Genomic DNA, 53636 nt, shown 5'->3' on the forward strand with positions numbered 1-53636 from the left:
CCACGAGCGCGCCTTCGTGCTCGCGCCCTGGCACGACGTGGACCCCGGGGCGCAGCTCCCCGGCCGCGGCACGGTGGCCGATCTGCTGGCCGCCGTCACCCGTGAGGGTGTGGCGCCGCGCGCGGACCTGGAACTCCGGCTGCCCGAGTAGTCGTTAAGGTCGAGACGGGTCACGTCGAGACGGTCAGGACGTCGAGACGGCCAAGCCCAAGACGATCACCGTCCGGGACGGTCCGGGGGAACTGAAGGGACACCGTGAGAGAGCTGCGCATCAGGGTGCTGGCGGGCGTGTTCGTCGTGGCAGGCATCCTGTCCTGGGCGGGCGCCCGCCTCTGGAACTCGGTCGGGACCCTTCCCAGCGTCCCCGTGGCCGCGCCCATCGTCCTCGCGCTGATCGCGGTCGTCCTGCTCTCGACGGCGCTCTCGCTGCGCGCCCGTCTGAGGGCCCAGCGCGAGCGCCGGCCCGGCGCCAAGGGCGTCGACCCCCTGATGGCCGCCCGGGCGGTCGTCTTCGGTCAGGCCAGCGCCCTGGTGGCCGCCCTCGTCGCCGGGATGTACGGCGGCACGGGCGTCTTCCTGCTGGAGCAGCTGGACATCCCGGCCCGCCGCGACCAGGCGATCTACGCCGGCTTCTCGGTGCTGGCCGGTGTCGGCGTGATAGTGGCCGCCGTGTTCCTGGAGCGGGTCTGCAAGCTCCCGGAGGACGACGACCAGAACCACCCCGGCGCGGAGCCGGCGGCCTGACCGCCGGCCCCGCCCGGCGGCGCGTGCAGCACCATCAGACGCCGTGAGACACGTCAGGCACCGTCAGTGCCGTCAGTGCCGTCAGTGCCGTCAGTGCGCCATGATGAGGCTCATCGCCTCGTTCCGCGTCGCCGCGTCCCGCAGCTGACCGCGCACGGCCGAGGTTATGGTCTTCGCGCCCGGCTTGCGGATGCCGCGCATGGACATGCACATGTGCTCGCACTCGACCACGACGATGACACCGCGCGGCTCCAGGATGTCCATCAGGGAGTCCGCGATCTGCGTGGTCATCCGCTCCTGCACCTGCGGCCGGCGGGCGTAGACGTCGACCAGGCGGGCCAGCTTGGACAGGCCGGTGATCTTGCCGGTCTCGGACGGGATGTAACCGACGTGGGCGACACCCCGGAACGGCACCAGGTGGTGTTCACAGGTCGAGTACACCTCGATGTCCTTCACGAGGACCATCTCGTCGTGCCCGAGGTCGAAGGTCGTCGTCAGGACGTCCTCCGGCTTCTGCCACAGGCCGGTGAAGATCTCCCTGTAGGCCCGTGCGACCCGGGCCGGGGTCTCCCGCAGCCCCTCGCGATCCGGGTCCTCACCGACGGCGATCAACAGCTCCCGCACGGCGTTCTCGGCGCGCTTCTCGTCGAACTCGCCGATGCGGCCCTCGCCGTCCAGCGTCACCGGGTCGGTCATCTGGTCCCTCGTTCCTGTGCCTTGCACGCGCGTCTTCCTCGCGTTCCGTCTGCGGACATGCGAAATGCCGCGCCCTCCAGGCTAGAACCCGGGGGGCGCGGCATTCATTCCGGCCCTGCTGGCCGGAACCGCTCTACGCGCGGTCGGCCGGTCAGTTCTCCGGACGGTCCTCCGGAGTCGGCTCCGTCACCGGGGCGGACTCCGCCGCCGTCGACTTGGCCGTGCTGATCGACGCCGTCGCGCCGTTCGCACCGTTGGTCAGTGCCAGCTCCTTCGGGGAGAGCACCGGCGGGCGGGTGGACGGGGTGCGGCGGGAAGAGCCGGTCCAGGCGGGCCGCGGCGGACGCTTGACGATGGGGGCGAAGATCTCGGCGATCTCCTCCTTGCCCAGCGTCTCCTTCTCCAGCAGCTGCAGGACGAGGTTGTCGAGCACGTCGCGGTTCTCGACCAGGATCTCCCAGGCCTCGTTGTGCGCGGTCTCGATCAGCTTCTTGACCTCCTCGTCCACCAGCGCGGCGACCTCCTCGGAGTAGTCGCGCTGGTGAGCCATCTCACGGCCGAGGAAGGGCTCGCTGTTGTCGCCGCCGAACTTGATCGCGCCGAGACGCTCGGTCATGCCGTACTGCGTGACCATCGCGCGGGCCAGGTTGGTGGCCTTCTCGATGTCGTTCGCGGCACCCGTGGTCGGGTCGTGGAAGACCAGTTCCTCGGCCGCCCGGCCGCCCAGCATGTAGGCGAGCTGGTCGAGCATCTCGTTGCGGGTGGTCGAGTACTTGTCCTCGTCCGGCAGGACCATCGTGTAGCCGAGGGCGCGCCCGCGGGACAGGATCGTGATCTTGTGTACCGGGTCGGAGTTCGGCGAGGCCGCCGCGACCAGGGCGTGACCGCCCTCGTGGTACGCGGTGATCTTCTTCTCCTTGTCCGACATGATCCGGGTCCGCTTCTGCGGGCCCGCGACCACGCGGTCGATCGCCTCGTCCAGCGCCTTGTTGTCGATCAGCTTCTGGTCGCCGCGGGCGGTGAGCAGGGCGGCCTCGTTCAGCACGTTGGCGAGGTCGGCACCGGTCATGCCCGGGGTGCGGCGGGCCACGGCGGACAGGTCGACGTCGGGCGCGACCGGCTTGCCCTTCTGGTGGACCTTGAGGATCTCCAGTCGGCCCTGCAGGTCCGGCGGGTCGACCGCGATCTGCCGGTCGAAGCGGCCGGGACGCAGCAGCGCCGGGTCCAGGATGTCCGGGCGGTTCGTGGCGGCGATCAGGATGACGCCGCCCTTGACGTCGAAGCCGTCCATCTCGACCAGCAGCTGGTTCAGGGTCTGCTCGCGCTCGTCGTGACCACCGCCGAGGCCGGCGCCGCGGTGGCGGCCGACCGCGTCGATCTCGTCGACGAAGACGATCGCCGGGGCGTTCGCCTTGGCCTGCTCGAACAGGTCACGGACCCGGGAGGCACCGACACCGACGAACATCTCGACGAAGTCCGAGCCGGAGATCGAGTAGAACGGGACGCCCGCCTCGCCGGCGACGGCGCGCGCGAGCAGGGTCTTGCCGGTACCCGGGCGGCCGTAGAGCAGCACGCCCTTGGGGATCTTGGCGCCGACGGCCTGGAACTTGGCCGGCTCCTGCAGGAACTCCTTGATCTCCTGGAGTTCCTCGACGGCCTCGTCACAGCCGGCGACGTCGGAGAAGGTCGTCTTCGGGGTGTCCTTGGTGATGAGCTTCGCCTTGGACTTCCCGAAGTTCATGACCCGGGATCCGCCGCCCTGCATCTGGTTCATCAGGAACAGGAAGACGACCACGATCAGGACGAAGGGCAGCAGGGAGAGCAGGACGCCGACGAACGGGTTCTGCTTGGACGGCGAGACCGTGTAGCCGTCCGTGATCTGCTTTTCCTGGTACTTGGTCTGCAGCGTTCCGGCCAGCTGCACGCCCTGGTCGCCGATGTAGCTCGCCTGGATCTTGGAGCTGCCCTGGACCTTGTAGCCGTCCTTGAGCGTGACCTTGATGCTCTGCTCGTCACCGGTGGTGAGCTTGGCCGACTCGACCTTGTTGTCGTTGATCGCCGCCACGACCTGGCCGGTGTCCACCGTCTTGTAGCCGCCGGACGAGCCGACGACCTGCATCAACACGACCACGGCAAGGACGGCCAGCACGATCCACATGACCGGCCCACGGAAGTATCGCTTCACGTCCATCCATACGGAGCGGTGCCGCCCCGTCCCTCCTGCCATAGTGAGTTTGATAAGACAGTTCTTCTGACGGTACCCCAGCATTGTTGCCCGAAGCCGCGCGGAGCCGTTTCGGCGGCTGGGGATCCCGTCTCTGCATGCTCCAACGGTCCGGGAGCCGCTGGGGTTCCCGATCATCCCGGCGCGCTTGCGCCGAGTGGCTCAGCCGCCGTAGACGTGGGGCGCGAGCGTACCGACGAACGGCAGGTTGCGGTACTTCTCGGCGTAGTCGAGGCCGTAGCCCACGACGAACTCGTTCGGGATGTCGAAGCCGACCCACTCGACGTCGATGGCGACCTTGGCGGCGTCCGGCTTGCGCAGCAGCGTGCACACCTTCAGGGACGCGGGCTCGCGCGAACCGAGGTTGTTGATCAGCCAGGACAGGGTCAGCCCGGAGTCGATGATGTCCTCGACGATCAGGACGTGCCGGCCCTTGATGTCGGTGTCGAGGTCCTTGAGGATGCGCACGACCCCGGAGGACTGGGTGCCCGCGCCGTAGGAGGACACGGCCATCCAGTCCATGGTGACGGGGGTGGACAGCGCCCGGGCGAGGTCCGCCATGACCATCACCGCACCCTTGAGCACACCGACGATCAGCAGGTCCTTGCCCGCGTACTCCGCGTCGATCTTCGCGGCCAGCTCGGCCAGCTTCGCGTCGATCTCTTCCTTGGTGATGAGCACCTGCTGGAGGTCGGCACCCATGTCTTTCGCGTCCACCCGCATCACTTTCGGTCGTCCCGCACTTACGGCCGCGAGCGCGGCCACCGGCTCCGGCCGCACACACGGCCTCCGGCCGCCCGGCCCGCCGGAGCGTCGCTCCGGGAAGGTCGGGATTCAGCCTTGCCGAATCACCAGTCTGCCACCCTGCCGCTGGGCGACGACCCTGCCCGGGAGATTGATGGCTCCCTGGCCGCGCCAGCCGGTGATCAGACGGTCGATCTCCTCGATGTGACGGGCGAACAGCGCGCCGGCCGGAGCACCGGCCTCGATGGCGGCGCGGCGCAGGATCCGGCGGCGTACGGCGGGCGGGAGGGCGTAGAGCTTGGCGCACTCCAGCAGGCCGGCGGCGTCACGAACCGAGGCCTCGGCCTGGCGGGCCCAGGTGTCCAGGGCGTCGGCGTCGTCGCGGGAGAGCTGGGCGGTACGGGCGAGCGCCTCCACGACGCCCTTGCCGAGGGCCTTCTCCAGGGCGGGCAGGCCCTCGTGCCGGAGGCGGGAGCGGGTGTAGGCGGGGTCGGCGTTGTGCGGGTCGTCCCAGACGGGCAGGGACTGGGCCATGCAGGCCTTGCGGGCGGTCTGCCGGTCGAGCTGCAGGAAGGGCCGCCGGTAACGGCCGTCGGCCCCCGAGACCGCGGCCATGCCGGACAGGGAGCGGATGCCGGAGCCGCGGGCGAGGCCCAGCAGGACGGTTTCGGCCTGGTCGTCGCGGGTGTGGCCGAGCAGGATCGCGGCGGCGCCGTGGCGTTCGGCCGCGGCGTCCAGGGCGGCGTAGCGGGCGTCGCGGGCGGCGGCCTCGGGGCCTCCCTCGCGGCCGACGGTGACGGCGACGGACTCGACCGGGTCGAGCCCGAGCCCCCGCAGTCGCAGGACGACCTCGTCGGCGCGGAGGTCGGAGCCGGGCTGGAGGCCGTGGTCGACGGTGATCCCGCCGGCCCGGACGCCGAGTTTGGGGGCCTCGAAGGCGAGGGCGGAGGCGAGGGCCACGGAGTCGGCGCCGCCGGAGCACGCGACGAGGACGAGCGGGGAGGGGGGCCGCTCGGGCGTCCGGTCCGGGTGCGCGCCGACGAGCTGCGGGCCCGGGCGCACGCGGGAGGTCTGGTCGTTGAGGATGTCGTGGAGGACGCGGCGGACCGCCAGGCGTATCGCCGCGACCGCAGGATGGGGACCCATGTCCGGTTCCCTTCATGAAGTTTTTCGGGGGGTGAGCCCGAGACGGTCACTCAGAGTGCGTCGATGGTGACAGAAGCGGGCCGTTCCCCGAGCATTGCACGCCTACGCATGGCTCACGGTCCCTCGGACGGGTGATTGGAGGGGCGTTCGCCTGCCGTCGGCCGGATTCGTTTCACGACCTCCCCGGGCCGTTCACGACTCGGTCTTGCGGTGCACCCGCGCGACCCAGTCCGCCGGTTTGGCGATCTCCGCCTTGGTGGGCAGGGTGTTGGGCGAGGTCCACACACGGTTGAAGCCGTCCACGCCGACCTCGTCGACCACGCCCCGCACGAAGCGTTCGCCGTCGCGGTACTGCTTCAGCTTGGCGTCCAGGCCCAGCAGCCTGCGCAGGGCGAGGTCGAGCCGGGAGGCGCCCTTCGCGCGGCGCTGCTGGAACTTCTCCCGGATCTCCGCGACGGTCGGTACGACGCTCGGCCCGACGCCGTCCATGACGTAGTCGGCGTGGCCCTCCAGCAAGGACATCACGGCCGTCAGGCGGGCGAGGATCTCGCGCTGGGCGGGGGTCTGCACCAGCTCCACGAGGGAGCGGCCGCCGTCCTCCTCCTCGCCCTCGGGGCGCCCGCCGGCGAGGGACTGGGCGGCGTCCCGGATGCGCTCCAGGAAGGCCATCGGGTCCACGTCGGTCTCCGCCAAGAACGACTGGATTTCGCCCTCCAGGTGGTCCCGGAGCCAGGGCACGGCGGTGAACTGCGTGCGGTGGGTCTCCTCGTGCAGGCACACCCAGAGGCGGAAGTCGTGCGGCTCGACGTCGAGTTCGCGCTCCACGTGGACGATGTTGGGCGCGACCAGCAGCAGCCGGCCGCCGCCGTTCTCGCCGGCCGGGAGGTCGCGGGTGGCGGGGGCGAAGGTCTCGTACTGGCCGAGGACGCGGGAGGACAGGAACGACAGGAGCATGCCGAGTTCCACGCCGGTCACCTTGCCGCCGACGGCGCCCAGGACGGCGCTGCCCGGGTTGCCGCCGCGCCGCTCCTGCATCTTCTCCAGGAGCGGCCGGAGGATCTCCCGGAAGCCGGCGACGTTGGCCCGGACCCAGCCGGGGCGGTCGACGACGAGGACGGGGGTGTCGTGGGTCTCCTCGGTGCCCATACGAGTGAAGCCCCGGACGTGTTCCTCCGAGGCCTTCGCGTGCCGGCGCAGCTCCGCGACGACGGCCCTGGCCTCGTCGCGGCTGACGTCGGGACCGGGGCGTACGAGCCGTGTCGCGGTTGCCACCGCGAGGTTCCAGTCGACCATCCCGGGAGATGCGGTGCCGCCGAAGCCAGTCATGCTGTCAACCGTACGTGAGCGGCACCGGTTGGGGCAGCCGTCCGGGGCCGGCAGGGCGTGAGGGCGCCCCCGGCCGCCCGGTCCCGCGGGCCACGCCCGGCCCCGTCCGGCCTTGCGGAACGCCTGCCCACGGCGGTACGGCGGTACGGCCACGCGGTCGTGCGGTCCGCCGGCGCCGGTTACCCCGTCAGTGCCGTCGCCGCCTTGTCCAGGGCCGCCTGGGCCTCCGAGGCGTTCGGGGTGTTCGAGGCGAGGAAGGCGAAGGCCAGGAGGTGTCCTGTCCGGTCCACGACCGTGCCGGCGAGGGTGTTCACACCGGTCAGGGTGCCGGTCTTGGCGCGGACGAGGCCGGAGGCGCCGTCGGTGTAGCGGGTGGTGAGGGTGCCGGTGAAGCCGGCCACGGGCAGGCCGGTGAGGACGGGGCGCAGGCCGGGGCGGTGCGGGTCGCCCGCCTTGACCAGGAGCGCGGTGAGGAGGTCGGCCGTGAGCCGGTCGTCCCGGTCGAGGCCGCTGCCGTCGTGGAAGGCGGCGCCGGCCATCGGCAGGCCGAGCCCCCGCAGCTGGGTGGCGATGGCCTCGGCGCCGCCGTCGAAGCTGGCCGGCTGCCCGCTCGCCAGGGCCGTGTGGCGGGCCAGGGCCTCCGCGATGTCGTTGTCACTGTTGGTCAGCATCCGCTCGACCAGGGCGGACAGCGGGGGCGAGGAGACGCTCGCGAGGGTCTGCGCGCGCGTGCTGGCCTTGGACGGGCCGGGGTGGGTGGTGGTGATGCCGGCGTTCTTCAGGAAGCCCGCGAACCTGGCCGCCGCGTCCGCCGCCGGGTCGGCGGCGCGGGGCACCGGCCCTCTGGCGGAGTCGTCGGTGCGGCCCTCGTCGACGGTGAGGGCGCTGACCGGGGCGAGGTTGTCGTTGACGCCGATGGGGTGCAGGGCGGGGCCGGTGAAGAGGGTGGTGTCGTAGGACAGGGTGATCCGGTGGATGCCGCGCTTGTCCAGCGCCTTCGCGGTGTCCGCGGCCAGCGTGCGCAGGCCGGCCCAGCCGTCGGCGCGGGGGTGCGCGGTGAGGGTGGGGTCGCCCCCGCCGACCAGGACGAGTTCCCGGGTGTCGGGTTCGAGGGCGGCGCGGGTGGTGAGGCGGTGGTCGGGGCCGAGCGCGGACAGGGCGGCGACCGCGGTGGCGATCTTGGTGGTGGAGGCGGGGGCGAGTGCCCGGCCGGCGTCGGCGTCGTACAGCCGTTCGCCGGTCTGGACGTCGACGACGGCCACCGCGTGGGCGTCGCCGAGCGCCGGGGTGTCGAGGAGGGGGCCGAGGGCGTCCGAGACGGCCTGTGCGCGCGGGGGCGCCTTCCTGGTGCCCACGGCGCCCGTGGTGCCGCCCAGGCCGGTCAGGACGGGTCCGGCGCTCGGCGCGGGCCGGGGCGCCCCCGCGGCCGTACCGGAGCGGCCGTGATCTGCGCCACCTGCTCGCTCCAGGGCGGCGGCGCGGTCCCGCTCGGCCGTACGCTGACCGTTGGCGTCCCAGGGACCGGCCACGGTCACCACGCCGACGGCCAGCGCCAGGCCGACGGTGGCGGCGCCCGCGGTGTACTGCCAGGTCCTGACGGTCCGCGGACGGGGGAGGTGCACAGGCCTGACACGCACGGCCCTCGCCAGCCGCGCGAGGCGCGGTCCGGCGGCCGTCACGGCGTTCGCGATCCGCTCCATCCGCGGTCTCGCGGCTCGCCAAGGCCTCAGCTCTGGCACGACCACCAGCCCCTTTCGCGATCACACACCTGCGTGAGGGACACTTAACCACCAGAACTATGTGTTGATCATGGAGGAGCCACCGGTGGAGTTCGACGTCACGATCGAGATCCCGAAGGGTTCGCGGAACAAGTACGAGGTGGACCACGAGACCGGTCGGATCCGCCTGGACCGTCGTCTCTTCACCTCGACCGCCTACCCGACCGACTACGGCTTCGTCGAGAACACCCTCGGCGAGGACGGCGACCCGCTGGACGCGCTGGTCATCCTGGACGAGCCGACCTTCCCGGGCTGCCTCATCCGCTGCCGCGCGATCGGCATGTTCCGGATGACCGACGAGGCCGGCGGCGACGACAAGCTGCTGTGTGTCCCGGCGACCGACCCGCGCGTGGAGCACCTGCGCGACATCCACCACGTGTCGGAGTTCGACCGCCTGGAGATCCAGCACTTCTTCGAGGTCTACAAGGACCTGGAGCCCGGCAAGTCCGTCGAGGGCGCCGACTGGGTCGGTCGCACCGAGGCCGAGGCCGAGATCGAGCGGTCCTACAAGCGTTTCAAGGACCAGGGCGGCCACTGACCGGCCGGTTTGCCTTCCGCGGGCCGCGGCACCCTGTGTGGGGTGGCGCGGCCCGTTTGCGTACTCATGCGCATACTGAGGCCTACGGAAGGTGTCGTTCAGGGAGCGGTGCGAGGTGACGGAGGCGGAGGACCGCAAGCCACGGTCCGACGAGGCGCGGTACGACCCGGAGATCACGTCCGAGTTCGCCATCCCCCGGGGTCTCGACGTTCCCCGGGGCGACGAGTCGGAGACCACGTCCGAGTTCGCCGTACCCGAGGGGCTGCAGACGCCGCAGCCGCCGAGTGCCGAGCCGGAGGGGTCGGCGTTCAGCCTGCCGCGCACCTACAGCGCCAAGGAGGCGCCGACCGCGTTCACGCCGGCCACCGGGGTGCCGCTGGTCAGCCTGGTCAAGGACGCGCCGTGGCAGGACCGGATGCGCACGATGCTGCGCATGCCGGTGACCGAGCGGCCGGCGCCCGAGCCGGTGCAGCGCGAGGAGGAGGGCGGCCCGGCCGTCCCGCGCGTGCTGGACCTGACCCTGCGTATCGGGGAGCTGCTGCTGGCGGGCGGCGAGGGGGCGGAGGACGTGGAGGCCGCGATGTTCGCGGTGTGCCGGTCCTACGGCCTGGACCGCTGCGAGCCGAACGTCACCTTCACGCTGCTGTCGATCTCGCACCAGCCGTCCCTGGTGGAGGACCCGGTGACGGCGTCCCGGACGGTACGGCGGCGGGGCACCGACTACACCCGGCTGGCGGCCGTCTTCCGGCTGGTGGACGACCTGACCGACCCGGAGACCCATGTCTCCCTGGAGGAGGCCTACCGGCGCCTCGCGGAGATCCGCCGCAACCGGCACCCGTACCCCGGCTGGGCGCTGAGCCTGGCGAGCGGACTGCTCGCGGGTGCGGCCTCCGTGCTGGTCGGCGGTGGCCTGCTCGTCTTCGTGGCGGCCGCGGTGGGCGCGATGCTCGGCGACCGGCTGGCGTGGCTGTGCGCGGGGCGCGGGCTGCCGGAGTTCTACCAGTTCACGGTGGCCGCGATGCCGCCCGCGGCGATCGGGGTGGCGTTCGCGCTGGCCCACGTCGACGTGAAGGCGTCCGCCGTCGTCACCGGTGGGCTGTTCGCCCTGCTGCCGGGGCGGGCGCTGGTGGCCGGGGTGCAGGACGGGCTGACGGGCTTCTACATCACCGCCTCCGCCCGCCTGCTGGAGGTCATGTACTTCTTCGTCGGCATCGTCACCGGCGTCCTGATCGTCCTGTACTTCGGCGTCAAGGTCGGCGGCAAGCTGAACCCGGACGCGGCGCTCATCATCAACGAGCGGCCGGTGGTGCAGATCGCCGCGTCGATGCTGCTCTCGATGACGTTCGCGGTGCTGCTCCAGCAGGAACGGTCCACCGTGCTCTGGGTGACCCTGAACGGGGGCGTGGCGTGGACGGTGTACGGCGCGATGCACTACGTCGCCGACATCTCGCCGGTGGCGTCCACGGCCGTGGCGGCGGGACTGGTGGGTCTCTTCGGGCAGCTGCTGTCGCGGTACCGGTTCGCGTCGGCGCTGCCCTTCACGACGGCGGCGATCGGACCGCTGCTGCCCGGGTCGGCGACGTACTTCGGGCTGCTGAGCATGGCGCAGAACGAGGTGGACAAGGGTCTGGTGTCGCTGGCGAACGCGGCGTCGCTGGCCATGGCCATCGCGATCGGGGTCAACCTGGGCTCGGAGGTCTTCCGGCTGTTCCTGCGGGTCGGCTCCGCCGGGAAGCGCCGGGCGGCGAAGCGGACGCGCGGGTTCTAGGCGCGGGGGCTACGGGGCGCGGTAGTCGCCCTGGTCGTAGTCGTACGGGTACGGGTCCTGGCCGTACTGCCGGTGGGGCTCCCGCGGGGCCTCCTGCCCGGGCTGCCGCTGGTCGTAGTACCGGCTGTCGTAGCCGCCCTCGTCCCAGTACTGCTGCTGGTGCCCGGGGTGGTGCGGGTACTGCTGCCGCTCCTGCGGGTACTGCTGTCGCCCCTGCGGGTACTGCTGCCCCTGCGGGTACTGCTGCTGGTCGTACTGCGCCGGGTACGGCTGCTCCGGCTCGATGCGCCGCAGGCGGGTCGTGGCGTCGTCCATGACCGGGGGCTGCTGAGGGGCGGGCTGCTGGTGGGCGGGCTGCCGCGGGGGCTCGGGCCGGGTCTGCGGCCTGTTCTGCGCGGCCTTCTTCTCCTTGCCCCGGGCCCGCAGGAACTCGATCGCGATCGGGATCACCGAGACGAGGACGATCAGGATGAGGATCGCCTCGATGTTCTTCTTGACGAAGCCGATGTTGCCGAGCCAGGAGCCGAGCAGGGTGACGCCCGCGCCCCACAGGACGCCACCGATGACGTTGAAGGTCAGGAACGAGCGGTACTTCATGCCGCTGACGCCCGCGATGATCGGCGTGAACGTGCGCACGATCGGCACGAAGCGGGCCAGGACCAGCGACTTGGGGCCGTACTTCTCGAAGAACTCGTGCGCCTTGGTGACGTTCTCCTGCTTGAACAGGCGGGAGTCCGGGCGGTTGAACAGGGACGGGCCGACCTTCTTGCCGAACATGTAGCCCGCCTGGTCGCCGAGGATCGCGGCGAGGCAGATGAGGGCGATCGCGGCCCACAGCGGGAAGTCCAGGTCGCCGGAGGTGATCAGCAGACCACAGGTGAACAGCAGCGAGTCGCCCGGCAGGAAGAAGCCGATGAGCAGGCCGGACTCGGCGAAGACGATGAGCAGCAGACCCCAGATGCTGTAGGTGTCGAGCAGGTAGTTGGGATCCAGCCAGCTCGGGCCGAGGGCGAGTGTCATCACGGGTCCGGGCTCCTGAGGGGTGAAGGCGGCTACGGCGGCTGAACGTCGGGGGGCGCCGTACAAAACTATCAACGTGACGGGGCCGCCCCGGGTTCCAGCGCGGTGCCGGCCGCTGTCCGGGCCCGGGGACGTGCCCCGGGCCCGGACGTCAGGACGTCACGACGTCGCCCGCCGGTCCGCGTTGGCGAGGATCGCGTCGCGCAGGTGTTCGGCGAGGCCGGGGTGCAGCGAGTCGTAGAACGCCTTGAAGCGCTCGTCGGAGACGTACATCTCCCCGAAGCACCGGTGCATCTCGTACGGCACCTCGAAGTACCACCGGCTGATGTGCCGCCGGTGTTCCTCGGCCAGGTCCATGGCCGCCTCGCCGGCCGGCTCCTCGCCGGCGGCGAGCAGGGCGGCGTACCGCGCGCCCCAGTCGTCGACCTCGGCCTGGATGCGCTTCCAGTCCTCCTTGCCGTAGGTCGCCGCGCGGCGCTGCGACTCGGCGTACGCCTCGGTGCCGCCCCAGCGCTGCTCGACCTCCTCCGCGTACTGCTCGGGGTCCTTGTCCCCGAAGACCTCGAACCGCTCCTCCGGCGTCAGGTCGATGCCCATCGTGCGTGCCTCCAAGGCGTGCTCCACGGCCGCGGCCATCTTCTGCAGCTTCTCGATCCGGGCGGTCAGCAGGTGGTGCTGGCGGCGCAGGTGGGTGCGCGGGTCGGCGTCCGGGTCGTCGAGCAGAACCGCGACCTCGTCGAGCGGGAAGCCCAGCTCCCGGTAGAACAGGATCTGCTGGAGCCGGTCGAGGTCGGCGTCGCCGTACCGCCGGTGGCCGGCGTACGTCCGCTCGCTCGGCACGAGCAACCCGATCTCGTCGTAGTGGTGCAGGGTGCGCACCGTGACTCCGGCGAACCCCGCGACCTGTCCCACGGAGTAGCTCACTTTCCGCTCCTTGTCGTCGGTACGCCTCCACGCTGAGGCCTCACGTCACGTGAGGTGCAAGTGGAGTCCGGTTCGGGATGTTGCGCGCGTTTCGTCCGCTTATGGTGAGCCCGTGGCCCAGGAGACGACGCAGGCATCCCCGAGCGCTCCGACCGCCCCGGCGCGGGCTCTGCTGCCGTTCATCCTGCCCGCCGTCGTCGTGGGCGTGGCCGCGAGCCTGGTCTTCGTCGGGGTGAGCACGGCCGCGGAGCGGCTCCAGCGGGTGCTGTGGGGACCGCTGCCGGACGCGCTCGGGGTGGGCCCGTACTCCGTGCTGTGGATGTTCATCATGCTCACCGCCACCGGTGTCGTCGTGGGGCTGGTGGTCTGGAAGGTGCCCGGGCACGCCGGACCCGACCCCGCCACTCTGGGGATGGACGCCCAGGTCCTGCCGCCGACGGTGCTGCCGGGCCTGGTGCTGGCCGCCGGGCTGATGCTGGCCGGCGGCCCGAGCCTCGGCCCGGAGAACCCGGTCATCGCCGTGAACGTGGGCCTCGCGGCCTGGCTCGGCGGGCGCTTCCTGCCCCGGACGCCGGGCACCCTGTGGCCGGTGCTGGCGGAGGCGGCGACGATCGGCGCGCTGTTCGGCACGCCGGTGGCGGCGGCGCTGGTCATCTCCGAGGCGCTGGTGGGACGTCCCGTACGGGGGCGGCTGTGGGACAACCTGTTCGCCCCGCTGACCGCCGGCGCGTGCGGGGCCGTCACGACCACCCTGGTGGCCCGTCCGACCTTCGACCTGGGCCTGCCGCCCATGGGCCACCCGCGCGCGGGGGACGTCCTGGCCGCGCTGGTGATCGCCTCGGCCGCCGCGGTGCTCGGCCTGTGCGCGGTGTACGCCTTCCCCCACGTCCACGCGGCCTTCCGGCGGCTGCGGCACCCGATGCTGATGCTTCCGGCCGGAGGGCTGGTCCTGGCGGGCCTGGCGGCCCTGGGCGGTCGTCTGACGCTGTTCAAGGGACTGTCCGAGGTCGGGGAGCTGGCCCGTGACCCGCAGGGCTGGTCGGCGGGGCAGTTCGTGACGATGGCGGTGGTGAAGCTGGCCGCGCTGCTCGTCGCCGCGTCCTGCGGCTTCCGGGGCGGCCGGATCTTCCCCGCCGTCTTCATCGGCACCGCCCTCGGTCTCGCCGCCCACGCGCTCGTTCCGGCCGTGCACCCCTCGGTGGGCGTCGCCACGGCCGTCCTCGGCATGCTCCTGGCGGTCACCCGGCAGGGCTGGGTGAGCCTGTTCACCGCCGCCGTGCTGGTCGCCTCCCCGGCGGTCATCGCCCTGTTGTGCATCGCCTCGCTGCCCGCCTGGCTGCTGGTGACGGGCCGCCCGCAGATGCAACTGCGCGCGGACGGCACCCCGGTCCGCTGATCCCTCCGAAAGGCACATCCCATGGCCCTGCACCAAGGTCCCGAGCGGGACGAGGCGCGGACGGCGTCGGTCAACCCGTTCTTCGGGGCGGCCGACCCCGTCGGCGGCATGACCGAGGCCCCGCCCACCCACCGGCTCCCGGACGCCCCGCTGCCCCCGGCCACGGCGTACCAGCTGGTCCACGACGAACTGATGCTGGACGGCAACTCCCGGCTGAACCTGGCCACCTTCGTCACCACCTGGATGGAGCCGCAGGCCGGGGTGCTGATGGGCGAGTGCCGGGACAAGAACATGATCGACAAGGACGAGTACCCGCGCACGGCCGAGCTGGAGCGGCGCTGCGTGGCGATGCTCGCCGACCTGTGGAACGCGCCGGACCCGTCGGCCGTGGTGGGCTGTTCCACCACCGGGTCGAGCGAGGCGTGCATGCTCGCCGGAATGGCTCTGAAGCGACGCTGGGCGAAGCGGAACGCCGACCGGTACCCGGGGGCGCGGCCCAATCTGGTGATGGGGATCAACGTCCAGGTCTGCTGGGAGAAGTTCTGCGCCTTCTGGGAGGTGGAGGCCCGGCTGGTCCCCATGGAGGGCGAGCGGTTCCACATCGACCCGCAGGCCGCCGTGGACCTGTGCGACGAGAACACCATCGGGGTCGTCGGCATCCTCGGCTCGACGTACGACGGTTCCTACGAGCCGGTCGCCGAGCTGTGCGCGGCCCTGGACGCCCTCCAGGAGCGCACCGGCCTCGACATCCCGGTGCACGTGGACGGCGCGTCCGGCGGGATGGTGGCGCCCTTCCTGGACGAGGACCTGGTATGGGACTTCCGGCTGCCGCGGGTGGCGTCGATCAACACCTCCGGCCACAAGTACGGGCTGGTCTACCCGGGCGTCGGCTGGGCTCTGTGGCGGGACCGGGAGGCGCTGCCGGAGGAGCTGGTCTTCCGGGTGAACTACCTGGGCGGCGAGATGCCGACGTTCGCGCTGAACTTCTCCCGGCCCGGCGCCCAGGTGGTGGCGCAGTACTACACGTTCCTGCGGCTCGGCCGCGAGGGCTACCGGGCGGTGCAGCGGTCGACCCGGGACGTGGCGACCTCGCTCGCCTCCCGGATCGAGGCGCTCGGCGACTTCCGGCTGCTCACCCGCGGCGACCAGCTCCCGGTGTTCGCCCTGACCACGGCCGACGACGTCACGTCGTACGACGTCTTCGACGTCTCCCGGCGGCTGCGCGAGGGCGGCTGGCTGGTGCCCGCCTACACCTTCCCGGCGCACCGCGAGGACCTGTCCGCGCTGCGGATCGTGTGCCGCAACGGCTTCTCCCACGACCTGGCCGACCTGTTCGTGGACGACCTGACCCGCCTGCTGCCGGAGCTGCGCCGGCAGCCGCGGCCGCTGACCCGGGACAAGGGCGCGGCGACCGGGTTCCACCACTAGGGGTTGCGCCGGCCCGGGTTTCGCCCGGTCCGGATCCGCCCTGATCCGGACGGGACCCCTAGGGCGCCGCGTCCTCGGCGAGCAGGCCGGCGAACGGATCGCCCTCGCCGGCGAAGGTGTAGGCGCCGTTCTCGATGCGTTCGACGAGCCCGCGGGTCCACTCGGCCTCGGAGTCGGCCGTGTGGACCCACATGTTCATGATCTCGCCGATGTGGCCCAGCCGTTCCGGGCCTTCCTCGGGGATGTAGTGCTCGGTGACCGAGGACCGCCACGCGGCGATCCGCCGGGTGCGCTCCTTCAGCAGGGTCACCGCCTCGGCCCTCGGCAGGTCCACCATGAAGCCGATGGCGGCCGTCTTCACGTCGCTCCGCTGGTCGTAGGTGACCAGCGCGTCCCGCAGCAGGGCGAAGTACTCGGCGGTGCCCTCACCGGTGAGTTCGTACTCGGTGCGCGGCGGCCCGCCCGCCGTGGACGGCGCGATCTCGTGCGCGTGCAGCAGTCCCTGCCTCGCCATCTGCTTCAGGGCGTGGTAGATCGAGCCCGGCTTGGCGTGGGACCACTCGTGCGCGCCCCAGTACTCCAGGTCGCCCCGGACCTGGTAACCGTGGGCCCGCCCGTGCAGGCGTACCGCGCCCAGCACGAGGAGACGGATCGCTGACATGCCGTCCAGGTTAGGGCCGTACGGCTAGCGGCCCTGCTCCAGTGCCACCAGCTCGAACGCGGTCCTGCCGTCCAGGGACTCGCGGACGATGTCGGCGTGGCCGGCGTGCCGGGCGAACTCGCGGATCAGGTGCAGGCACAGCCAGCGCAGCGAGACGCGGCCCTCCGGCGGGAACCACGGGTCGGGCGGCAGCGGGAAGGTGTCGTCCAGACTGGGCGCGGAGCGGATGAACTTCTCCGTCTCGGCGGCCACCTGCTCCCAGTACGCCAGCTGCGAGGCGACCGTCTCGTCCCCGGCCAGCTGGAAGGTCTCGTGCCAGTTCGACTCGTCGCGGACCACCGCCGGCGGCTCCTGCTTCGCCCGGGCCAGCCAGCTCTGCTCGACCTCGGCGACGTGCTTGAGCAGGCCGCCCAGGGACAGCTCGCCGGCGCTGGGGCGGGTACGGGCCTGCTCCTCGGTCAGTCCGAGCAGGGCCCGGCGGATCCCGCCGCGCTGTTCCTCGACGAACGCCAGCAGCGCCCCGCGCTCGTCGCCCGTCGCCTCCGCCGGAACGTGCGTGACCATGTCGTGCCGCCTTTCGTGGGACCGGGTCGCCGGGGGCCGTTTCCCCGACACGGAAGACGCTACGGGCCATTGAGGACAGAAGCTGTCCTCAATGGCCCCGGGAAACGGGAGAAGGTACGGCTAGAACGGGAATCCGCTGCGGCCGTGCTGCACCGAGATCCACTTGACGGTGGTGAACGCCTCCAGCGTCGTCTCGCCGTTGAGGCGGCCGAGGCCGGAGTGCTTCTCGCCGCCGAAGGGCACGATCGGCTCGTCGTGGACGGTGCCGTCGTTCACGTGGAACATGCCGGTGTCGATCCGCTTGGCGAAGGCCACGCCCCGCTCGACGTTCCCCGTGTGCACGGCGCCGCTGAGGCCGTACGGGGTGTCGTTGACGATCCGGACCGCCTCCTCCTCACCGTCGAACGGGACGAGGAAGACGACCGGGCCGAAGACCTCCTGCCGGAGCAGCGCGGAGTCCGCGGGGACGCCGGTGAGCACGGTCGGCGCGACCAGGTTGTTGGTCGTGGTGCCGCGCACCAGGGCCGTGGCGCCCTCGGCGAGGGCCTGCTCGACGGTGCCGGAGATCGCGTTCGCCTGCGCGGAGTTGATCACCGGGCCGATCACGGTCTCCGGGTCACGCGGGTCGCCCACCTTGAGGGTCTTCACCTTGGCGACGAACCTCTCGGTGAACTCGTCGGCGACGGCAGTGTCCACGAGGACCCGGTTGGCGGCCATGCAGACCTGGCCCTGGTGCACGAACCGGCTGAAGACGGCCGCGTCCACCGCGTAGTCGAGGTCGGCGTCGTCCAGCACCACCAGCGCGCTGTTGCCGCCCAGTTCGAGGACCGCGCGCTTGAAGTGCCCGGCGCAGACGGTGGCGACGTGCCGGCCGACCTTGTCCGAGCCGGTGAAGGAGATGACCTTCGGGACCGGGTGCTCGATGAAGGCGTCACCGATCTCGGCGATGTCGGTGACGACGACGTTGAGCAGGCCGCCGGGCAGCCCGGCCTCCTCGAAGATCTTCGCGAGCAGGGTGCCGCCGGCGATCGGGGTGTTCTGGTGCGGCTTGAGCACCACGGCGTTGCCGAGCGCCAGGGCCGGTGCGACCGACTTCAGGGAGAGCAGGAAGGGGAAGTTGAAGGGGCTGATCACGCCCACCACGCCGACCGGCACCCGGTAGACGCGGTTCTCCTTGCCCTCGGTCGGGGACGGCAGGATCCTGCCCTCGGCGCGCAGGGCGAGGTGGATCGACTCGCGCAGGAACTCCTTGGCGAGGTGCAGCTCGAAACCGGCCTTCACACGGGTGCCGCCCAGCTCCGCGATGATCAGGTCGGCTATCTCCTGCTCGCGGTCCTCGATCAGCCGGAGCGCCCGCTCGAAGACCGCGCGCCGGGCGTAGGGGTTGGTCTCGGCCCACTTCCTCTGGGCGCGGGCGGCGGCCCGGTAGGCCTGGTCCACCTCGTCGACCGTGGCCACCGTGATGGAGGCCAGCTTCTCGTCGTCGTAGGGGTTGAAGTCGATGACGTCCCACGAGCCGGTGCCCGGGCGCCACTCGCCGTCGATGTACTGCTGGGCCAGGTCGGTGAAGTAGGACGACATGTGATCCCTCAATCGCTAGCGGACACCAGATCCGTGCATGCCTGAGCGAACGTCATCCTACTTGCTGGTAAGGGGAGTTGGGGCGGGTTGGCGGGGGAGCCGGAACGGGTCAGGACAGTTGCAGCAGCCCGCGCAGCAGGTCCCGGCTCTCGTCGGGCCCGGGGCTGTCCTGCTGCAGCTCCTTCAGGGACTGTTCGTACTGGGCGACGTCCTCGCGTTTGTCCAGGTAGAGGGCGCTGGTCAGCTGCTCCAGGTAGACCACGTCGGACAGGTCGGACTCGGGGAAGCTGAGGATGGTGAAGGCGCCGCTCTCGCCGGAGTGCCCGCCGAAGCTGAACGGCATGACCTGGAGACGCACGTTGGGCCGCTCGGAGATGTCGATCAGGTGCTGGAGCTGGCCCCGCATCACCTTGCGGTCGCCGTAGGGGCGGCGCAGGGCGGCCTCGTCCAGGACGATGTGGAACTCGGGGGCGTTGTCGGCGAGCAGGTACTTCTGCCGCTCCAGGCGCAGGGCGACCCGGCGTTCGACGTCGGCGGTGCTCGCGCCCTTCATGCCGCGCCGGACCACCGCGCGGGCGTACTCCTCGGTCTGGAGCAGGCCGTGCACGAACTGCACCTCGTAGGCGCGGATCAGCGCGGCGGCGCCCTCCAGGCCGACGTAGGTGGGGAACCAGCTGGGCAGGACGTCGGTGTAACTGTGCCACCAGCCCGCCACGTTGGCCTCCCGGGCGAGGGAGAGCAGCGACTCGCGCTCCGCCTCGTCGGTGATGCCGTAGAGGGTGAGCAGGTCCTCCACGTCTCTGGTCTTGAAGCTCACCCGGCCCAGCTCCATCCGGCTGATCTTCGACTCGGAGGCGCGGATCGAGTATCCCGCCTTCTCGCGCGTGATCCCCCGCGCTTCACGCAGTCGCCTGAGTTGCGAGCCGAGCAGCATCCGCCGCACCACCGATCCGGGCTCTCCCGCGCTCACGTTCGCCAGCCTCCCCAACCGTCTCCAGGGGCCGAAGTCTGCCACTAAAACACTCCGAGCAGTACTCGCACGGTTACGGAAACGGAAAGACCCCGGCCGTTTCTGCCGGATCCCGACCGGCCAGAGGTCCGGACCTCTGGCGGAATCCGGGGAAGATGGCAGAAAAAATGGCCAAGAAGCGGTACGGGCAGTGCCATTTCGGTCGCGTGCACGTGCATCTGCCCTTGCATCTGCTCTGCGCATCCGAAACCATGGTGCCGCGCCACCGCTGCATCGCAACGACCGCGAATTCCCGGGAGTGCCTCGCATGGGGACGAATGGATCGACCATGCTCAAGCCGTTACGGCAGGGCCTTCCGCCGCTGGATCCCGCGGCCGTGTCCGATGCCGCCTCCTGCGCCCTGCCGGCCCGCTTCGAGGCGGTGCGCGAGGCCCGGCGCTTCACCCGGAACACCCTCGACCAGTGGGACGTCGGCGACCGCTTCGACGACATCTGCCTCGTCGTCTCCGAACTCGTCACCAACGCCCTGCGGCACGCGGTGCCCTCCGCTCCCTGCCGCACCGAGGCGCACCAGTCGTGCGTACGGCTGCACCTGATGCGCTGGAGCGAGCGGCTGGTGTGCGCGGTGCGCGATCCGAGCCACGAGACCCCGGTCCCGCGCGACTCGGACGACTTCTCCGCCGAGTCGGGCCGCGGGCTGTTCCTGGTGGACTCCTTCGCGGACAGCTGGGGCTGGCACCCGCTCGCGGGCGCGCTCGACGGCAAGGTGGTCTGGGCGCTGTTCCGGCTGAAGGCGGCCGGCTGATCCGGTACGGCATCGGTGGACGCGCTGTGTCTACGCGCGTCCACTCTTCACGTGCACATATCTGTGCGGGCATCGGGGCCGCGACATCGTTGCCATCGACGTCGCGGGGACGAGATGCCCGCGTCAACTCGCTATCAGATGGTCGAACTCGCCGTCCTTGATGCCGAGCAGCATCGCCTCGATCTCCGCGCGCGTGTAGACGAGCGCCGGCCCGTCGGGGAAGCGCGAGTTGCGTACGGCGACGTCGCCGCCCGGCAGCCGCGCGAACTCCACGCAGGAGCCCTGTGAGTTGCTGTGCCTGCTTTTCTGCCAGGCCACTCCGTTCAGCTGCGTGGCAGCCATGCCGTTGTACACGTCGTACCCCCCGTACACGCCGTCGACGTCGCGGTCCACAGGTCGCTCCCCGGTGGTGCACTGGCTGGTGAGGCCATAGATGCTGTGGTCAACTGACCCGGATCATAGCTCTGTTCACGTGCGGCTGCATGAGCAGATGCACGTGCACGAGGAGTGGTGCCGCGGTTACAGTCTTGACGTCCGCTTTACCGAACCGTTCCCGCGCCTGCCCCGGAGCAGGCAGGACATGTCCGCTCCGGCCCCCGCGCATGGTCTCGCGCACCGCCGTCCGGGCCGGCTCGTCCGGATCGAATCCCTCGTGCACTAGGAAGAGACGCGTACCGCGCCCCTCGTGTTCCAGGAACCGGACATCCGTCGGCCGGCGAACACCTCGGTCGCGGCGGGCACGCACCGGGCTCGATGGGTACACGCGCGTCCGCAGGACGCGAGCGCCACCCGCGTACGCCACCTCGGCCAGCTCGACGGCAACCCGCGCGCTGGTCCGCGCACCCACGTGCTGTCGCGGGTGTCCCGGGTGCGGCTGCGCGGAGAGGCCCACCGGGGGCGACCGCCCGGAGTCCGGAAGGCCTTCTGGTAACTGCTGGTAGCTTGCGCTGCGGGCCGGTCGACGAGGCCGCCGGCCGCCGGCGCGGAGGGAGCTTTTCCGGTGACAGGTGCGAGTGCTGCGAGGGCGAGGGTGCGGGGCGCGGCCCTGGCCGCGGGACTGGCGGGGGTGCTGGCGCTGACGGCGTGCAGCGGTGGTTCCTCGGACGACGGGTCCGGGGGCACCGGGTCCGGGGGCGAGGGCGGTACGTCGGCCTCGTCCGGCGGGTCCGGCCCGTCGTCGGGTACGGCCTCGCCCGGGGTCACCGGCGCTTCCGCCGACCTCCAGGGCAGCTGGATCACCACCGGCGGCGGCAAGATCGTGGCCCTGGTGGTCAACGGGAAGCAGGCCGGGGTCTTCGCCACCGGCGGGGCCGTGTGCAGCGGGACCGCGGGCGCCGAGAACGGCATGCGGATGATCCACCTGACCTGCCCCGACGGCAGCAAGGAGCGGACCACCGGCATGGTCGACTCGGTGGACGGTACGACGCTGAAGGTGACCTGGTCGGGCAAGACCGGCCAGGAGACGTACACCAAGGCAGAGGGAGGCAAGCTCCCTTCGGGACTGCCGACGGCGCCCGTCAAGCAGTGAGGCCCCCTCGGCGGTGAAGGCGCCCCTGAAGCAGTGAAGGCCGTCTGACGCGGTGTTGGCGCCCCTGAAGCGGTGAAGGCGCTCCCTGACGCGGTGCCGGCGCCCCTGAAGCGGTGAATCGGGCCGGGCCGCGTGCCCGCGCCCCGGGTGCAGGGGCCATGATGCGAGGAGACCGTCACTACCTCGATGGGAACCTGCTCATGCGCGCCATTCCGCTCACCGTCACCGCCCTCACCGCCGCCCTGCTGCTGACCGCCTGCGACGGCGGCGGCGGTGACAAGAACGGCAAGAGCGGTTCCGCCTGCGAGATCGGCGGTGTCTCCGTGCAGATCGGCTCGGCGAGCGTGGCCCCGGCGGCCGGGGACACCGGCGAGGTCCCCGTCAGCATCACCAACCAGAGCACCTCCTGCACCCTGGACCACTTCCCGCAGGTCGTACTGGGCGACGGTGCGGGCAAGGCCGCGGTGCCCGCGCTCAAGGGCGCGAAGGCCCAGAAGCTGAAGCTGGCCAAGGGCGACTCCGCGTCCTTCTCCATCAGCTACGTGCGCGGCGCGGACGGCGCCAAGACCTCCCTGGCCGCGAAGACCGTGAAGATCACCTTGCCCGGCACGGACGCCGCCCGCACCTTCCCGTGGAAGTACGGCCCGGTCGCCGGCAAGTCCGACGGCAGCGGTCCGGACGCCTCCGTGAGCGCGTTCCAGCAGGTCGGCGACTGAGCCGCGGGCTGGTTCGGCGGACCTCTCGCGGCTTCGGCTCGGGGGGGCGAGGACTCACCGCGGCTCCGGAGGCCGGGGGCCGGGGGCGGAGCCGGCTCCTGGGGCCCGGAGCACGGGGCCGGTGGGCTCGCCCCGGGTATGAACCCGCACGGATGAACCCACACACCGGGCACGCACGTTCACTCCAGCCGTCGGCGGGCCCTGACCTGGGCTCGGTCCGCCGCACGGGCGCCCTCGGTCCAGCCTGCCGCGTCGCTCACCCCGCGGAGCCGGGTCGTGGTGGTCTCCGGGAACATGCGCTCCAGACGGCCGGTGACGGCTGTCTCGCGCGTGGCCAGCACCGGCAGCAGGTCCTGGGTCACCTGGGTCTCGGCGGCGGCCGCGAGCCGATCTCCCACCCGGTGTGCGTAGGCCGCGAGGAACGACTGCCGGAAGGTCTTGGTCCGCTTGCGGCCGCCGGCCCGCTGGGCCGCCTCCGCCTTGGTCATCGCGTGCGTGGCCTGCACCAGCAGCGAGGTGTAGAGCAGTTCCACCGCCTCCAGGTCCGCCTCGAAGCCGACGACCGTGGAGAAGCCGAACGGTTCGTTCCACACCGCGCGGCAGTGGTTCGCCGTGGCCACCGCGTCCAGCAGGACCGCCTTGGCCTGTTCGTACGGTGGCTCCACGCCTATGCGGCAGGCGCCGGGAGCGTCCGGCGCGGGTGCCCCTGCGGCGAGCAGCGCCTCGTCGACGCTGTGCCGGGCCATCAGCTCCTGCGCCTTGGCGGTGAGCGCTTCCGCCTCCTCCGGGTAGCCGGTCGCCTCGGCCTTGGCGAGCAGCGCGCGGATGCGGGTGAGCGTGCGGGAGGCGGACGGGCCGGGGGCTCGGCGTGGCTCCTCCTCCAGAGGCTCCAGGGCGGGCAGCCGCAGCAGCAGGCGGTACAGCTCCAGGACGGCCGTGGCGTGCGAGAAGCGGTCGGCGGTGCGGCCCGGGCCGTCCGGCAGCGCCGCCAGCTGGCCGGTCCAGCGATGCCCGCGCGGACGGTCCCGTCCGGCCTGTGCGCGGATCAGCTCGGCGGCCAGGCCGACGTGCGCCTCGTCCAGTTCCCGCCGCACCAGCCGTACGACGTCGGCGGGCTGCCAGCCGCGCTGCCACGCCGTCGCCACGAAGTCCTCGCCGCGCCGCGCGAGTTCGGCGTCGGCGGCCGGGTCGGCGGCGAGCAGGGAGGCGCCCGTGTCGAGGCCGGTGTCGGTGTCGTCGTAGAGGGCGGCCCGGAAGGCCTGTTCGACGGTGCTGGCGGTACTGGTCACGCCGTCGATCGTGCCACGGACGACCGACACCGGGAGTTCATCGTCCACAGCCTGTGGACAGCCACCTCCCCGGACGGAGGGAAGGGATGTCAACCATCGGTTGACACCCCCTCGGCGCGCAACCTACGGTTGACAGTATGGCGACCAAACCGAACACCACGGCATCCGTGCGCCTCGACGACCTCATCGAGGCGATCAAGAAGGTTCACGACGAACCCCTCGACCAGCTCCAGGACGCGGTCATCGCCGCCGATCACCTCGGTGACGTGGCCGACCACCTGATCGGGCACTTCGTCGACCAGGCCCGCCGCTCGGGCGCGTCCTGGACCGACATCGGGCGGAGCATGGGCGTGACCCGGCAGGCGGCACAGAAGCGGTTCGTGCCCAAGGAGTCCGCCGACCTCGACCTCAGCCAGGGCTTCAGCCGCTACACCCCGCGTGCGCGGAACGTGGTCATGGCCGCGCACAACGAGGCGGTGGCCGCCCGCAACGCCGAGGGCCGCCCCGAGCACCTGGTCCTCGGGCTGCTGGCCGAGCCGGAAGGCCTGGCCGTGAAGGCGATCACCACGCAGGGCGTCCCGCTGGACGCCGTACGCCAGGCCGCCACCGCCGCGCTCCCGCCCGCCGCGGACGACGTCCCCGACCTCGTCCCCTACGGCCCCGGGGCCAAGAAGGTCCTGGAACTCACCTTCCGGGAGGCCCTGCGACTCGGCCACAACTACATCGGCACCGAGCACCTCCTGCTCGCCCTGCTGGAGCACGAGAACGGCCAGGGGGTCCTCAGCGGCCTCGGCATCACCAAGACGGGCACCGAGGAGTACGTCGGCAAGGTGCTGTCGCTGCTGCTGGAGCAGAAGCGGGAGGACGAGCAGGACGAGCAGGACGAGCAGGACGGCGAGGCCGAGGAGGATCAGGAGGACTAGGAGGCCCCGTGGACCCGTGGACCCGTGGACCCGTGGCCCAGGCATGTCTGACGAGGCCTGAATCCGCAGGTCACGGCGATTGTCAGAGCCCCCTGCCACACTCGCACTCATGACCGACCGGTGGGCACTCGCACCGGCCGAGGACGGAGGCGTGGACGTCGCCCCCCTCGGCCCGGACGGGCTGCCCGCCGGGCCGGTGCGGCGGGAGAGCGATCCCGCCGAGGCGGTGCGGAGCCGCCCGGAGGTGACGCGCTGGGTGTGGCGGTCGACCCCCGAGGTCTATCCGCGACTGCTCGCCACGGGGGTGCGAGTGGAGCGGTGCTACGACATCGAGGACGCCGAAACACTCCTGCTGGGCCACGAGGGACGGCACGGCGAGCCACGCTCGGCCGCCGCCGCCCTGGCCCGCCTCCGCGGCGGCCCCGTACCGCCCGACCCGCCGCAGCGCGCGGCCGAACCCGGCGCGCAGTCCCCGCTGTTCGAACCCGCAGGCACCCGGCTGCCCCTGCCGGACCTGCTCGCGGTCTACGCCGAGCAGATGAAGCGGCACGAGAAGGCCGCCCGCCCCGACCGGATGCGGCTGCTCACGGCCGCCGAGTCGGCGGGGATGCTGGTGGCCGCCGAGATGAACCACGCGGGTCTGCCGTGGAGCGCCGAGGTCCACCGGGAGCTGCTGCTCGGTCTGCTCGGCGAGCGGTACGCCGGCGGGGGCGAGCCGCGCCGCCTCGCCGAGCTGGCCGACGAGGTGTCCAAGGCCTTCGGCCGCCGGGTGCGGCCCGATCTGCCCGCCGATGTGATCAAGGCCTTCGCACAGGCCGGCATCAAGGTGAAGTCCACCCGCCGCTGGGATATCCGGTCCGTCGACCACCCGGCCGTCGAGCCGCTGCTGGAGTACAAGAAGCTGTACCGCATCTGGGTGGCGCACGGCTGGTCCTGGTTGCAGGACTGGGTGCGCGACGGCCGGTTCCGTCCCGAGTTCCTCGCCGGCGGCACGGTCACCGGGCGCTGGGTGACCAACGGCGGGGGCGCCCTGCAGATCCCCAAGGTGATCCGCCGGGCCGTGGTGGCCGACCCCGGCTGGCGGCTGGTGGTGGCCGACGCCGACCAGATGGAGCCGCGGGTGCTCGCCGCGATCTCCCGCGACCCCGGCCTGATGGAGGTGGCCGGCCGCGACAGCGACCTCTACCAGTCCGTCTCCGACCACGCCTTCTCCGGCGACCGGAACCAGGCCAAGATCGCCGTCCTCGGCGCGGTCTACGGCCAGACCTCCGGCGACGGCCTGAAGAACCTCGCCGCGCTCCGCCGCCGCTTCCCCCGGGCCGTCGCCTACGTCGACGAGGCGGCCCGCGCGGGCGAGGAGGGCCGGCTGGTGCGCACCTGGCTGGGGCGCACCTGTCCGCCCGCCGCCGGGGCGGGCGAGGACGCCGCGGAGGAGGCGGGGATCCCGGTCGACACGGCCGGTGAGGAGGGACCGGAGGGCCAGACCGCCTGGGTCCCGGCGTACGCCTCCACGAACGCCCGCGCGCGTGGCCGCTTCGCACGCAACTTCGTGGTGCAGGGCAGCGCCGCCGACTGGGCCCTGCTGCTGCTCGCCGCGCTGCGCCGGTCGCTGTGGGACATGGCGGCCGAGCTGGTCTTCTTCCAGCACGACGAGGTGATCGTGCACTGCCCCGCCGAGGAGGCCGACGCCGTCGTCCGGGCCATCCGTGACGCAGCCGCCCTCGCCGGCCGCCTGACCTTCGGCGACACACCGGTGCGGTTCCCGTTCACGACGGCGGTGGTGGAGTGTTATGCCGACGCCAAGTGAGCTGCTCCGCAAGGCCTGGTCAGCCCTCCAGAAGCTCCAGGAGCTCGGCCAGCACCGCTTGCTCGTCCGTGCCGCCCAGAGCCTCGCGGGCCGCGCGCCAGGCGTCGTACGCCTCCGTCCGCCGCCCCTGCTCGCGCAGCAGCAGACCGTGCTGGTGCAGGGCCAGCCCGCCCATGTAGCGGTCGGCGCGGGCGTCGGCCCGGCGCAGCAGCTCGGCGCACTCGCCGGCCGCCCGGCCGGTCTCCCCCAGCTGCCGCAGCGCGCGGACCAGGCCGAGCCGGGTCTGGGACTCGCCGTGCCAGTCGCCGTGGCCGCCCAGGATGCGCAGGCTCTCCTCGAAGTGCCGGGCCGCCGCGTCCGGTTCACCGAGGGTGAGATGGGCGTAGCCGATGTTGCAGTGCGCCGAGTGCTGGACGATGACCGCGCCGATCGCGTCCCCGATCGCCAGCGAGCGCCGGTGCTGCTCGATGGCGGCGCGCGGGTCGGTGTGCTCGTAGAGGTTGCCGAGGTGGCTGCGGGTGACGGCCTCGCCGTAGGGGTCGTTCAGCAGCCGCGAGTAGGCGAGACTCTGCCGCAGTGCCCTGCCCGACTCCTCGAACCGGCCGAGTCCCTCCAGCAGCAACCCGCGGTTATTCAGGCAGCGTCGTATCCGGGAGGCCCTGCCCAGCCGCTCCCAGATCCGCAGGGCCTGGTCGGTGAGGGCGAGGGCGTCGTTCTGCCGGCCGTTCAGGAAGTGCAGGCCCGCCAGGTCACCGAGGGCGTACGCCTCGGCCGCCGGGTCCCCCAGCCGCCGCGCCGCACCGAGCGCGGCCCGCCCCAGCACCTCCATCTCCGCGACCCGGCCGCTGCGCTGCACATAGGGGAACAGCAGCCGTACGAGCGCCGAGAGAGGGGCGGCCGTGCGCGGGTCGCCGGTCCCCGCGTTCCGTTCCACCAGCGCGACGACGTTCTCCAGCTCCACCTCACCCCAGGCGAAGGCCTCCTCGGCCGATTCGAAGGGCGCCAGCGCGGCCACGTCCGCCGCGTGCCCCTCCGGCTGCGCCTCGGTCGCCCGCCGCCGGTCGTCCTGATCGAGCCCGGGCTCCACGACCGCGGTCAACACCCGCTCGGCCACGGCGGCGTACCAGCACAGGGCGGTGAGGTCCGGTGCGCCCGGATCCCCCGGCGCACCGGCCGGACCCGTGGCCTTCCGTGAACCATGGGCGCTTTCGGCACGCTTGGGGTTGGGGGGGTTCCGGGGATCCTCGGGGGTCTCGGGGCCTTCGGGGTCCGCGGGGTCCTCCGGTTCCTGGGGGTGCTGGGGGTGCTGGGGGTTCTTGAGGTCCTCAGTGCCCTGGTCGTCCTTGGCGCCCTGGTGGTCCTGGCGGTCCTGGCGGTCCTGGCGGTCCTGGTGGTCCCTGGCGTCCTGGGCGTCCGCCAGTTCGCGGGCGAAGTCGCGGACCAGGTCGTGGGGTGCATAGCGGCCGTACGCCGTCTCCTCAAGGAGGGCGACGTCGACCAGGCGGTCCAGGGCGGCCTCGGCGCGGCGCTCGTCGGTGCCGGTGAGGCGGGCGACCAGCGGGGCGCCGTAGGTCGGCAGGTCGAGCGCGCCGATGTGGCGCAGCGCGAGGGCCGCGTCCCGGTCGGCCTCACGCTCGGCGGCGGCGAGCGCGTCGTGGGCGACGGCCAGGGAGCGGCGGACGCTCAGGTCGTCGTACTCCAGGTGGCGCAGCCGGCCGCCGGTCTCGGCGAGTTGACCGGCGAGGACGTCGGGAGTGAGGGCACGGCGGGCGGCCAGCCGGGCGGCGACCACGCGCAGGGCCAGCGGGAGCCGGCCGGTCAGCTCGACCAGCGGGTGGCCGGAGTCCAGCCCCGCGCGCCCGCTCACCGCGCGCAGCAGGGCCGCGCTGTCCTCGCCGGTCAGCGGGGAGAGCGGGAAGCGCCGGGCGCCGTCGAGCGCGGTGAGGGGCGAGCGGCTGGTGACGATCACCGCGCAGCCGGGACCGGCCGGCAGCAGGGGCCGTACCTGGGCGGCGTTCGCCGCGTCGTCCAGCACCAGCAGGATGCGGGCGGGCGCCAGCAGCGAGCGGAGCAACGCGGCGGCGGCATCCGGGTGTTCCGGGATGGTGCGGGGATCGGCGCCCAGGTCGCGCAGCAGCGCGGCGAGCGCCTGCGTGGTGGTGAGCGGGGTCATGCCGGGGGTGGCGCCGTGCAGGTTGACGTAGAGCTGCCCGTCAGTGAAACGTTCCCTCATCTCATGGGCCACATGCAGGGCCAACGCGCTCTTGCCGACGCCGGCCATACCGCTGATCACCACGACGGCAGGGGCCGGAACGGCCGGCTCGGCCAGCGCCCGCCACAGCTCCCGGCGTACGTCGGCACGGCCGGTGAAGTGGGCAGGAGGGGCGGGAAGTTGGGCCGGGCGAGGGATTCGCCGTGCGATCGGCTGGTCAGGGTCCGGAGCGGGGGCGGGGGCCGCCGGGGAGGCGGAGGTCTCGGGGGGTGTGAGGGTCTCGGAGGACGAGAGGGAAGTGGGGGACGTAGGCGACGCTGACGGTGCGGGCGTCTCCGGGGACGCGGGGTCACCGGTGGCGGGGGTCCCCGCGATGGCGGCGGAGCGGTCGGCGTCCTGCTGCGGCTGCCCGTTCTGTTGAGGCTGGTCGCCCTGCCGCGACCGCTCGCCCTGCCGCGGCGACCGCTCGTCCTGCCGCGACCGCTCGTTCTGCCAGGGCTGTCGGCCCCAGCCCGGCTGTGCGCCCTGCCCCTGCCCCTGCCGCCGGCCGTCCCGATCGGCCGGGTACGGAGCGCCGTACTCCTCGTCCCGCCGCCCGACGCCGCTGTCCCGCAGCACCTCGACATGGGCCTCGCGGACCGCCGGGCCGGGTTCGATGCCGAGCTCCTCCACCAGACGGGCGCGCAGGTCGCGGTGGACGGCGAGGGCCTCGGCCTGGCGGCCGGTGCGGTGCAGGGCGAGCATCAGCTGGCGGTGGTACGCCTCGCGCAGCGGATACTCCGCCACCAGGGCGGCAAGTTCGGGAATGAGCGCGGCCAGGCGGGCGCCGCCGTAGGCGAGTTCGGCGTCGTACCGCCACTCCAGCAGGAGCAGCCGGGCCTCCTCCAGGCGTTGCACGAGGGCGTAGCCGCCGATGTCGGCGGGGAGCCCGCTGAGCGGGGTGCCGCGCCAGAGCTCGAGCGCGTCGGCGCAGGCCCGCACGACGCCCGCCCAGTCGCGCCGGGCGTGCGCGGACCGTGCCTCGGCGACCCGGGCGTCGAAGACGTGCACGTCCAGCTCCCCGTGGTCGACCCGCAGGACGTAGCCCGGCGGTACGGCCTTGAGCCGCTCGGGGTCGTCCAGGAGCCGGCGCAGCCGGGTGACGTGGTTGTGCAGGGAGGCCTGCGCGGAGACGGGCGGTGCGCCGCCCCACAGCGCGTCCTTCAAGGCCTCGACCGACACGACTCGGCCGGGTTCCAGCAGGAGGCTGGCGAGCAGGGCGCGGACCTTGGGGCTGCCGATGGCCCGGAGGCCGTGATCGGGGCTGTCGTCGGCGGTCCTGCGGGGACCCCGGGAAGAGGTGCCCCCGGCGTGACCGGGGGCCGAGACGGCGGGGCCTTCGGCGTCACCGGCGGTCTCTGTGGAGGCGCCTTCGATGTCGCCGGCGGTCCCGGGGGAGGTGTCGTACGAGATCTCGTACGACGGTCGGTCGTAGAGGACCGGCGGTCCCAGCAGTCCGAAGCGCAGTTCGCACCGCCGCATCACGCCGCTCCACTGCCTTCCCGCACGGCCGGGGCCGACCGCGCTCCGCGGGCGGGCGGGTGCCCACCGTCGCCTGGCGGAAATCCGCCCTGTCCTGGACGGTTTCCCGCCACTTTCCGCCGGTCGGCCGACCATCGATCGGCACCGGAATTCGCCGGTCCGGACGGGCTCTTGGCGATGTCGCCGGATGACTTCCGGCCAACCGCTCCGCTGCCTGCCGACGAACCGTTGGCCACATGTTAGCGATCCGTTGGCGAATCCTGATGTGATCATTCCATCGGATCTGGCCCGACGGCGCGCGCGTACGACGCGTAACTCGGGGGAGTGTCGCCGCAGGCTGGGTCCGGGGACGATCAGGGCCCCGGCCGGCGGAGGTGAACGACCGGGGCCCCGTCCCGTTTTCTCCGCTCCCCGTTCCCCGCTCTCCTCCCTCTGCCGCGGCACGCCACCGCGCGGCTCAGATCACCGGCGGGCGCCCCAGCCGGGTCAGTCGCCAGACCGTCCGCCAGCGCATCGGCCGCCGTTCCCCGGCCGGTTCCCGCAGCCCCTCGGCGAATCCGCCGAACCACGCCTTGAGCCCCGGAAGCGAGCGGGTGCGGGCGAGGGTGAGGAGCGTCCACAGCCCAAGGTGCACCGGGATGAGCGGCAGCGGCAGCCGGCGCCGGACGAGCCAGACGCGGTTGCGGGCGTTGACCCGGTAGTAGATGGCGTGGCGGGCCGGGGAGGTCTTGGGGTGCCGGAGGAGCAGCTCGGGGGCGTAAAGGATCTTCCAGCCTGCGTCGGCGGGCCGCCAGGCGAGGTCGGTCTCCTCGTGAGCGAAGAAGAACTCGGCGGGCCAGTCCCCGGTCTCGGCGAGCATCGCCATGCGCAGGGCGTGCCCGCCACCGAGGAAGCCGGTGACGTGACCGCCGCGCATCGGGTCGGACTTGCCCACGCGGGGCACGTGCCGCTGCTGGGTCTCGCCGTGCTCGTCGGCGATGCGGAAGCCGACGATGCCGAGGCGTGGATCGGCGGCGTACAGGTCCCTTACGCGCCGCAGCACATCGGCGTCGACGAGCAGCCCGTCGTCGTCCAGCTCCACGACGACGTCGACGTCCCCGAACTCCCGCAGCCGGGCGAGCGCGACGTTCCGGCCGCCCGGGCAGCCGAGGTTCTCCTCCACGTCGATGGTGGTGACCTCGCCGGGCAGGGAGAGCCGGCGGGCGAACTCGGGCAGCCGGCAGCCGTTGCCGACGATCACGATCCGGGCGGGGGCGAGGTCCTGCTTGGCCACGGACTCCAGCAGCGCGTCGACCTCGGCGGGCCGGTTGCCCATGGTCACCACCGCGACCGCGATCCTCGGCTCCACCACGTGCCTCATCCCCATCCGGCCGGCGAGGCAACGCGCGCCGACCGCACGCTGCCCGCTGTTCACCAAGATGTTGCCTCAGGTCCGCAGGTTCGCCGTACGGGGAACTCCGTACGGGAAATCGAGACCACGGCCAGCCGCCCTGCCCGTTCCCGGCACCGCCACCGTGTCCACTGAACGACAAAACCCCAGGTCAGACGAGGTCTGCCCTGGGGTCCCAGTGGAGCCGCTTTCGGGATTCGAACCCGAGACCTACGCATTACGAGTTTCCTTGATGAGTGGTCGCCCCAGTGCGTCAACGGTCGTAATAGCTGGTCACGCGCCATTTCTCGCGGCGGCGACCGCCCCCGACCGAAGGCGAACCGCAACTAGATCTGCAACTGCGAGGGGTCCGAAGTGAGGCCGCCTCAAGATCGCGAGTGAGTATGTGGCTCCACGTACTTGCGCGACCCCCGGCGGCCCTCTACGATTCGAGTAAGCGACACCGCTTACGCAAGCGGCCCCGCTCGGTGCTACCAACACCGAACGGGGCCTGACGGAACAACCTGACCTAACCAGGAGTCCGCTGTGCCGAACTCTCTCATTCGCCGTGCCCACCGCGCCAACCGGCGCACCCTCCGCGCCGAGCTGCGCCGCCGCTCCGCCGCTCACCGCCTCGCCGCCAGCTGCCGCCGCCGGCCCCGCTCCCTCGCCACCGTGGCCCTCGCCGCGGGCGTCGCGAAGGACACCGCGGCCGGCGTCGCCAACGGCCTGCGCTCGGTCGCGAAGCGTCTCGGCCTCACCCCGGCCGCCACCGCACGCACCCGCCGCACCGTCGCCGGTGGCCGCGCCCACCGCACCCACACCGTGACCCGCTGGACCCTCGTCCAGGTCGCCCGCCTCGTCGCCGCCTACCGGCCGCGGAAGGCCGAGTACGTCGTCGCCGTCGCGCTCCTCGCCGCGTTCGCCGGCGGTGCCCGGTGACCGAGTCCACCGTCGTGGCGGCCCGCATCGTGCGGGCCGCCCCCGGCCGCCGCGCCGGCGACATCTACATGGCCGCCGCCACCGCCGACCACCGCGCCCACTGCACCCGGTGTCGCGAGCTGCACGAGGCGGAGGAAGCCCGCATTGCGGAGTACGGGGAGTCCATCCGGCGCCGCGACCGTATCCAGCTCGGCCTCCGTCTCACCACGGAGGTGACCCGGTGACCGACCTCTCCACGGCGCCCACCACTCGGGTGGGCGCCCTGCCCCCGTCGGCCGTCAGCCTGCTGACCGTCGTCCTGGAAGCCATCGACCTGCCCTACCCGGCCTGCACGGGCGGGCAGGAGGCCCACGACCGGATCCTCAACGAGCGCGTCATGCACGCCAAGCTGGCGCTGCGCAGCGTCCTCGACGACAACTCGCTCGGCCTCGACTGGGACGCCAACTACCTGCGGGAGAAGCTGGCCCAGCACCCCGTGCAGGGCTACGTCACCACCGAGCAGGCCAAGGCCGCGATGGCCGAGGGCAAGTCCTGGACCGAGGCCGTCGCCCTCCCCACCGGGGAGGACCAATGAGCGACGTCCGCAAGCCCCAGTACGGGGCGGCCGCCGACCACGTCCGCGACCAGCTGGTCGCCCCGTCGGAGCCCACCGACCTTGAGGTCGCCATCAGCGTCGGCCAGCAGCTGCTTGGCAGCGACAGCCTGATGTCCGTCCGCGAGGCGCTGCGCCTGCTGCTGCGGGCCCTCGGCGCCGAGCCCGGCAACGAGCGGCAGGCCGGCCCACGCTGCCCGGCCGCCCACCCCGAAGACCCGAGCGCGTGCAGCGGCCCGGTCGTCGTCACCATCCTCGACCAGGCGAACGCGGGCGCGGACGGCTGCGAGCACCACGCCGTGCGGCTGCTGGCCTCCCTCACCGACGGCCGCCCGGTCGCCAAGCCGGACGCCCCCGACGGGATCGCCCTGCGGGTCTTCCGCGCCGCTGGCCGCACCCGGCCGTTCGCGTGGCGGGAGGCTGGCCAGTGAGCACCCCGCGCACCGTCACGCTGCAGACCCTCGACCACGGCCCGGTCACCCTCCCCGAACCCGACTGGTGCGAGGGGCACGCCGACCACCAGCCCGTGGCCCGGGTCGACCTCAACCACACCGGCCCGGCAACCCCGCTCACCTACCAGGGCCACACCCTGTGGACGGTGCTGCTCAGCCAGTACCCCTACGCCACCCACCCCGCCGACCGGCGCGCGGGCCTGTACGTCGCTCAGGAGGGCCTCGCCCTGACCCTGGACGCGGTCGGCCTGTACAGCCTGGCCGGGGCCATGGACGCGCACGCCGACCAGTTGCGCACGCTGGCCGACCAGTTGGCCGGGCTCCTCGCCGGGGGTTCCCAGTGAGGGCCGGTCACGTCCGCCGGCCGACCGAGGTCGCCGCCCTGCGCGCGGCGGCCCGGTCCGCCCGGCCCCTTCCCCCTGTCCCCGCCCTGATGGCCGCGCTGCTCGAAGCGAACGAGCGCCGCGACCGCGAGGGCGTCTGCCTGGCCGCACACCGTGCAGTGCGCGCCGCCAACCCGGAGGCAATCAGTGAACACTGACCAGACCGTCGTGACCTTCTACTGGCTCGCCACGATCCTCACCGACACCGGCCAGCAGCTCACCACCAGCTCCACGGTGACGGCCGTCCCCGGCGTCCACACCCGCCTGACGACCGTGAACGCCGTCATGGAGAGTCTCAAGCAGAAGCACGGCAACTTCACCGTCCTGTTCCTGGACCTGGCGCCCAACGAGATCAGCACGCCGTCCCGTCCGGAGGTGGGCAAGCAGTGACCAGCACCCGACGAGACCTCAGCTTCGGGCAGACGGCCGTGCTCACCGCCGCCGCGGTCGTCATGGCCGGCGTCGGAAGCTTCGGCGCCTGGGGCACCTACAGCAACGTCGTCTCCGAGTTCCACCGCGCCGCCACCGCCGCCGGTGTCGTCGCCGCGGGCGAGGGCCTCACCCTGATCCTCGCCCTGACCATGCTCGGCCTCACCATGCTCGGCCAGGCCGCACCCGCGGCCGTGCGCGGCGGCCTGTGGCTCGCCCCGGTAACCGCCTGCTTCACCGGGCTGGCCATCGCCGACGACCCCACCGAGGCCGCCGTGTACGCCCTCACCCCGCTCGCCATGAGCGGCGCCGCCGAGGGCCTCGGACTGATCGCCCGCCGCATCGTGGTGTACCGCACCGGCAGGGACGCCGAAGTGGACCGCCGGAACGCCCGCGTCGTCCAGCAGCTGGCGTATCAGCAGGCCCTCGCCACCGGGCACCCCGACGAGGAAGTGCAGCGGGACGCCACCCGCAGGGCCTGGAAGTTGATCGGCCGGGTCGGCGCCGGTGACCCGGGCCTCGCCGAGGGCCTGGTCGAGGTGTCCCGCGAGCGGCTGCGGCAGGGCGCGGATGTGGCGCTGGCCGGCATGCTCGCCGTCGGCCCGGCCGCCACTGCCGCTCCACCGACGGCGCCCCGCCCGGCCTCTGCCACGGAGGCGCTGCGCCGCGAGTTCGCCGCCATGGATCCGGCCGACGCGATCCGCCTTGCAGCTGATGCGCGCCCTGATGCGCCCCCCGCCGAACTCGCCCATCTGCTCGGCACCTACGGCGTCCCCGTCGACCCCGTTGCGGTCGCTCTGGTCCTCGGCGCCCAGCCCCCGACCTACGAGGTAACCCGACCTGATGCGCCCGCGCATCAGCAGGTCAGCGAGCCTGTCAGCGAGCTCCCGGCCGTGAATCTGCAGGGCGCCGTCGAGGAGGCCGCATCAGCCCTCGGCCCCGACGCATCACCCCGCGAGATCGCCGACCACCTGGAGCGGACACGGCGCCTGGTCGTGGACGAGCCGTACATCCGCACCGCCCTGTCCAGGGCCGCCAAGAAGCCGGCGGCCAGCCCCGAGAACGACCCGATGCGAGAGGGATACAACTGATGCGCTGGCTCCTCTTGGGTGCCCTGCTCGGGGTGCTGCTCCTCGTTCCGTCCGCCCTGTCCGTCGTGAGCGTCGTGGCCGCGTGGCTGGTCGGTAACCCGTTCATGATCGCGTTTGGTCTGGGCCTTGTCGTCCGCCCGTACCTGCCCCGGATGCGGAGGTGGGCGCGATGAGCGACGCCCTGGAGAAGGCGGAGGCCGCCGCCCGGGAGGCCGCCGCGAACACGGTCGACGTTGCCCAGATCGTGGCCGCGGTCCTCGCCACCCAGCAGGCCACCCAGCAGCAGGCACCCGTCCCCTCGGCGCTGGCCCGGCCGGAGTTCGACACGAAGAAGTGGGTGGTCATTGGGGGTGTGGTCGTCTCGGTCGGCCTGGTCGGCGCCCTGTTCGCCGTGGCCATCGCGATCGGCGGCGTGTGTGCGACGGCCTGCCTGCTCGTCCTGCGCTCCATGTGGCGCAGCTACCTGAAGGAGAAGTAACCATGCTGGCCCTGCTGATTGCCATCGGGGTTGTCGGTATCGCCTTCGCCCTCGTGAGCGCGGCCCGCCGGGAGCTGCTGGCCAGGGCAGAGTCGACGGCTCATGTGTGCTGCGGTTGTGCACCCTGCCAGCACGCCTGCCACCAGAAGGGGAAGTGACCATGCCCGCGCAGCAGACGCCAGCGGGCCAGTGCCCGCAGTGCTGGCAGCACGCTCACGACAAGTCCATTCACCGCAGGCTCGGCCCGCGCGAGGACTGCCCGCAGTGCGTGGACCACATGCGCAACGGCCACCCCTACATCGTCCCCAAGAAGCCGTCCCGCTGGTGGTGACTTGACCTGCCCTTCCGTCCCCCGCGGCTCGCCCGCGGGGGCGCGGTGGGGCCGGACAGCCCGGCCCATCGAGGAGGAACCGTGAACCGTACCGAGGCCCTGGCCCTTGCCATTGAGGCCGCTGACAAGGCCCGGCTGCTCGCCGCCGACGCCGAGCGCATGGCCGGCCGCTCCGACTACCGCGACCGCGCCCCGATCTACGCCACCACCAGCACGGCATGGGCGGACGCCTCGCAGGCCTACGCCGCCCTCGCCGCTCAGCTGCCCGCCAACGAGACGACGGAGGCGTAACCGATGGCCGCCACACCTCACGACCCGCACAACCTGGGAGAGCTGGCCCGCGTGCTCGCCCTCGGCGTCCGCATCCAGCACCGCGAGGCCCGCGGCAAGTCCACCAAGGCCCTTGAGCGGCGCGTCGAGCGCATCCGCGAGGAAGCGCAGAAGCGCGAGGACCAGCGCGGCAAGGGCCACAAGAAGTAGCTACGCCACGGGGCGGCCGTCACCCGGCCAAGGAAGCCGGCCGCCCCGTGCACCCCGTCCCTCTTGAGAGACAAGGAACCACCAGGATGACGGACACCCTGATCCCCGCCAACGCCGAGGCCGCGGACACCTCACCCCCGGCCGCCGAAGCGCTGGCACCGCCGGTACCGGTCGACAACCCGAAGCTGCCCGCCCCGGGCGTGGTGGACGAGAAGCGCCGCCCGATCCTGCCTGCGTGGCTGAAGGACCGCACCGAGTTCGCCGTGACCGCGAAGCACGCTGCCAGCCGCGCGGGGTACGCCTCGCTGTACCACGGCGTCCGTCTGCCCTGGTACGCCACCCAGCTCACGGTGATGGCCCCGCGCGGCGCCTGCCGGTTCATCACCGCGACGAACCGGTGGGTGTGGGACCGCGAGGCCGCACCCCTACGCGACCACGCCGTCCGCGCCGAGGACGCAGAGGAGTACATGCGCCTGGCCCGCCTGCGCGGCAGTCGGGTTCGGCTGCGCGGCCTGGTCACGGTCGTGGCCTGCGTGTTCGGCCTCGGCTTCGCCCTGTGGCTGTACGTCATGGCGCCGGCGTTCCTGTGGGTGTTCGCGGCCGGCGGCGTGATGACGCTCGGCTACCTCGGCCAGCAGCCCGACGCCCCGGTCATCGGGCCCGCGGTGATGCGCACCGAGCTGCAGAAGCTCACCGGAACGATCGTGCTGCGTGGCCTGGAGTCCATCGGCAACCCGAAGATCAGCGCCGCCATCAAGAAGGGCGGCGACATGGACGGCATGCGCTTCACCAGCGAGATCGTCCGCGACGGGCCCGGCTACCGCGCAGACCTGGACCTGCCCTACGGCGTCACCCCCGACGACATCATGGAGAAGCGCGAGGCCCTCGCCTCCGGGCTGCGCCGCAAGGTCGGCTGCGTCTGGCCGTCCGGCGACCCCGACGAGCACGAGGGCCGCCTAGTGCTGTGGGTCGGCGACCGACCCATGAACGAGACGACCAAGCCGGCGTGGCCACTGCTCAAGGACGGCCGCGTGGACCTGTTCAAGCCGATCGTCTTCGGCAACGACCAGCGCATGCGGTGGGTCGAGGTAACCCTGATGTTCGCCTCGGTCGTCATCGGCTCCATCCCCCGCATGGGCAAGACGTTCCTGCTGCGCCTGCTCCTGCTGATCTGCGCCCTCGACCCCCGCGCCGCCCTGTACGCGTTCGACCTCAAGGGCACCGGCGACCTCGGCCCGCTGGAACCGATGTGCCACCGCTACCGGTCCGGCGAGGAAGACGAGGACGTCGAGTACATCCTTCACGCCCTGCGCGAGGTCAAAGAGGAGCTGCGCCGCCGCGCAAAGGTGATCCGCAGCCTTCCGCGCTCCCGCTGCCCCGAGTCGAAGGTGACGCCCGAGCTGGCCAGTGACAAGAGCCTCGGCCTGCACCCGATCGCCATCGGCATCGATGAGTGCCAGGTGCTGTTCGAGCACGAGAAGCACGGCGCCGAGATCGAGTCCATCTGCACGGACATCACCAAGCGCGGCCCCGCCCTCGGCATCATCGGCCTGTTCGCCACCCAGCGCCCCGACGCCAAGTCCCTGCCCCCGGGTATCTCCGCCAACGCGGTGCTGCGGTTCTGCCTGAAGGTCATGAACCACCAGGCCAACGACATGGTGCTCGGGACCGGCATGTACAAGTCCGGCATCCGCGCCACCATGTTCAGCCGCCGCGACCTCGGCATCTGCTGGATGGCCGGCGAAGGCGACGACCCCCGCATCGTCGCCTCCGCGTTCGTGGACGCACCCAAGGCCGAGCTGGTTGCCGCCCGCGCCCGCAAGATGCGCGAGGAGTACGGCAACATCACCGGCCACGCCATCGGCGAAGGCCCGGCCAAGACGATGGGCATGGACGTCCTCGGCGACGTCCTCGCCGTCATGGCCCCCGACGAGAAGGCCGTATGGTGCGAGCGCATCGCCGAGCGCCTCGGCCAGCTCCGCCCGGACGTCTACGGCGAGTGGAAGGGCGAGAACGTCACAGCGGCCGTGAAGCCCTGGAGCGTGCGCACCGACCAGGTGTGGGGCACCACCGACGACGGCGAGGGCAAGAATCGGCGCGGCATCAAGCGCGCCGACGTGGTCGCCGCCGTCACCCGCCGTGAAGCCGACAGGCTCGCCGCCTGACCCGCCCGCAGCCGCTAGACCTAGCACCCCCGCTTGCTAGGTCTAGCACCCCCGCTAGCAGCCATACCGGCCCCTGAGCAGGCACCTAGCGCCTAGCAGGGGCATCCCGGGAAACGGGAAACAGACAGGATCCGAGGGGAAGAGACGTCATGCTGATCGCTATGGCCGCGCTGCTGTTCTGGCTCGGCGGCTACGCAGTGTTGTGCGCGGTCCGGCCGTTCGCCCCATGCCGTCGATGCCGCAGCGCGGGCGAGGTCGAGCGGTTCGGGAAGCCGCGCACGTGCCCGCGCTGCCACGGTCGCCGCCTCCGGCTCCGCGTCGGCCGGCGCGCCCACAACGCCTGGCGGCGCACGCACGAGGCGGGCACGCGCTGACGCGGTGGCAGGCACGGAGCGGACCGCGACATGCGAAGGATTCTTGGAGCCCCTGCTGTCCGGGTGCCGCTCCCTGACGGTAGAGGGTGGAGCAACCATCGGAAGGAGAGACTCATGACCGACTCCAGCAACACCGTCGAGGCCTGCGCCTGCGGCGGCTACCGCGTCATCACCCCGGCCCGCCCCGGCGTCGAGCCCAAGACCGTCCACCACGACGCCAGCGGCACCGAAGCGCCCTGCCCCAAGGGCGCCTGACCGGACTGGCCGCGGCCAGTCCAGGTACCCAGCCCCCGCGTAGCTTCGGCCGCGCGGGGGCTTGCGCATGCTCCCTGCGACTTCCGCGCCGAGCAGGTGACCATCACACTGATTCGATGCCACACAACCTCACCAAGGGCACTCCCGAGCCGCACGCCTTCAAGGGCTACCTCGCCACCGCGACGGTTCACGCAAACCGCGCCGAGATCAAACGCAAGCTGATGGGCAAAGTGACCGGCGCAAAGGACTCCGTCATCACCTTCCGCGACGTGATCAAGGTGGTGTCCAAAGAGCCAACCCGGGCGTGGAACGGATACGTGCATCTCGCTACAGCAGAAGACCACGGACGTCTTGTCGCCGCCACCGCACAGGCCGAGCAGGCCATCGCCAACAACTCCCGCACGATCATGTTCACCTGGAACCAGCGCGAGACCTACGCCGCGTACCTGGCTGCGGTCACCACTGCCGTGAACGCACAGGGCGGCCACCCCCTTGCGTGACGACCCCGATTGCGCGCAACCGTGCCGACCGGTGCCGCGCGCGCAATCTGCTGCAACTGCCCCACGCGCTCCCGCAACTGGAAGCATCCTGGACGTCCCGCCAGTGCAGACGGAGGATTCCATGACGCTCAGGTTCATCGGCACCACCAGCGACGAAGGCGACTGCCCCACCCTGTACGAGATCGAGGGCACCGACGAGTTCCTCGTCCAGGGAGACCGCGAGACCGACCCCGAGCACCTGGTGCAGCTGCGCGACGTGAAGCCGTCCGAGACGTTCGTCCGGGTCCCTCGCAGCCTGCTGACCCGCTATGCGCCGCGCACCCCAGCCCCTGAGCTGCAGCCGTTCGCGGCGATCGCCCACCTGTTCCGCGAGTTCCGCCACACAGCCTGGCGGCTGGAGACCCGCCGCGGATACGCCTCCGACCGGCGCAGCCCGAAGTGGGCACGCTGGCAGGCCGGCGAGGATATCGCCGCCGACCCGGCCAACGCGTGGCGGGAGAACGTCGCCGAGCAGACGGCCGCCGGGAAGCGTTTCGAGCGCGTGCGCCTGCTGGACGACCCGCCCACCGACGGGCAGCGGTTCCTACTCGCGAGCGCGCCGGGCAACGTCGCCGCCGGCGAGGACATCCGCAACCTGACCCGCGCCCAGGCCGAGCAGCTGCGCCTGCCCGACTACGACTTCTGGCTCTTCGACTCGCGCATCGTGGCCCGGTTCGCCTTCGACGCTGACGACACCACCCTGGGCGTGTACGTCACCGAAGACCCCGCCGAGGTCCTGGCCGCCTGCCAGGCCCGGGACGCCGCCTGGCACCACGCTGTGCATACGCAGGAATTCGCGCGGCAGGTAGCTTCGACCGTGTGACCACCGACTTCCAGACGGCCCGTGAAGCCCTCGGTGCGCGGCTGCGCGAGCTGCGCACCGAAGCCGGGCTGGAAGGTAAGGACCTCGCCGCCCGCCTCGGCTGGCAGACCTCGAAGGTCAGCCGCCTGCAGAACGGCAAGCAGACCCCCACCCGCGACGACCTCACCGCGTGGGCCCACGCGCTGGAGCGACCGGACGTGGAGCCGGAGCTGCACGGGCTGCTGGCCGGACTCGACATGAAGCAGCGCAACCGCTCCTGGCGGAAGCAGCTGGCCGGCGGCCACCGCGGCCGTCAGGAGATCGCAGTACGGCTGACCGAGAACACCCAGCAGATCCGCGGCCTGGAAGTCTCCCGCATCCCTGGGCTGTTCCAGACGCCGGAGTACGCGCGCGTCGTCTTCGACTCTCTCGCCGAGTTCCGAGGCATCCCGGCCACGACCGATGCGGCCGTTGAAAAGCGAATGCGCCGGCAGGAAGCCCTGTACGACCCGGCGAAGACGTTCCGGTTCGTCCTGTGCGAGGCCGCCCTGTACCACCGGCCGTGCCCCGTCGACGTGATGGCCGAGCAGCTCGACCGCCTCTACAACCTCGTAGGGCAGAAGCGCATCGAGCTGGGCATCATCCCGTTCGGCGCCCAGCTGCGTCGCACCGCACCACACGCGTTCTGGATCTACGACCGCCGACTGGTCATCGTGGAGACCATCAGCGAAGAACTGTGGCTGACGGGTGACGAGGACGTCCAGCTGTACGAACGGGCGTGGGAGTGGCTCGCCGAGTCCGCCGAGTACGGCGCCCCGGCACGGCGTCTGATCGGCCGTGCACGGGCCTCTCTCGACCTCTCATAGGCAATCAACCGCAACCCCCGCAGCAACTCGCGCAATCCCGCGCAATCGTCACGCAGGTCCGCAACTGGCCCGCCTACGGTCGGCCTCATGGCGACACATACTCCCCTCAACTTGGCGCGCGAGGGACAAGCCTGGCTGTTGTCCTGCGCCCCGGACCCGGCCGCGGTACAGCGCGCGTGGGACGCCGGGCAGCTGGCCGCCATCCCGTCCGGCCCGCACTGGCGGGTCGCCGAGGCATCCCTGTCTCGCTCCCTCGAAGCGTTCCGCCGGATGGATGCCGCCCCGCATGGCCCGGTCCTCGCCGACGTTCATCGCCCGCTGGCTTGGTGGCTGCTTCCTCCGGGCCTCGCCGACGAGTTGGACGACGTTGCCGGCCTCAGGGCGCACCCGGCCGGGTGGGTGCTGGAGTGCCCGTCCGTCGTCCGCTTCCTGGGTGGCAGGTGGTGGGTGGATGCGCCGGACGGCACGGGCCAGCTCACTGACCCGACGCTGCTCGCCGCCGCGTTCGGCCCGGGCGGCTACCGACCCGAAGGTGAGGCGCTCGCATGACGGCTGCCGAGGCCAAGGCTCTGGTTGACATCCCGGCCGATCTCCTGCCGCTCATCCCAGTGCCTCCCCTGGACATCCTGCCCGACGCCAGAGCGCGCGGAGCCGAATGCGTATGGAGTGGCGAGCCCCTGTCCACCGCGACGGCCATCGACCTCGGAGAGCGGCAGGAGAGCGACGGCGCCCACTGGTTTCCCCGGGCCTGCCGGCGCTGCGCTCGGGCCGCCGTGCTCGCCGCGCGCGACCGCCACCACCCTGGCCAGTGTGAGCAGTGCGCGGACGACGCCACTCTCTGTGAGACTCGTCGCGCCCTGCACGCCCTCGCCTTGGAGCTGCGCCGGTGACCGAGGAGCGAAAGTCTTTGGCCACGCGGCGGGCGGAGGCCGCAGAGTCGGGAATGCGGGCGGCCGGCTACTGCGGGCTGGAACACCCCGACGGCAAGGCATGGTGCTCGAAGCCATCGGACCACCCTGGCCGACGGCATGTCGACTACTACAACGGCCGGAAATCCCTGGGGGCTGCCACCGGTACCGAGTGGCACGAATAGGCCCCGTGCCCGGCATGCCGACGCGCCGGGCACGGATGGACTCCAGCGCGGCCCTGACGGCGATCGGGCCAGAAGTTGGGCGCTGGAGACGTGGCCGCCTTCGCCCCCCGTCGAGGGCGGCCACACCACTACGCCCGCCCGTCCCCGGAGCCCCCCAGGCGGTACGGAGACGGGCGGGCATTCTCATCCCTGACCGAGCTGCGGCGGCCACCCCGGCACCGGTATCTGCTCGCTCACGAAGTTCAGCACCCGCCAGCCCGGGCCTTCGTCGTACTGCATCAGCAGAGGCACCGACACGTACGCCTCATCAACCTCGATCTGCCCGCTTGCCGGGATCGGCAGCAACCGCACGAGCATGACGCCAGGGGCGACGAAGTCGGGGTTCACCTTGGTGCCCCACGTGTCCGGGTCGACGGGCAGGCTGCTGGCCGCGCGTGCCTGCCCCCGCTCGAACGGCTGCCACAGCTCGTGCACGACTTCATCGACGGCGAACGCCTCGACCACCTCGTCGCGGTCGTACCCGTCTTCGTTCAGCTCGGCCTGCAAGGGCATGAGCCAGGCCTGGACAATGCAGCGGCGCAGCGTCGGATGAGTGGCCTTCCATGCGGCGCGTATATCCCCATCTACCCAGAAGGCCTGAGCAAAGCGCCAGGCGGCTGCGTTGACCGGCGCTTGGGCGGCGTAGACCTCGAAGTCCTCGTTGTCGTCCATTGGCAGATTGTCTGCCATCAGGCGCGCGCCCGGTCGAACTTGCGCAGCTCCTCCTTCATGGCCGCCACGAGCTGGCGGGCCGTCTGCCGCTGCCCGGACGGGGACGACAGGTCGAAGGTGCCAGTGACGTTGATGGCCTCGATGGTCACGCCACCGCCGGCCCTGCCCGTGGTGACGAGCTGCTCGAACAGCTCCGTCTGCCGCGGGTCGAGGACGCGCTCCGGCTTCCGCGTCTGCTTGACCACCATGGTGGCCCCGTCCGCGAGGAGACCGCCCTGGTCGTACTTCGTGGCTGGCGCGAAGCCCCACTGGCTGGTGAACATCGGGTCGTTGTAGCCGCGGGCGGTCCGGCCGTAGTGGACGCCGCGGCCGCCGCTGGACTCAAAGTTCACCCCTGCCAGCGTGCCGGCGGTGTGGCCGACGCCCGCGTTCGTGATACCGATCATGAACGGACTCTTCAGGTCGCGGACCCAACCCGCTGGCCCGTTGTTCCCCGCGAACGAGCCGGTCGCCCACCGGCGGTGCGGCTTCTCCCCACGGATCACGGACTCGATCGCCGACATGAATCCGCTGCAGTCCCAGCTCGGGTTGCCGTTGCCCGCCCACTGGTACGGCAGCCCGGACTGGCTCTTGGCCCAGGAGAGCGCCCGCTGGACGGCGGGGCCGCCCTTGGCCTTCTTGTCCTCGGTGCCGAGGAAGGACAGCATGCTGTCGAGGGTGTTGTTCGACAGGCCCTTCAGCAGGCTGCCGAAGCCGCCGCCCGGGATGGCATTGACGAGCGGCCGGACCAGGGAGTTGATCGCCTTCCTCGCGGCGGCCTTGAGCCCACCGATGACCAGGTCCTTCGCCCAGTCGAAGGCGCCGCCGAACAGGCCCTTGGCGCCGGAGGTGATGCTGCCGACGATGCCGCCGGACGCGAAGTGCTGCCCGCCGGCCTGCTCCCGTCGGCGTTCCTGCTGCCGGGTGGGATTGCCGCCGGTGCGGGTGGGGTGGTCCTGGCCGAGCATGGCGTCGATGCCGCGGTGCCCGCCGAGCTGTGCGACCTGCTGTTTGGAGAGGATGCGCTCGCCGGGGGTGAGCATGGCGGGCACGGTGTCCGTGTTGCCGGAGCCGGGGACGACGCCGCCCTTGTTGAAGTTGAGGCTGATCGTGGGCAGCGTGAGCTTGGAGGAGATCTTTCCGGCGATCGTGTTCCACATGCTGCGCATGCCGCCGTACACGTTCTTGATGACCCACTTCACGGGAGAAGCGATCTTCGCTTTGATGCCGTCCCAGATCGTGCCGAGCCCGTTCTTCAGGTTCGAGAACGCGGACCGCATGGCCGATGAGAACGCGCTGATCTTTCCGCGGATGGTGGAGAAAATGCTGGAGATCTTGTCGCGGGCGCCGTTCCACAGCGCCGACCACGTGTTGCTGATGGACGTCCTCAGGCTGGAGACGCTGTTCTTCACCCACGACCAGGCGCCCGTCACCGAGCTGCGTAGTCCGCCGTAGAAGCTGTCCCACTTGGAGCGGACGGCGTTCCACAGTCCCTTCCAGGTGTCCACGACCCAGTTCTTCAGGGCCGTGAAGATCTCCTTGGTTTTCGCCCACAGCCGGGAGAACCAGGAGATGATCGCTTTGACGAGGTCGGGAATGATGCTGTGCCCGACGAGGATGTCGTACATCTTCTGGAACGGCTTCACGATGTACTGGTCCAGCAGGTCCAAGGCGCCGGAGAAGAATCCCATCACCGCGTCCCAGGCGCCCTTGACGATGTCCCGGAACGTCTCGGAGTGGGTCCACGCGTAGGCGAATGCGGCAGCCAGACCAGTCAGCGCGAGCACGATCACACCGATCGGGTTCGCCGACATGATCGTGTTGAGGATGCCCTGCACCGTTGCCACCGCGAGCGTGGCCAGCTCCCAGAGCTTCATGCCAGTGACGATCGCGAGGATGCCGGCCGCGATCGATCCGACCAACGTCTGGTGGTCGCCGAGGAACTGGAAGAACGACGTGAGCGGGCCGGAGACCTTGTCGGCGATGCCCGCAATCATTCCGACGAAGGGCGCCGCGATCGGCACGATGTTCTCAAGGGCCGCTCCCACGACGTCGGTCACGACCGACGCGATCGAGTACAGCGAGCTGAAGATCGTGCCGAGGGCATCCTGCATCTCCGGCAGGCCCGTGACGCGGCGCAGCTCGGCGAACGCGTCACCGAGGGTACTGAGCGCGTTGACACCGCTCGATGATGCGGCGTCCATGATGTTGCGGAGCGTGCCGAACGCGTCGGCGATGAGCTGGCCGAACTGCTTGGCCAGATCAACGGCGTGGTCGATGGACCGTTCCAACGCCCCGGACTTGAACGCGTTGGTGATCTTCTGCGAGATCCGGTCGGACGCGTTGGCTGCCGCCGTGGTGAGCCGCTGGAACGCCGGTGAGGCGGCGATGCCAATCTGCGCCAGCGAGGTGATGAACTGGGCAGGGACCTTGGCCAGGGGCTCCAGGCCCTTGTTCAGGCCGTCGAACAGGTCGCGCAGCATGCCGGTCTTGCCCAGCTCGGTGACCGCGCCGGCCGCGTTCTTCGCCATCGTGTTCAGCACACCGGCCGTGCCAACGAGGCCGTCCCGGACCGACGGCAGCGCGGCCGTGGCCATCCGCGTGAAGGCGCTGCCAAGGCCTTGGAACAGCCGCTGCTGCACATCCAGCTTCAGCGCCCGCCACGCGCCCGCCTGGGCAACGACGGCGCTGACGAACTCCCGGGCGGCCGGGGCAAGCTTGGCCATGGCGTCGGCGGTGCGGCTCGTCGCCTGCGCGCCCGACTCCTGCGCCTCGGCGACGTTCCGGGAGGCATCCGCGACGGCCTGCTGCGCGTCCTTGATCTGCCGGGCCCCGTCGACCGCGGCCTGTGTCGCGGCGGCCCGGGCGTCGGCTAGGTCCCGCTCTGCCTTGGCGACCCGCTCCGCGCCGTCCTGCGCTGTGCGGGTCTCCTCGGTGTGTGCGTCCTTCAGCTCCTTGGTCTTGTCCTTGACCTCTTGGGTGGCGTCCCGGACCTTGTCCTTGGCGTCCTTGACCGTCTTGGAGCCCTCGACGCCGGCAGCGTTGGCGTCGGCTGTCTGCTGCTGCAGGCGGGCCGTCTCCGTCTGCTGCTCCTCCAACGCCTGCCTGGCCCGGTCGTACTGCAGCTGCGCCTTGTCGATCTCCTCCTGCGTGGCCTTGGCGCCCTTGGCCTTCACGGCCGCCAGCTCCTGCTCGGCGTCCTGCAGGTCGAGGACCTTCTGCCGCTGGTCCAGCTGCGCGTCCGCCAACCGGTTGTTCAGGTCTTCGAGGTCCTGGGCCGCCTGCTTCCGCGCGGCCGTCAGATCGAGCTGCGCCTGCCGTGCCGCCCGCTGCGCGTCAGCGAGGTCCCGCTCAGCCTGCTCGACCTGCTCGGCCGCATGTCGGTTGGCATCGGCTACATCCCGGATGGTCGACTTCAGGTTCCGCTGCGCATCCTCGATCTGCCGGGCCGCCTGTACGCGCGCCTGAGCGGCGCGCACCTCGGCGTCCTTCACGGCCTGCTGCGCCCGGCCGAGCGACCTCTGTGCGTCCTCCACACGGCGCGTAGCGGCAGCCGCCTGGTTACCGGAGGAGGTGGCTGGCGCGAACTGCTGCTTGAACGCGGCACCGATCCCAGACGTGCCGATCTTGATCGCTGCAAAGGCGCTCGCCAGCGAGAGAATCCCGGGGACCGCCACCGCAGCGGCTGGCCCCATCGCGGCGATGGACTGTACGAGCGAGGACAGCACCGGCATCCCGGCCCCGGCCGCCGCGATGAGTCCGCCGATCCGAGAGGACAGCAGCGCGACCGATGCGGCGCCAGCGGCGCCGACGCCCACGGTCACGGTGCGGTCGCGGGTCAGGAACCGCAGGGCATTCGCGGCGGCCGTGGTGTCAGCACGAACCTGAACCGTCATCATCCGACGGCGGGTGAGGTTCGCGAGATCGTCGGTCGCAACGCGTGTGTCGACGTCGACGCCGATGCGGACCGTGCGGCGCTGGGTCAGGTTGCGGATCGCGTCCGCCGCGCCCCGGGTCTCGGTGATCGCGCGGATGTTGACGACCCGCTCCGCCGTGAGCCGGTCCAGCTGGGCTTGCACGCGCCGGTAGGCGGCATCGGAGATCCTCGGCGCGACCCGCACCTCGACCTCCCCCAGGCGGAGCCGGGCCAGCGCGGTGTCATCGACGCGGACCTTGATGGTCGCGATGCGGTCGCGGGCCAAGCGGTTGAGACGCGCGAGGGCATCCCGGTCATCGACCGCGACACCGACCTTGACCGTGTTCTTCCTGGACTTCAGACGGTCCATCGCGCGGTCATAGGCGCTCTCATCTGCGGTTACTTCGACGTAACCCTCGGCGATGCGGAAGCTGCCGGCCATGTCACGCCACCGCCGATCGGTCGTCGGCGAGCAGGTCGGGCAGGCTCACGCCCACCACGTCGGCCAGCTGGTCGGCGGTGCCGATGCCGGGCTGAGCGACGCCGCGTTCCCAGCGCCATACGGCCCATGGGCTGCGGCCGACCGCGTCGGCGACCTGTTCGGCGGTGAGGCCGGCGGCGTGGCGGGCTGCGCGCAGGCGGGGCCCGGAGAAGGTGCGTGCCATGGGTGCGGCTTCCGTGTGGGCGGCATCGGGTGCAGGACCCCTGTTCGGTGGCCGCCCATCACGGGCCGTCGCCGCAGTGCCGTGCGCCTGGTCCCCGGTCGCCCGTCACGGGCGAGGCATCCGCCTTCGGTTCGTCGGCTGGCACTGGCGTGCGGGTGGTCCTCTACTGGCAGTCTACGCCAGTCGCCCTATGAATCGAAGGTTCAGTTGACCTCTTGCCTTTGATTCCTCGCCGCGCCGATGCTGGGTGCCATGGCATCCACCACTTCACCGCGCTGGGCCCCGCTCCCCCAGGGGTTCGGCGTCATGATCCGCAACGCACGCATCGACGCCGGCCTTTCCCGGGTAGCTCTCGGCGCCGCCCTGCTGGCGTCCGCCGGTACCGTGCAGGGCCTCGAAGAGGAACACCGGCCGCCCTCGGTAACCATCGCCGACAGACTCACGCGCGTGCTCGACCTGGATCCGTGGCGCGCAGCCATCGTGCACGCCGTGGCCGTTGACGACACGGCCCTGCGCAGCCGCCAAGGCACCCCGCACACCCACCCTCGCCGCCCACAACCCGGCGCCGAGACGCGTGCCAAGCACGTGCCATCACCCCCGTAACGCGGCAGGTCAAAGCCCACACACCGCATACCTGATGCGGTTGGAGGTTCTGCCTGCGGAGGCCCCCGGACATGACTGCGCCCGGCCGCCGAGACGACGACCGGGCACATGGTGTGGGCCAGGGTCAGACGATGAACCCGCGCCCTTCCTGCTGCACCTGCCGGTAGGCGTGAGCGACGACCCCGCGGTGCGCCGCCCTCGCCGACCGCCGCTCCGGGTTGTCCGTCGGATCGGCCGGCTGCCCCTCGGTCTCCTCCTCATCTTCACCGTCCTCCGGAACGCTGACGGACTCCCGCTCCGCCCGGGCCCGCCGGTCGTTGTCTGCCGCCCGGCGCCGCAGCTCCTCGTCGGCCCGGGCCTGAGCCAGCGCCCGCTCACCGTAGATTTCGAACGTCTGCCGGCCGCCCGTCTGGCGACTCGGACCCTCCGTCTGGACCTCGCGCTCACGGATCCGCTGGGCGTGCAGGGCCGCGCTCGCACCGACGGGCGGGTTCGGGTTGGGGTTCGTCATGATGCTGTCCCTTCGTGGAGTGATGGCCTGCGGAGGCTCCGCTGGCCTGTGGTTGGTTCGGGCCGCGGAGGTCACAGCCGGTTCCGCTCGACGGCCGCCAGGCCCTGCGCGATCGCACGGGCGGTGGCCTTCCGCACGCGGCTCGGCGACGTGCCCGCCGGGAGACTCAGTCGGACCGTCACCGACCCGTCCGCATTCACCGACGGCCCCGACGGAGCCAGCCGCACCGCTGCCTCATCGGCGGCCGCCAGCATGGCTGCGATGTCGAACGGATCCCGCTGCGCCACCGCTCGCAGCACGGCCAGCTCCCGGTTGAACTCTGGGTCTCTCCGCCACCGGGCGACCGTTCCCGGGCTGACGCCCGCCACCTGGGCCGCGGCCGTGTTGGTGCCGCCGCCGGCCAACTGCAGCAGCGCATCGACCTTGCGACGCACGGGGGTCGTGCTCACTTCGGCGCTCCTTCCCGGGCAGGGCCATCGAGGGTGGGCAGCCACGGCCGGCCTCGCGGGCAGGCCCTGGTCCCGCGCTGCGGGGGGATCGGTCCAGGCCTGCGGCCGTGGCGCTCGGGCGTGCCCAGATCCAGCGCGAACCAATACCGGCGCCACGCGGTGGTCAGGCTCATGTCGAGGACGGCCGCCGCCTCGCGGAAGCTATGGCCCTGACCGAGGACGAGTTGGACGACGGCCAGGCCCTGCGTGGCCTTGGTGCCGAAGTCGAGCCGGAGGTACGGATAGGGTCCTCCCCGTCGCGGGCCCCGGTGCCCCGTAGAAGGTGAAACGGGCTGGGGACCCACGGATTCGCTCACGGGGTGATCTCCGCTCACGGCCGGAAGGTGGCGGGAACGAAGGCGCGCAAGACGTCGGGCGCCGCGGGCAGGACGTTGTTCAGAACAGGACAGTTGTCGTCGTGGTGGACCGCGAGGTGCGTGATGCCGGCCGCGTCGGTGTGGACATCGACGGTCGCCGGGCAGTGGCCGCACTCATAGCCAGTGGCGACGGCCGCAGGGTCGAAGTCACCGACGAAGAAGTCGGTTCGATCAGGGGTGCTGGGCATTGGACTCTCCTTGCGGAAGGGGGGCGGTCTGGGTGCTGGGCTCGGCAACTGGCCAGCCTGCTCGTCGCTTCTCGGGCCGGTTGCGTTCGTTGCGGAACCAGGCAGCGATCAGTGCGGCCTGCTCCCAGCCGAGGCGCCGAGCGGCTCGATCTCCTTGTGCAGCGGGTGGCTGCCCGTCCAGCCGTAGACGTGACCTCGGAGGGCTGTGGCTACGTCTACGGCTCCGGCCCAGGTGAGTTGTCGGGTGAGTTCCTGGGCGAAGTGCTGGTACGTGTACGTGTCCTCGTTGCGCAGTCGCTCGGCTTGGCGGAGCCAGTAGCTGACGTCCACGACCGATCAACACCCGACGTGCCGATCGTTACCGCCTGACGCCCAGTCGGCATCGAGTGGGGTGTGACAGACGATGCAGACGTGCCCGGTGTCACCTACCTGCCCCCTCCTAAGAGAAGGGGAGGGGGCAGGCAGGTTTTCGGCACCCTGCCCCGACCCGCCCCCAGCCTGCCCGGGGCAGGTCTGATCTGCGGTTTCTTTGCCACCTGCCCCAGTTGGCGGGGCGGGTAGGCTCTCCTGAGCCGGGGGCAGGTCCGGGGGCAGGTCCTTCCCGCGCGCTTTCCTGATCCGGATGGCTTCCTCGATCTTCTCCTTGCGCGCCTGAATCCCGAGTTCCTTGCACTTCGCGGTGACGCGGTCTCGTCCCCAGCCGTAGGGCACCTGTGCCTTGTCCAGCTCACGCACGATCCATTCCGCCGTGCCGGGCTCTGGCCCGCGGTCGGGAAGGGCGTCGAGGGATTCCAGCACCAGAGACGTGACGGGCCGGCCGTCGGGCTTGAACTCTCCGTCGATGGAGACCTTCTTCAGCCCGAACTGGAACTCGTCGCTTTGGTCCTCGTCTTTCTGCTTGCCGGACTTCACCGTGAGCACGATGTTCGCGAGCTTGTCGCCCTTCTTGGACACGTGGAGCTCGGACTGCAGCGCGCCCTTGACTGCCGAGGCGCCGCGGCCGTGCTCGCCGACGTGCCCGGTGTGGTGGACGATGACGACGCAGGCGCCGGTCGCGGTCCGCAGCTGGTCCATGCGGTCGACAACCTGGCCCATTTCCTTGTTGGAGTTCTCCTCCACTCCGACTGTGACGCGGGCCTGGGTGTCGACCACGACCAGGAGAGGGCCGAGCTGTTGCAGGGCTGCTACGAGGACGTCCCACTCGGGGCTCATCGCCTGTACGGGGCGGGGCAGGAAGAGGACGTTGTCCATGCGGATGCCGTGGTGCTGCTCCCAGGCGCGCACCCGCTTCCGGATGCCCTGTTCGCCCTCGGCTACGAGATAGACGACGGTGCCCTGCTTGACGTACTGGCCGTGCCACTTCACGCCCGTGCCGATGCAGCCGCACATGTCGAGCAGGACGAAGGACTTGAACGATCCGGACGGTCCGACGGCCCGGCACAAGGTGTTCACCTGCAGTAGGTCGCCGAGCAGCGGCTCAAGCGGTGCGATCTTGTCGAGGTCGTTGGTGTCGAGGAACTCGCCGAGCATCGCCTTCACGCGCGCTCGGAAGTACTCCTCCGACGACATTGTCTCGGGATCAAGCCGTTGATCGTCGGGTGACGGCAGGCCGGTCAGCATACGTACGGTCGGATCGACAGGCTCACGGGCGGCGGTCACGCAGCTGCCTCCCCGCGGTGCAGGTCGACCTGTTCGCCGTCGATCAGGTGTCGGTACCAGCCCGGACGTCCCGGGATCGCGATGGCCGGCCACCCTGCGGATGCCTCCACGGGCCGCGGCGGCAGCGGTTCGGCGAGGGCGTTGAGTTCGGCGATCGTCGGCCGGGTGGCCAGCGGGGGCCGGCCGCGAGCTGCGTCGCGGAACCAGGTCATCAGTTCTTCCTCGTCCCCGAACCGTCGCCAGGATTCAGCGGCGGTGATGATTGCGACGGCCCTGCGGGGGTCGTCGGCAGGCAGTCGGCGCCACTCGTTGGAGCCGTACTTGGGTGGGGCGTCCATGCCGTCGATGAGCTGGGTCACCGCGGCTGACGCCCACAGCGACATCGGGTCTGTGTCAGTCGAGCCCGCTGCGCTGCTGATGCCGCGGTTGGGCGTCGCGGTCTTCTGCGCAGGGCCCCGAGTCTCCGGTGCCCTGTTGTGTTGGATCACTGTCATGCCGTCTTTCGCGAGGGCTCGGCCGGTGCGGGTTGGCTTCGTCTCTCCCTGGTGGGAGCGGCCTCGCGGGGTGGTCAGGGGCTTGCCTTGCTCAAGGGCGGGATGCCGTGGCCCCGCCCGGCCACGAGCGGCGGGCGGGGCGCACGACGGTAGGGACGGGTTGTCACCCGTGGGCCTGCGTCTGCGACGCACCGGGGCGGTCGTCGGCGGCGACCTGCTCGGCGAGGTCGACCACGGCCGCCAGGCGGGCGGTGAAGGCCCGCAGCGAGTCCAGCGCCTTACGCGCCTGGGCCGGGGAGACCTCGGCCAGGTGCACGCCGTAGCCGAGCCAGATCTGCGTCTGCCGGCCGTGGGGGTCGTCCTGCTCGTCGTGGACGATGACCTGAGCCGTCATCCACGGCAGACCCTCACCGTTCTCGGAGTAGCCGCTGCTGTCCATCTCGGCGGCGAGCAGGCTGGTCTCGATGGGCGCGGTGCTGTGGCATTCCAGGGCCAGCGGCTCGCCGTGGGGGACGACGCAGAAGGTCGGGCAGCCCCACCGGTTGATCCACTCGGGGCCGCGCTGGGCGGCGGTGAGGGGGCGGGCGGTCTCGGAGCGGTCGCGCGGCTGCTCGGGGATGTGCGGCAGGGTGCGGCCGGTCGGCGTGAAGTCGATGGGCGGGACGCTCAGGTGCTGTGTCATTCTGGTCTCACGTCCGTCTCTGTCGGGGCCCCGGTCTGCTTGGTAGGTGAGCCGGGGCTTCGGCTTGTCTGGGGTGGATGGGCCCCTGTCGCGCTGGTGCTGGAACACCGGCGGTCTGGCGGGGGCCGCTTCTACGCGACGTCGGCGGCCGCGCCGTTCTGCTCGGCGTCGAGGCGGCGGACGTATTCCTGCAGCGCCTCCGCCGGCACCCTCCGTGCCCGGCCGATCTTGACGCTCCGCAGCTCACCGGTCTTGATAAGCGCCTTGGCCGTCGTGATGCCGACCCCGAGCTGCTCGGCAACCTCATGCGTCGGGTACAGGATTCGAGACATGCGATATCCTGAGTAGGTGGC

At 71.5% G+C, this 53636-nt stretch carries 61 protein-coding genes (1 of these 61 only partly in view); 34 read left to right on the forward strand and 27 right to left on the reverse strand.

The annotated features are described in order from the left end of the window. Together folK and ACZ7N4_RS27480 are read left to right on the forward strand one after the other, a co-directional pair. Positions 1 to 151 carry the final stretch of a 2-amino-4-hydroxy-6-hydroxymethyldihydropteridine diphosphokinase gene (gene folK / locus ACZ7N4_RS27475; protein ID WP_471362707.1) on the forward strand. 461 nt of this gene lie to the left of the window's left edge, so the window shows 151 of its 612 coding nt (coding positions 462-612); its start codon lies off the left edge, out of view; it ends in the stop codon at positions 149 to 151. A gap of 104 nt (positions 152 to 255) precedes the next feature. After that, positions 256 to 744 carry a DUF3180 domain-containing protein gene (locus ACZ7N4_RS27480; protein ID WP_471362710.1) on the forward strand — a complete coding sequence of 163 codons (489 nt, stop codon included), beginning with the start codon at positions 256 to 258 and terminating at the stop codon, positions 742 to 744. A gap of 90 nt (positions 745 to 834) precedes the next feature. On the opposite strand, the gene folE is transcribed toward ACZ7N4_RS27480, so the two are convergent. The 6 genes from folE to dacB all read right to left on the reverse strand — a co-directional run bounded on the left by folE (position 835) and on the right by dacB (position 8580). After that, complete coding sequence (gene folE / locus ACZ7N4_RS27485) at positions 835 to 1440, reverse strand: GTP cyclohydrolase I FolE (protein WP_471362712.1); 606 nt, start codon at positions 1438 to 1440, stop codon at positions 835 to 837. Positions 1441 to 1591: 151 nt separating this feature from the next. Next, positions 1592 to 3631 carry an ATP-dependent zinc metalloprotease FtsH gene (gene ftsH / locus ACZ7N4_RS27490; RefSeq protein ID WP_471362714.1) on the reverse strand — a complete coding sequence of 680 codons (2040 nt, stop codon included), beginning with the start codon at positions 3629 to 3631 and terminating at the stop codon, positions 1592 to 1594. 195 nt (positions 3632 to 3826) lie between these two features. Then, positions 3827 to 4387 (reverse strand): hypoxanthine phosphoribosyltransferase, encoded by a 561-nt coding sequence (gene hpt / locus ACZ7N4_RS27495; protein ID WP_030342680.1) that lies wholly within the window; start codon positions 4385 to 4387, stop codon positions 3827 to 3829. Positions 4388 to 4498: 111 nt separating this feature from the next. Then, positions 4499 to 5554 (reverse strand): tRNA lysidine(34) synthetase TilS, encoded by a 1056-nt coding sequence (gene tilS / locus ACZ7N4_RS27500; RefSeq protein ID WP_471362718.1) that lies wholly within the window; start codon positions 5552 to 5554, stop codon positions 4499 to 4501. Positions 5555 to 5746: 192 nt separating this feature from the next. Beyond that, on the reverse strand, positions 5747 to 6847 hold the full coding sequence (locus tag ACZ7N4_RS27505) for a zinc-dependent metalloprotease (RefSeq protein WP_471362936.1): 1101 nt from the start codon (positions 6845 to 6847) through the stop codon (positions 5747 to 5749). A 212-nt stretch (positions 6848 to 7059) separates the two neighbouring features. Next, positions 7060 to 8580: a D-alanyl-D-alanine carboxypeptidase/D-alanyl-D-alanine endopeptidase gene (gene dacB, locus ACZ7N4_RS27510; protein WP_471362720.1), complete on the reverse strand. Its 1521-nt coding sequence runs from the start codon at positions 8578 to 8580 to the stop codon at positions 7060 to 7062. 124 nt (positions 8581 to 8704) lie between these two features. Between dacB and ACZ7N4_RS27515 the strand changes: the two genes are divergently transcribed. Together ACZ7N4_RS27515 and ACZ7N4_RS27520 are read left to right on the forward strand one after the other, a co-directional pair. Then, complete coding sequence (locus tag ACZ7N4_RS27515; RefSeq protein WP_208036714.1) at positions 8705 to 9196, forward strand: inorganic diphosphatase; 492 nt, start codon at positions 8705 to 8707, stop codon at positions 9194 to 9196. Positions 9197 to 9311: 115 nt separating this feature from the next. After that, positions 9312 to 10964: a threonine/serine exporter family protein gene (locus ACZ7N4_RS27520; RefSeq protein ID WP_471362723.1), complete on the forward strand. Its 1653-nt coding sequence runs from the start codon at positions 9312 to 9314 to the stop codon at positions 10962 to 10964. A 9-nt stretch (positions 10965 to 10973) separates the two neighbouring features. Here ACZ7N4_RS27520 and ACZ7N4_RS27525 read toward each other — a convergent pair whose 3' ends face one another. Together ACZ7N4_RS27525 and ACZ7N4_RS27530 are read right to left on the reverse strand one after the other, a co-directional pair. Continuing rightward, positions 10974 to 11987, reverse strand: coding sequence for a DedA family protein (locus tag ACZ7N4_RS27525; RefSeq protein ID WP_471362726.1), 1014 nt, complete (start codon positions 11985 to 11987; stop codon positions 10974 to 10976). Positions 11988 to 12143: 156 nt separating this feature from the next. After that, positions 12144 to 12908: a MerR family transcriptional regulator gene (locus ACZ7N4_RS27530; protein WP_471362728.1), complete on the reverse strand. Its 765-nt coding sequence runs from the start codon at positions 12906 to 12908 to the stop codon at positions 12144 to 12146. 112 nt (positions 12909 to 13020) lie between these two features. Here ACZ7N4_RS27530 and ACZ7N4_RS27535 point away from each other — a divergent pair, with 112 nt between their 5' ends. Together ACZ7N4_RS27535 and ACZ7N4_RS27540 are read left to right on the forward strand one after the other, a co-directional pair. Next, positions 13021 to 14304, forward strand: coding sequence for an ion channel protein (locus tag ACZ7N4_RS27535; protein ID WP_471362731.1), 1284 nt, complete (start codon positions 13021 to 13023; stop codon positions 14302 to 14304). Between the two features lie 21 nt (positions 14305 to 14325). Next, positions 14326 to 15732 (forward strand): glutamate decarboxylase, encoded by a 1407-nt coding sequence (locus ACZ7N4_RS27540; protein ID WP_471362734.1) that lies wholly within the window; start codon positions 14326 to 14328, stop codon positions 15730 to 15732. Positions 15733 to 15790: 58 nt separating this feature from the next. Here the strand turns inward: ACZ7N4_RS27540 and ACZ7N4_RS27545 are convergent, their stop codons facing one another. The 4 genes from ACZ7N4_RS27545 to ACZ7N4_RS27560 all read right to left on the reverse strand — a co-directional run bounded on the left by ACZ7N4_RS27545 (position 15791) and on the right by ACZ7N4_RS27560 (position 19472). After that, the gene (locus ACZ7N4_RS27545; RefSeq protein WP_471362737.1) at positions 15791 to 16393 is read right to left on the reverse strand and encodes a PadR family transcriptional regulator; all 603 of its coding nucleotides are present in this window, start codon (positions 16391 to 16393) and stop codon (positions 15791 to 15793) included. Positions 16394 to 16417: 24 nt separating this feature from the next. Further along, a complete protein-coding gene (locus ACZ7N4_RS27550; RefSeq protein WP_471362740.1) occupies positions 16418 to 16957 on the reverse strand; it encodes a DinB family protein in 540 nt (179 codons plus the stop codon). A 120-nt stretch (positions 16958 to 17077) separates the two neighbouring features. Then, positions 17078 to 18538, reverse strand: a complete 1461-nt coding sequence (locus ACZ7N4_RS27555) for an aldehyde dehydrogenase family protein (RefSeq protein WP_471362742.1) — start codon at positions 18536 to 18538, stop codon at positions 17078 to 17080. A 109-nt stretch (positions 18539 to 18647) separates the two neighbouring features. Continuing rightward, positions 18648 to 19472, reverse strand: a complete 825-nt coding sequence (locus ACZ7N4_RS27560) for a helix-turn-helix domain-containing protein (protein ID WP_471362938.1) — start codon at positions 19470 to 19472, stop codon at positions 18648 to 18650. A gap of 364 nt (positions 19473 to 19836) precedes the next feature. Between ACZ7N4_RS27560 and ACZ7N4_RS27565 the strand changes: the two genes are divergently transcribed. Continuing rightward, positions 19837 to 20313, forward strand: a complete 477-nt coding sequence (locus ACZ7N4_RS27565) for an ATP-binding protein (RefSeq protein ID WP_471362745.1) — start codon at positions 19837 to 19839, stop codon at positions 20311 to 20313. Positions 20314 to 20436: 123 nt separating this feature from the next. Here the strand turns inward: ACZ7N4_RS27565 and ACZ7N4_RS27570 are convergent, their stop codons facing one another. After that, positions 20437 to 20706: a DUF397 domain-containing protein gene (locus tag ACZ7N4_RS27570; protein WP_467930794.1), complete on the reverse strand. Its 270-nt coding sequence runs from the start codon at positions 20704 to 20706 to the stop codon at positions 20437 to 20439. A gap of 292 nt (positions 20707 to 20998) precedes the next feature. On the opposite strand from ACZ7N4_RS27570, the gene ACZ7N4_RS27575 reads away from it, so the two are divergent. From ACZ7N4_RS27575 to ACZ7N4_RS27585, 3 genes are all read left to right on the forward strand, one after another. Continuing rightward, positions 20999 to 21244, forward strand: coding sequence for a 30S ribosomal protein S14 (locus ACZ7N4_RS27575; RefSeq protein ID WP_471362748.1), 246 nt, complete (start codon positions 20999 to 21001; stop codon positions 21242 to 21244). A 69-nt stretch (positions 21245 to 21313) separates the two neighbouring features. Continuing rightward, on the forward strand, positions 21314 to 21841 hold the full coding sequence (locus ACZ7N4_RS27580; protein ID WP_471362751.1) for a hypothetical protein: 528 nt from the start codon (positions 21314 to 21316) through the stop codon (positions 21839 to 21841). A gap of 200 nt (positions 21842 to 22041) precedes the next feature. Continuing rightward, the gene (locus tag ACZ7N4_RS27585; protein ID WP_471362754.1) at positions 22042 to 22557 is read left to right on the forward strand and encodes a DUF4232 domain-containing protein; all 516 of its coding nucleotides are present in this window, start codon (positions 22042 to 22044) and stop codon (positions 22555 to 22557) included. 179 nt (positions 22558 to 22736) lie between these two features. Here the strand turns inward: ACZ7N4_RS27585 and ACZ7N4_RS27590 are convergent, their stop codons facing one another. Then, the gene (locus ACZ7N4_RS27590) at positions 22737 to 23846 is read right to left on the reverse strand and encodes a DUF2786 domain-containing protein (protein WP_471362756.1); all 1110 of its coding nucleotides are present in this window, start codon (positions 23844 to 23846) and stop codon (positions 22737 to 22739) included. Positions 23847 to 23983: 137 nt separating this feature from the next. On the opposite strand from ACZ7N4_RS27590, the gene ACZ7N4_RS27595 reads away from it, so the two are divergent. Together ACZ7N4_RS27595 and ACZ7N4_RS27600 are read left to right on the forward strand one after the other, a co-directional pair. Continuing rightward, positions 23984 to 24769: a Clp protease N-terminal domain-containing protein gene (locus ACZ7N4_RS27595; RefSeq protein WP_471362758.1), complete on the forward strand. Its 786-nt coding sequence runs from the start codon at positions 23984 to 23986 to the stop codon at positions 24767 to 24769. A gap of 109 nt (positions 24770 to 24878) precedes the next feature. Next, on the forward strand, positions 24879 to 26576 hold the full coding sequence (locus tag ACZ7N4_RS27600) for a bifunctional 3'-5' exonuclease/DNA polymerase (protein ID WP_471362761.1): 1698 nt from the start codon (positions 24879 to 24881) through the stop codon (positions 26574 to 26576). A gap of 19 nt (positions 26577 to 26595) precedes the next feature. Here the strand turns inward: ACZ7N4_RS27600 and ACZ7N4_RS27605 are convergent, their stop codons facing one another. Further along, positions 26596 to 30309, reverse strand: a complete 3714-nt coding sequence (locus tag ACZ7N4_RS27605) for an AfsR/SARP family transcriptional regulator (RefSeq protein ID WP_471362764.1) — start codon at positions 30307 to 30309, stop codon at positions 26596 to 26598. A gap of 457 nt (positions 30310 to 30766) precedes the next feature. After that, entirely contained in the window at positions 30767 to 31660 is an 894-nt protein-coding gene (locus tag ACZ7N4_RS27610; protein ID WP_471362767.1) for a glycosyltransferase family 2 protein, read from the reverse strand. Positions 31661 to 32224: 564 nt separating this feature from the next. Here ACZ7N4_RS27610 and ACZ7N4_RS27615 point away from each other — a divergent pair. The 21 genes from ACZ7N4_RS27615 to ACZ7N4_RS27715 all read left to right on the forward strand — a co-directional run bounded on the left by ACZ7N4_RS27615 (position 32225) and on the right by ACZ7N4_RS27715 (position 42747). After that, positions 32225 to 32620, forward strand: a complete 396-nt coding sequence (locus ACZ7N4_RS27615) for a hypothetical protein (RefSeq protein ID WP_471362770.1) — start codon at positions 32225 to 32227, stop codon at positions 32618 to 32620. Continuing rightward, on the forward strand, positions 32617 to 32844 hold the full coding sequence (locus ACZ7N4_RS27620; protein ID WP_471362772.1) for a hypothetical protein: 228 nt from the start codon (positions 32617 to 32619) through the stop codon (positions 32842 to 32844). Before ACZ7N4_RS27615 ends, ACZ7N4_RS27620 begins: the two co-directional genes overlap by 4 nt. Next, the gene (locus ACZ7N4_RS27625; protein WP_471362775.1) at positions 32841 to 33194 is read left to right on the forward strand and encodes a hypothetical protein; all 354 of its coding nucleotides are present in this window, start codon (positions 32841 to 32843) and stop codon (positions 33192 to 33194) included. Before ACZ7N4_RS27620 ends, ACZ7N4_RS27625 begins: the two co-directional genes overlap by 4 nt. Beyond that, positions 33191 to 33643 (forward strand): hypothetical protein, encoded by a 453-nt coding sequence (locus ACZ7N4_RS27630; RefSeq protein WP_471362777.1) that lies wholly within the window; start codon positions 33191 to 33193, stop codon positions 33641 to 33643. The genes ACZ7N4_RS27625 and ACZ7N4_RS27630 overlap by 4 nt, the downstream gene beginning before the upstream one ends. After that, positions 33640 to 34008, forward strand: a complete 369-nt coding sequence (locus ACZ7N4_RS27635) for a DUF6907 domain-containing protein (RefSeq protein ID WP_471362780.1) — start codon at positions 33640 to 33642, stop codon at positions 34006 to 34008. The genes ACZ7N4_RS27630 and ACZ7N4_RS27635 overlap by 4 nt, the downstream gene beginning before the upstream one ends. Then, positions 34005 to 34205 (forward strand): hypothetical protein, encoded by a 201-nt coding sequence (locus ACZ7N4_RS27640; protein ID WP_471362783.1) that lies wholly within the window; start codon positions 34005 to 34007, stop codon positions 34203 to 34205. Before ACZ7N4_RS27635 ends, ACZ7N4_RS27640 begins: the two co-directional genes overlap by 4 nt. Further along, entirely contained in the window at positions 34195 to 34437 is a 243-nt protein-coding gene (locus tag ACZ7N4_RS27645; protein ID WP_471362786.1) for a hypothetical protein, read from the forward strand. Before ACZ7N4_RS27640 ends, ACZ7N4_RS27645 begins: the two co-directional genes overlap by 11 nt. Continuing rightward, positions 34434 to 35567, forward strand: a complete 1134-nt coding sequence (locus tag ACZ7N4_RS27650; protein WP_471362789.1) for a hypothetical protein — start codon at positions 34434 to 34436, stop codon at positions 35565 to 35567. Before ACZ7N4_RS27645 ends, ACZ7N4_RS27650 begins: the two co-directional genes overlap by 4 nt. Further along, on the forward strand, positions 35567 to 35740 hold the full coding sequence (locus tag ACZ7N4_RS27655) for a hypothetical protein (protein WP_471362792.1): 174 nt from the start codon (positions 35567 to 35569) through the stop codon (positions 35738 to 35740). Before ACZ7N4_RS27650 ends, ACZ7N4_RS27655 begins: the two co-directional genes overlap by 1 nt. Next, positions 35737 to 36045: a hypothetical protein gene (locus tag ACZ7N4_RS27660; protein WP_471362795.1), complete on the forward strand. Its 309-nt coding sequence runs from the start codon at positions 35737 to 35739 to the stop codon at positions 36043 to 36045. Before ACZ7N4_RS27655 ends, ACZ7N4_RS27660 begins: the two co-directional genes overlap by 4 nt. Positions 36046 to 36047: 2 nt before the next feature. Continuing rightward, positions 36048 to 36203 (forward strand): hypothetical protein, encoded by a 156-nt coding sequence (locus ACZ7N4_RS27665; RefSeq protein ID WP_471362797.1) that lies wholly within the window; start codon positions 36048 to 36050, stop codon positions 36201 to 36203. Between the two features lie 2 nt (positions 36204 to 36205). Further along, positions 36206 to 36376, forward strand: a complete 171-nt coding sequence (locus ACZ7N4_RS27670; protein WP_471362799.1) for a pRL2-8 — start codon at positions 36206 to 36208, stop codon at positions 36374 to 36376. An 81-nt stretch (positions 36377 to 36457) separates the two neighbouring features. Then, a complete protein-coding gene (locus tag ACZ7N4_RS27675; protein ID WP_471362802.1) occupies positions 36458 to 36667 on the forward strand; it encodes a hypothetical protein in 210 nt (69 codons plus the stop codon). A 3-nt stretch (positions 36668 to 36670) separates the two neighbouring features. Then, the gene (locus ACZ7N4_RS27680; protein WP_471362803.1) at positions 36671 to 36856 is read left to right on the forward strand and encodes a hypothetical protein; all 186 of its coding nucleotides are present in this window, start codon (positions 36671 to 36673) and stop codon (positions 36854 to 36856) included. A gap of 86 nt (positions 36857 to 36942) precedes the next feature. After that, positions 36943 to 39021, forward strand: coding sequence for a cell division protein FtsK (locus tag ACZ7N4_RS27685; RefSeq protein ID WP_471362806.1), 2079 nt, complete (start codon positions 36943 to 36945; stop codon positions 39019 to 39021). 488 nt (positions 39022 to 39509) lie between these two features. After that, complete coding sequence (locus ACZ7N4_RS27690; protein WP_471362808.1) at positions 39510 to 39650, forward strand: hypothetical protein; 141 nt, start codon at positions 39510 to 39512, stop codon at positions 39648 to 39650. A 116-nt stretch (positions 39651 to 39766) separates the two neighbouring features. After that, on the forward strand, positions 39767 to 40150 hold the full coding sequence (locus tag ACZ7N4_RS27695; RefSeq protein ID WP_471362809.1) for a hypothetical protein: 384 nt from the start codon (positions 39767 to 39769) through the stop codon (positions 40148 to 40150). 121 nt (positions 40151 to 40271) lie between these two features. Continuing rightward, positions 40272 to 41012 (forward strand): DUF6879 family protein, encoded by a 741-nt coding sequence (locus ACZ7N4_RS27700; RefSeq protein ID WP_471362812.1) that lies wholly within the window; start codon positions 40272 to 40274, stop codon positions 41010 to 41012. Then, the gene (locus ACZ7N4_RS27705; RefSeq protein ID WP_471362815.1) at positions 41009 to 41857 is read left to right on the forward strand and encodes a helix-turn-helix domain-containing protein; all 849 of its coding nucleotides are present in this window, start codon (positions 41009 to 41011) and stop codon (positions 41855 to 41857) included. Before ACZ7N4_RS27700 ends, ACZ7N4_RS27705 begins: the two co-directional genes overlap by 4 nt. An 87-nt stretch (positions 41858 to 41944) precedes the next feature. Beyond that, entirely contained in the window at positions 41945 to 42406 is a 462-nt protein-coding gene (locus tag ACZ7N4_RS27710) for a hypothetical protein (protein WP_471362817.1), read from the forward strand. Beyond that, positions 42403 to 42747 carry a hypothetical protein gene (locus tag ACZ7N4_RS27715; protein ID WP_471362820.1) on the forward strand — a complete coding sequence of 115 codons (345 nt, stop codon included), beginning with the start codon at positions 42403 to 42405 and terminating at the stop codon, positions 42745 to 42747. Before ACZ7N4_RS27710 ends, ACZ7N4_RS27715 begins: the two co-directional genes overlap by 4 nt. A 386-nt stretch (positions 42748 to 43133) precedes the next feature. Here the strand turns inward: ACZ7N4_RS27715 and ACZ7N4_RS27720 are convergent, their stop codons facing one another. From ACZ7N4_RS27720 to ACZ7N4_RS27730, 3 genes are read right to left on the reverse strand one after another with little or no spacing between them, the layout of a single operon-like run. After that, positions 43134 to 43661, reverse strand: coding sequence for a hypothetical protein (locus ACZ7N4_RS27720; protein WP_471362823.1), 528 nt, complete (start codon positions 43659 to 43661; stop codon positions 43134 to 43136). Between the two features lie 17 nt (positions 43662 to 43678). Continuing rightward, entirely contained in the window at positions 43679 to 48058 is a 4380-nt protein-coding gene (locus ACZ7N4_RS27725) for a phage tail protein (RefSeq protein WP_471362825.1), read from the reverse strand. A gap of 1 nt (position 48059) precedes the next feature. Further along, a complete protein-coding gene (locus tag ACZ7N4_RS27730) occupies positions 48060 to 48281 on the reverse strand; it encodes a helix-turn-helix transcriptional regulator (RefSeq protein ID WP_171158545.1) in 222 nt (73 codons plus the stop codon). A 306-nt stretch (positions 48282 to 48587) separates the two neighbouring features. Here ACZ7N4_RS27730 and ACZ7N4_RS27735 point away from each other — a divergent pair, with 306 nt between their 5' ends. Further along, positions 48588 to 48884, forward strand: a complete 297-nt coding sequence (locus ACZ7N4_RS27735) for a hypothetical protein (protein WP_471362828.1) — start codon at positions 48588 to 48590, stop codon at positions 48882 to 48884. A gap of 124 nt (positions 48885 to 49008) precedes the next feature. Here the strand turns inward: ACZ7N4_RS27735 and ACZ7N4_RS27740 are convergent, their stop codons facing one another. From ACZ7N4_RS27740 to ACZ7N4_RS27775, 8 genes are all read right to left on the reverse strand, one after another. Beyond that, on the reverse strand, positions 49009 to 49395 hold the full coding sequence (locus ACZ7N4_RS27740; RefSeq protein WP_471362831.1) for a hypothetical protein: 387 nt from the start codon (positions 49393 to 49395) through the stop codon (positions 49009 to 49011). A gap of 71 nt (positions 49396 to 49466) precedes the next feature. Continuing rightward, positions 49467 to 49844 (reverse strand): hypothetical protein, encoded by a 378-nt coding sequence (locus ACZ7N4_RS27745; protein ID WP_471362834.1) that lies wholly within the window; start codon positions 49842 to 49844, stop codon positions 49467 to 49469. Between the two features lie 370 nt (positions 49845 to 50214). Beyond that, positions 50215 to 50448, reverse strand: a complete 234-nt coding sequence (locus ACZ7N4_RS27750) for a hypothetical protein (RefSeq protein ID WP_471362837.1) — start codon at positions 50446 to 50448, stop codon at positions 50215 to 50217. A 108-nt stretch (positions 50449 to 50556) separates the two neighbouring features. After that, on the reverse strand, positions 50557 to 50778 hold the full coding sequence (locus tag ACZ7N4_RS27755; RefSeq protein ID WP_471362840.1) for a hypothetical protein: 222 nt from the start codon (positions 50776 to 50778) through the stop codon (positions 50557 to 50559). Between the two features lie 6 nt (positions 50779 to 50784). Then, entirely contained in the window at positions 50785 to 52107 is a 1323-nt protein-coding gene (locus ACZ7N4_RS27760; protein ID WP_471362843.1) for an AAA family ATPase, read from the reverse strand. Continuing rightward, a complete protein-coding gene (locus ACZ7N4_RS27765) occupies positions 52104 to 52490 on the reverse strand; it encodes a hypothetical protein (protein ID WP_471362846.1) in 387 nt (128 codons plus the stop codon). The genes ACZ7N4_RS27760 and ACZ7N4_RS27765 overlap by 4 nt, the downstream gene beginning before the upstream one ends. Before the next feature lie 274 nt (positions 52491 to 52764). After that, entirely contained in the window at positions 52765 to 53283 is a 519-nt protein-coding gene (locus tag ACZ7N4_RS27770; RefSeq protein WP_471362848.1) for a DUF6907 domain-containing protein, read from the reverse strand. 131 nt (positions 53284 to 53414) lie between these two features. Then, a complete protein-coding gene (locus ACZ7N4_RS27775; RefSeq protein WP_471362851.1) occupies positions 53415 to 53615 on the reverse strand; it encodes a helix-turn-helix domain-containing protein in 201 nt (66 codons plus the stop codon). Between the last annotated feature and the right edge of the window lie 21 nt (positions 53616 to 53636).

The sequence above is a fragment of the Streptomyces sp. NPDC107654 genome (assembly GCF_055639035.1).

What these genes read in the sequence shown, in the direction of transcription:
- ACZ7N4_RS27725 (WP_471362825.1), bottom strand. Translation starts at nt 48,058, where the DNA reads ATGGCCGGCAGCTTCCGCATCGCCGAGGGTTACGTCGAAGTAACCGCA.
- dacB (WP_471362720.1), bottom strand. Translation starts at nt 8,580, where the DNA reads ATGGAGCGGATCGCGAACGCCGTGACGGCCGCCGGACCGCGCCTCGCG.
- ACZ7N4_RS27505 (WP_471362936.1), bottom strand. Translation starts at nt 6,847, where the DNA reads ATGGTCGACTGGAACCTCGCGGTGGCAACCGCGACACGGCTCGTACGC.
- ACZ7N4_RS27730 (WP_171158545.1), bottom strand. Translation starts at nt 48,281, where the DNA reads ATGGCACGCACCTTCTCCGGGCCCCGCCTGCGCGCAGCCCGCCACGCC.
- tilS (WP_471362718.1), bottom strand. Translation starts at nt 5,554, where the DNA reads ATGGGTCCCCATCCTGCGGTCGCGGCGATACGCCTGGCGGTCCGCCGC.
- ftsH (WP_471362714.1), bottom strand. Translation starts at nt 3,631, where the DNA reads ATGGACGTGAAGCGATACTTCCGTGGGCCGGTCATGTGGATCGTGCTG.
- ACZ7N4_RS27750 (WP_471362837.1), bottom strand. Translation starts at nt 50,448, where the DNA reads ATGCCCAGCACCCCTGATCGAACCGACTTCTTCGTCGGTGACTTCGAC.
- ACZ7N4_RS27565 (WP_471362745.1), top strand. Translation starts at nt 19,837, where the DNA reads ATGCTCAAGCCGTTACGGCAGGGCCTTCCGCCGCTGGATCCCGCGGCC.
- ACZ7N4_RS27690 (WP_471362808.1), top strand. Translation starts at nt 39,510, where the DNA reads ATGACCGACTCCAGCAACACCGTCGAGGCCTGCGCCTGCGGCGGCTAC.
- ACZ7N4_RS27720 (WP_471362823.1), bottom strand. Translation starts at nt 43,661, where the DNA reads ATGGACGACAACGAGGACTTCGAGGTCTACGCCGCCCAAGCGCCGGTC.
- ACZ7N4_RS27685 (WP_471362806.1), top strand. Translation starts at nt 36,943, where the DNA reads ATGACGGACACCCTGATCCCCGCCAACGCCGAGGCCGCGGACACCTCA.
- ACZ7N4_RS27695 (WP_471362809.1), top strand. Translation starts at nt 39,767, where the DNA reads ATGCCACACAACCTCACCAAGGGCACTCCCGAGCCGCACGCCTTCAAG.
- ACZ7N4_RS27555 (WP_471362742.1), bottom strand. Translation starts at nt 18,538, where the DNA reads ATGTCGTCCTACTTCACCGACCTGGCCCAGCAGTACATCGACGGCGAG.
- ACZ7N4_RS27550 (WP_471362740.1), bottom strand. Translation starts at nt 16,957, where the DNA reads ATGGTCACGCACGTTCCGGCGGAGGCGACGGGCGACGAGCGCGGGGCG.
- ACZ7N4_RS27660 (WP_471362795.1), top strand. Translation starts at nt 35,737, where the DNA reads ATGAGCGACGCCCTGGAGAAGGCGGAGGCCGCCGCCCGGGAGGCCGCC.
- ACZ7N4_RS27700 (WP_471362812.1), top strand. Translation starts at nt 40,272, where the DNA reads ATGACGCTCAGGTTCATCGGCACCACCAGCGACGAAGGCGACTGCCCC.
- ACZ7N4_RS27540 (WP_471362734.1), top strand. Translation starts at nt 14,326, where the DNA reads ATGGCCCTGCACCAAGGTCCCGAGCGGGACGAGGCGCGGACGGCGTCG.
- ACZ7N4_RS27740 (WP_471362831.1), bottom strand. Translation starts at nt 49,395, where the DNA reads ATGACGAACCCCAACCCGAACCCGCCCGTCGGTGCGAGCGCGGCCCTG.
- ACZ7N4_RS27595 (WP_471362758.1), top strand. Translation starts at nt 23,984, where the DNA reads ATGGCGACCAAACCGAACACCACGGCATCCGTGCGCCTCGACGACCTC.
- ACZ7N4_RS27765 (WP_471362846.1), bottom strand. Translation starts at nt 52,490, where the DNA reads ATGTCGCTGTGGGCGTCAGCCGCGGTGACCCAGCTCATCGACGGCATG.
- ACZ7N4_RS27585 (WP_471362754.1), top strand. Translation starts at nt 22,042, where the DNA reads ATGCGCGCCATTCCGCTCACCGTCACCGCCCTCACCGCCGCCCTGCTG.
- ACZ7N4_RS27775 (WP_471362851.1), bottom strand. Translation starts at nt 53,615, where the DNA reads ATGTCTCGAATCCTGTACCCGACGCATGAGGTTGCCGAGCAGCTCGGG.
- ACZ7N4_RS27605 (WP_471362764.1), bottom strand. Translation starts at nt 30,309, where the DNA reads ATGCGGCGGTGCGAACTGCGCTTCGGACTGCTGGGACCGCCGGTCCTC.
- ACZ7N4_RS27670 (WP_471362799.1), top strand. Translation starts at nt 36,206, where the DNA reads ATGCCCGCGCAGCAGACGCCAGCGGGCCAGTGCCCGCAGTGCTGGCAG.
- hpt (WP_030342680.1), bottom strand. Translation starts at nt 4,387, where the DNA reads ATGCGGGTGGACGCGAAAGACATGGGTGCCGACCTCCAGCAGGTGCTC.
- ACZ7N4_RS27770 (WP_471362848.1), bottom strand. Translation starts at nt 53,283, where the DNA reads ATGACACAGCACCTGAGCGTCCCGCCCATCGACTTCACGCCGACCGGC.
- ACZ7N4_RS27735 (WP_471362828.1), top strand. Translation starts at nt 48,588, where the DNA reads ATGATCCGCAACGCACGCATCGACGCCGGCCTTTCCCGGGTAGCTCTC.
- ACZ7N4_RS27665 (WP_471362797.1), top strand. Translation starts at nt 36,048, where the DNA reads ATGCTGGCCCTGCTGATTGCCATCGGGGTTGTCGGTATCGCCTTCGCC.
- ACZ7N4_RS27655 (WP_471362792.1), top strand. Translation starts at nt 35,567, where the DNA reads ATGCGCTGGCTCCTCTTGGGTGCCCTGCTCGGGGTGCTGCTCCTCGTT.
- ACZ7N4_RS27715 (WP_471362820.1), top strand. Translation starts at nt 42,403, where the DNA reads ATGACGGCTGCCGAGGCCAAGGCTCTGGTTGACATCCCGGCCGATCTC.
- ACZ7N4_RS27710 (WP_471362817.1), top strand. Translation starts at nt 41,945, where the DNA reads ATGGCGACACATACTCCCCTCAACTTGGCGCGCGAGGGACAAGCCTGG.
- ACZ7N4_RS27600 (WP_471362761.1), top strand. Translation starts at nt 24,879, where the DNA reads ATGACCGACCGGTGGGCACTCGCACCGGCCGAGGACGGAGGCGTGGAC.
- ACZ7N4_RS27560 (WP_471362938.1), bottom strand. Translation starts at nt 19,472, where the DNA reads ATGCTGCTCGGCTCGCAACTCAGGCGACTGCGTGAAGCGCGGGGGATC.
- ACZ7N4_RS27630 (WP_471362777.1), top strand. Translation starts at nt 33,191, where the DNA reads ATGAGCGACGTCCGCAAGCCCCAGTACGGGGCGGCCGCCGACCACGTC.
- ACZ7N4_RS27545 (WP_471362737.1), bottom strand. Translation starts at nt 16,393, where the DNA reads ATGTCAGCGATCCGTCTCCTCGTGCTGGGCGCGGTACGCCTGCACGGG.
- ACZ7N4_RS27680 (WP_471362803.1), top strand. Translation starts at nt 36,671, where the DNA reads ATGGCCGCCACACCTCACGACCCGCACAACCTGGGAGAGCTGGCCCGC.
- folE (WP_471362712.1), bottom strand. Translation starts at nt 1,440, where the DNA reads ATGACCGACCCGGTGACGCTGGACGGCGAGGGCCGCATCGGCGAGTTC.